Raw genomic sequence first — 54,155 nt, 5'->3', positions numbered from 1 at the left:
CAAGGCAATGGCGTAGCGCTGGAAGCCTGCAGGGTCGGTCACGGCATTCGGGCGGCTGTGATAGAAGTCCGGTTGCGCTTCGAAGCGTTCCAGCATCGTCTCGGATATCGCATCTAGGGTCGGATTGCCAGGGTGGCTACCGATCATGCTGTTGCCATACTGGATGTTCATGCCCAGGGTCTCGTTCGACAGGGGTACTGAAAGGATAAGGCCTCTGTTCGAGGTGCGCAGCGGCACGCCATCGATGGGTTCGGCCACGTGCCCCAGCGGGTTTTTCTCTCCGGGTGCCAGAATGCTGTCGTCCAGGTCCATGTACAGTCCGCCTTCGCTTTTGAGCACTCGGTAGCGCAGCACGTCGGATGCCGAAGCGTAGTTGGTGGCGATGCCGCCGTTACCGTCGATGGCGGCCTGGTATTGCCGGAAGTAGCGGCTGCGCTCGAATTCCCTGTACAGCGGATGAGGTTCGAGGGCGATGACCTGCAGCGACGGTGCGTGCTCGGCCAGCAACTCGACATTGCGTGCGTAGACCTGCGGCGACGCCGTGGACAAAAACAGCCGATATTCGTAATCGCTGTCACGCAGCAAGGCGGCATTGCGGCCTACGTCTCCAGCAGCCCAGCGTTGATGATCTTGTCGCCGACCCACAGGCAGGAGATTTTTTTGGGAATGGATTTCATCACTGGCGGGCGCAGTTCGCCAAGGCTCAGCGGCAGTATCAGATCGACCCCCAGGGCCTGCAAGGTGTGCGCGCGCTGGGCGTCGGTAACGACACGCTCGACGTCCTGCAGCCGTGAAAGCGAGCGCTGGCCAGGTTTGGGCGCGACGAAGTAGGGCGGATCGAGCTCATTGAGATCTGTGCTCTGCACGAACGCGTCGTGCTCTATATCGTAGTGAACATGCGTGACGTATCCATCGATCTCACATTCCAGAAGGTCACGCTTGCCGCTGTAACTGGGCACACGAATGACGGCGTCGGCAATCTCCGGGTTGGCACCGGCCACAGGCCGCATGGATTCTGGCAGGCTGAAGGCAGTTTCCAGAACCGGCTCCAGGGTGGGAAGGTGCGGCGCGTGGATCGGACTCAAGGGATAGCCGATCTGGCCGTTGATGCGTGCTGGAATGACGAACTCCGGCCGCTTGAAGCGCCAGACCGCCGGCGTCTGCGGAATCTGCACGTGCAGCAGCGGCGTCGCGTTGAGCACTCCCCAGATCGCATCGTCAACGCCAGCGGCGCGCTGCTCCAGGTTTCTACCGTTGATCGCCCGATCCAGGCCCAGTCCCAGTTGAACGATGCCGCCCAGGGCAAAGATCGGGGCCAGTTCAGGGACAACCATCGCAATGGGTGCCAGGGTATTGATGGCGGAGGTGAAGTAGCCGCGCCATTTTTCCTTGGTCACCGAATGGTCGGTGTTGATGATGAACTCGGCATCCTGTTCGCTGCGTTTCTTCTGGTTGTGGGCCATGGCCATGAACAGGTCGCCGGCGATGGGCGGGCTGTATTTGCTGGTCCGGTAGTTGACGGTGTCGTGGGGCACCCACAGACCGCTGGTGGCGAAACCTGGATGCCTGTCGGGATCGAAATGGTGATAGGCCGGGTACAACCCCAGCCCCGTCAGTGCGGTCTCGAGGCCACTGAACCCGAGCGTGTCGGCCTCGTCACCAGGCGGGAAATGCTCTTCCAGCGCCTGACGCGTGTGTGGGTGCTTGCATTGCTCGGCCACCCACAGCTTCATCGACGATTCGTCGGCGAACTCGTGGAATGGCAAGCTGTTGCCGGGGATGTACAGCAGGGTCAGCCCAGTGGCAGTGTTCTTCAGGCACAGCAGGTTGGTGGCCGCATATCCGTAGATATTCAGGCAGGCGACGTGCACCGCATGCGGCCGCGGTTGCAGGCCGGCGACCTGCCAGGCCAGCACGCGCCCGGCATCACTGAGGCTGGCGTTGCTGATCTGCCTGTTGCAGGCCGCAATGAAGTTGACCTTCGCGGCATCGCGGTAGGCCTGCAAACCGTCTGTCCAGTACGCCTTGAGCATGCGCTTGTACGGCGTCTGGAAATCCAGCTGCCAGATGAAGCGCTGAAATTTCTCGGCAGGAATGCGCACGTGATTCGCGGCGTCATAGTTCGCCGGTGATGTCTGCCGGTACAAGCCGTTGTACACCACGTACTCACTGCCGTAGTCGAACAGACCCTTTTCATCCAGATGGTCGACCAGAGTGATCGGGTAGGGCGGTGGCGTGCCGGCCCAGGCGGCATGCAGGGCGGCGCCGATCAGATCGTTGTTCGATTCGCCCTGCCAGTTCGACAGCAGCGCCTGGGTCATGGTCAGCTTGCGCACGACCTTGGCGATACAGCGCTGGCCCTTGAATTGATAGTGCAGCGTGACGGCATCGACCTTGTCCGGGTTCAGCTCCAGGCCTTGTTTCGAGGCCCACTTGCGCACTGCCTCGGCAGCGGCGCGGTCGGGTCTGGGATAATGCTTGAGCGAGTCGCGGACGGTTTGAACACCCTGCGCGCTGATGAATCGGGAAGTCATGGCGGTATTCCTTTATGAGCACGGAAAGTCGTGCCAGGCCATGATTCGTTCGGGGCAGTCGGTGGACGTGGTAACTATGTAGGGCGCCCGCCGTCGGTGCCGGTAGCAAACCGACTCTGGACGGGCTATCGAGGCGGCTGCCGCAGGCGCGCTCCGAGGGTGGTGAAAAGCCTTGTGGCCCAGACGCTACGGAGCCTTGGGGGTGATGTCGCGCTCGCTCGGCGCGGGCGCCAGTTCGAAGCCGGAAGGGGTCTTGCCTTGCAGGTGCCAGGCAAAGGCGATGATCTCTGCGATAGTCAGGTACAACTCGTGGGGAATGCTGTCGCCCAGTTCCATGCGTGCCAGCATCTTCACCAGCTCGGCGTTTTCGTACACCGGTACTTCGTATTCGCGGGCCATGGCCAGGATCGCTTCGGCCAGTTCATCGTCGCCCTTGGCGGTGAGTGTGGGTGCCTTCTGGCCGTCGTAGCGTAGGGCGATGGCTTGGCGCGGGGCTCGTTCGTTCATGCGGTTTCATCCACCCAGCGTTGTTCCAGGCGCGTACGGGCGCCTTGGGGGGCGGTGCCTTGATGGCACTGCAGATCGGCCACGTTCAAACCGCTGGCCTGCAGGCGCTGCCGCAGATTGTCCAACTGGTTCTCGATGAGCAGGGCGGTGGCAGGCCGTTGTGCCCACAACTGGCTGGAGAGGCTACCGTGAGCCAGTTGCGCCTGCACCTGCAGCGGGCCCAGTGCATCCAGATCGAAGGCCAGGTCCAGGCGCCAGATCTTTTCCTGGGCCGGTCTGGGATCGCTCTTGTCATGGGGCTGCTGGTCCGGTGGCGGGTCTTCGCGTTGCACCTTGACCTGCAGCGGGACGAAATCGTGCAGGTGGCGCATGGGAATCTCCAGTTGCCAGGTGGTCTGCGTGGCGCCATCGGGGGTGCGCCCGGTCTGTTCCAGTCCCGCGAGCTGATGGCTCTGCAGACGCGCCACGGCCGCACCGGCCAGGCGCAGCAGGTGTTCGAGGTCGTCTTCGCCCTCGCTTTTCTGCGCAGTGCGGGCGGGCAGGGGAAAGCTTACCGGCACGGTTTTTTCACTGACCTGTCCCCAGGCATTCAGGGCATTGCGCACCCGCCCCGGCAGCACCTGAGCGAGCACATTGGCCGCTACGGCCGGTTGCGCCGCCGGACCGGGCAACGCCGCAGGCGCGATCTGCGCCATCAGGCGCAGCAGCGCCGACTTGAGATCGGGTGCCGGTTGACCGTTGAGCAGATTGGCTTCCAGAAATGCGCCGCTGGCGACCACCGCCTGGGCGACGGCTTTCGGGTCGGCCATTTGCTGCACGTCCGGCAGGCTGGCCAACAGGCGTTCCAGGCCGGCTCGCGTCGGCGGCGCAAGTTCCGGGTTCTGGCGCAGGGTCTGCACGGCGTTCAGCAGGCTATCCAAAGAACCTTGCCGGGCTTGCTGCGCGCCCAGTTGCTGGGCCACTGCCAACTGGTCCATGCGCCCGCTCAAGGGCACGAAGTTCAGGCTGCGGTCACTCATCACCTGAGCGCTGAGCAGACTGCCCAGGCGCAGCGGCTGAGGGCTCTCGATGGCCAGGATGTTGCCTGCCTGAGCGGTGTTGAGCAGGGTCACCATGGCCCGATACACCGCTGGCTGCCCGGCGATCTGCGGCAGCATCTGGCTGCTGCTGACCTTGCCCTGCAACAGCGTGCCCACCGGCAATGCCTGGGTGTCGATGCGGGTCAGGGTCAACGGTGCGCCGTTGCCGCGCTCCTGGGTGGCGACCAGGGCCGCGCCACCGGCCAGGTGCGACACCAGCAATGCAGTGCCCTGGGGTAATGGTTGCAGGCTGCTGGCGGTGATCGTCGCCACGCCGCCCCCGGCCAGGCTCAGGCGCAACAGCAATTGAAAATCCTGAGCGCCGGCCTTGACCGACACCACCTCGGCGTCGACCGTCTCACCCAGGGCCAGCAGGTTGTCCAGTGGCTGGGTGATCTTCACCATCTCGGTATTCGAGGCACTGGCGCGCGCCGCTCCGCTGGCGGACGGCAGCGCGGCTAGATTGCTGATCAGGTCAGGCATGGATGAAACCTGTGTCGGTTGCGCCCTTGGGCGTGAGCTGCGCATGTATAATGCGCGGCCACTGCGGCCGGCTCTGCTATACAGCGCCATGGAAGTATAGCGGCCATGCCCTGCGGAACTTGAACGCGGCTCGATGCCGTGACGTGCGACCCGATTTCACAAGGCCGACTCTTGACCCCATACCTGCAAGCCACCGATTTATCCTGCGAGCGCGATGGGCGGCTGCTGTTCGAGCGTCTGCAGCTCCAGGTGGCAGCGGGCGACATGCTTCAGGTGTGCGGACCCAACGGCTGTGGCAAGACCAGCCTGCTGCGGCTGCTGGCCGGGCTGATGCAGCCCGCCGAAGGGCAGGTCGCCCTGACGGCGCAGGCGCATGCCGAACACCGGGGCGAGCGAGCCTGCCCGCTGGTATGGATCGGCCACGCGCCCGGCATCAAGGAGGCGCTCAGCGCCGAGGAAAACCTGGCCTGGCTCTGCGCGCTGCACACCCCGGCGAGCCGCGAGCGCATCTGGGCGGCGTTGGCGGCCATCGGCCTGCGCGGTTTCGAAGACGTGCCGTGTCACCGGCTTTCGGCCGGCCAGCGGCGCCGCGTGGCGCTTGCTCGCCTGCATCTGCCCGGCCCGCCGTTATGGATTCTCGACGAACCTTTCAGCGCCCTCGATGCACAGGCGGTGGAGCAATTGGAACGGCACCTGGTTGGGCACTGCGAGCAAGGCGGCATGGTCGTGCTGACCACCCACCATCTGCTGGCGCAGACCCCCGGCAGTTACCGGCAGCTGGAACTGGACGCACAGGCGGCATGAGCGTCTTCGTCCTGTTGCTCAAGCGCGAGGCGCGCCTGCTGTGTCGACGCCCCGCCGAGCTGGGCAACCCGCTGGTGTTTTTCGCCATCGTCATCGCGCTGTTTCCACTTGCCGTGGGTCCGCAGATGCAGGTGCTGCAAGGCCTTTCCCCCGGCCTGGTATGGGTAGCGGCCCTGCTGGCCGTGCTGCTGTCCATCGACGGCCTGTTTCGCAGCGATCTGGAAGACGGTTCGCTGGAACAATGGATATTGTCCGAGCATCCACTGCCCGTGCTGGTGCTGGCCAAGGTGCTGGCGCACTGGCTGTTTTCCGGGCTGGCGCTGGTGCTGGTTTCACCGCTGCTGGCGCTGATGCTCGGGTTGCCCGAGCGCTGCCTGCCAGTGCTGTTGCTGTCGTTGCTGCTTGGCACGCCGGTCCTCAGCCTGCTCGGCGCGGTGGGTGCAGCCTTGACGGTCGGACTCAAGCGCGGCGGCCTGCTGTTGGCGCTGCTGACGCTGCCGTTGTACATCCCGGTGCTGATTCTGGGCAGTGGCGCCCTGCAGGCGTCCTTGCAGCAGCTGCCAGCCATGGGTTACTTGTTGTGGCTGGGCAGCCTGACAGCGCTGTCGGTGACCTTGGCGCCTTTCGCGATCGCGGCCGGACTGAAAATCAGTGTCGGCGAATGAACGGACGAGGTGGCGTGTGCGCCTGGCCCATGCTTTTGGATACGTGGTCATGAAGAACAAGCTGATGAACTGGACATGGTTTCACAGGCTCGGCTCGCCCAAGGCGTTCCACGCCTTGAGCGGACGCCTGCTGCCATGGCTGAGCGTGGCGGCGGCTTTGCTGGTCGGCGCGGGCGTGGTCTGGGGGCTGGCGTTCGCGCCGCCGGATTACCAGCAGGGCAACAGTTTTCGCATCATCTACATCCACGTGCCTGCGGCCATGCTTGCCCAGTCCTGCTACGTGATGATGGCCCTGGCCGGCGTGGTCGGGCTGGTGTGGAAGATGAAGATCGCCGACATCGCGCTGCAATGTGCCGCACCGGTGGGCGCCTGGATGACCGTGTTGGCGTTGGCCACGGGCGCCATCTGGGGCAAACCGACCTGGGGCAGTTGGTGGGTCTGGGATGCGCGCCTGACCTCGATGCTCATCCTGCTGTTTCTCTACCTGGGGCTCATCGCCCTTGGGCAGGCCATCGGCAACCGCGAGAACGCGGCCAAGGCGTGTGCGGTACTGGCCATCGTTGGCGTGGTCAATATTCCGATCATCAAGTATTCAGTACAGTGGTGGAACACTTTGCACCAGGGCGCCACGTTCAGCCTGACCGAAAAACCGGCGATGCCTGCGCAGATGTGGTTGCCGCTGCTGCTCACGGTGCTCGGCTTCTACTGTTTCTTCGGCGCTGTGCTGTTGTTGCGCATGCGCCTGGAAGTGCTCAGGCGCGAAGTGCGCAGCCGCTGGGTTCGGGAATACCTGGCCGGCGCCTCGAAAACGAGGGCCGGGCCATGAGCTTCGATTCGTTCGGCGAGTTCGTCAGCATGGGTCGTCACGGCGTCTACGTCTGGTCGGCCTATGGCCTGTGCCTGGTGGTGCTGATCGTCAACGTGGCCGGACCGCTTTTGGCCTGGCGACGTCATCTGCAGCAGGAAGCGCGACGTCTGCGCCGGGAGGAGCGACCGTGAATCCGCAACGCAGAAAGCGCCTGACGCTCATCCTCGCCCTGGTGGCAGGTGTCGCGCTTGCCGTGGGTCTGGCCTTGGGTGCATTGCAACAGAACATCAACCTGTTCTACACGCCGACGCAGATCGCCAATGGCGAGGCGCCGGTGGGCACGCGCATTCGCGCCGGCGGCATGGTCGAACGAGGCTCGCTGCAGCGTTCCGGCGACTCGCTGGATGTACGCTTCGTGGTCACCGACTTCCAGCGCAGCGTCACCATCACCTACCGTGGGATCCTCCCCGACCTGTTTCGCGAAGGGCAGGGCATCGTTGCCCTCGGCACCCTGAACGCTGCCGGCGTGGTGCAAGCGGACGAGGTGCTGGCCAAGCACGACGAAAAATACATGCCGCCGGAGGTCACCAAAGCCTTGAAAGACTCTGGCCGAATGGAAGCTTCGCCATGATCGGTGCGCTGCTGGTGCCCGAGCTGGGCCAATTGTCGATGATTCTGGCGCTGTGTCTGGCCCTGGTGCAGGCCAGCGTGCCGTTGCTGGGGGCATGGCGCGGCGACCGGCTGTGGATGGGGCTGGCGCGGCCGGCTGCATGGGGTCAGTTCACCTTCTTGACCCTGGCGTTCGCCTGCCTGGCGGCAAGCTTCCTGAACGACGACTTTTCCGTGCGCTACGTGGCCGAAAACTCCAACAGCGCCTTGCCCTGGTACTACAAATTCAGCGCGGTGTGGGGCGCCCACGAAGGCTCGTTGCTGTTGTGGGCGCTGATCCTGGGCGGCTGGACCTTCGCCGTGTCGATTGGCTCGCGGCAGTTGCCACAGGTCATGCTGGCGCGAGTACTGGCGGTGATGGGCATGATCAGCGTTGGCTTCCTGCTGTTCCTGATTCTGACGTCCAATCCCTTTGCTCGGGTGCTGCCGCAGATTCCAGCCAATGGGCGCGACCTCAACCCCTTGTTGCAGGACATCGGCCTGATCGTCCACCCGCCCATGCTGTACATGGGTTACGTCGGTTTTTCGGTGGCCTTCGCGTTCGCCATTGCCGCGCTGCTGGGCGGCAAGCTGGACGCGGCCTGGGCACGCTGGTCACGCCCCTGGACGATGGTGGCGTGGAGCTTTCTGGGTATCGGTATCACCTTGGGCTCATGGTGGGCGTACTACGAACTGGGCTGGGGCGGCTGGTGGTTCTGGGACCCGGTGGAGAACGCCTCGTTCATGCCCTGGCTGGTGGGCACCGCGCTGATTCATTCGCTGGCCGTCACCGAGAAGCGCGGCGTATTCAAGAGCTGGACGGTTTTGCTGGCCATTGCCGCGTTTTCCCTGAGCTTGCTGGGAACGTTCCTGGTGCGTTCGGGTGTGCTGACTTCGGTGCACGCGTTCGCGTCCGACCCGACGCGCGGGGTGTTCATCCTGATCTTCCTGCTGTTCGTGGTGGGTGGTTCGCTGACCCTGTTCGCGCTGCGCGCGCCGGTGGTCAAGAGTCACGTGGGCTTCGGCCTGTGGTCGCGCGAAACCCTGCTGCTGGGCAACAACCTGATTCTGCTGGTGGCCGCTTCCATGATTCTGCTGGGCACGTTGTATCCCTTGGCCCTGGATGCCCTGACCGGCGCCAAGCTGTCGGTGGGGCCGCCGTATTTCAATGCGCTGTTCGTGCCCTTGATGGCGCTGCTGATGCTGACCATGGCGGTCGGTGTGCTGGTGCGCTGGAAACACACACCCACGGCCTGGCTGCGCGGCATGCTGGTACCAGTACTGATCGGCAGTGCCGTGCTGGCGCCGCTGGCCGCGTGGTGCCTGGGTGATTTCGCCTGGCCGGTACTGACTGTCTTCGCCCTGGCGGCCTGGGTGCTGCTGGCCGGTGTCCGCGACCTGCACGACAAGACCCGTCACACGGGCTTTCGCCGGGGAATCGCGGGCTTGCCGCGCAGTTACTGGGGCATGCAACTGGCCCATCTGGGCATTGCCGTGTGTGCCTTGGGCGTGGTGCTGTCGAGCCACGACAGCACCCAGCGCGACCTGCGCATGGCGCCGGGCGATGCGGTGGAGCTGGGTGGCTATCAATTCATCTTCCACGGTGCCGAGTCCCATCGCGGGCCGAATTTTACCGCCCAGCGTGGCAGCGTCCAGGTCCTGCGCAAGGGTGTACAAGTGAGCCTGCTGCACCCCGAAAAGCGCTTGTACACCGTTCAGCAATCGGTAATGACCGAGGCTGGCATCGACGCCGGTTTTACCCGCGACCTCTACGTCGCTTTGGGTGAGCCGTTGGAAAACGGTGCGTGGGCCGTACGCATCCACGTCAAGCCGTTCGTGCGCTGGATCTGGCTGGGCGGGCTGCTGACGGGGCTGGGGGGATTGCTCGCCGCCCTGGACAAGCGCTATCGGCTCAAGGTCAAAGCGCGCGTCAGTGATGTCCTTGGCCAGGGAGCCACGGTATGAAGCGGTGGCTACTAGCGCTGCCCTTGGGCGCATTCCTGATAGTGGCAGTGCTGCTTTACCGCGGCCTCTACCTTGACCCGGCACAGCTGCCGTCGGCGCTGATCGACAAGCCGTTTCCTGCGTTCAGCCTGGCCGATACCCAGGGCGAACGAACGCTGACCCGCGCCGACCTGCTGGGCAAACCCGCACTGGTCAATGTCTGGGGGACGTGGTGCGTAGCCTGCCGCGTCGAACATCCCGTGCTCAACACACTGGCTCGTCAGGGCGTGCTGATCTACGGCATCAACTACAAGGATGACAACGCAGCCGCGCGCCGATGGTTGGCGGACTATCACAACCCCTACGCGCTGGACATCAATGACAAGGACGGCACCCTGGGCCTCGATCTGGGCGTGTACGGCGCGCCGGAGACCTTTCTCATCGATGCCCGCGGGGTGATTCGCCACAAGTGGGTAGGGGTCATCGACCAGACCGTATGGCGCGAGCAGCTGGCACCGCTGTACCAGGCGCTGCTCGACGAGGCCCGACCATGACCATGAAACGCTGGCTGTTGACCTGCATGCTGCTGTCGAGCCTGGCCGGAGCGGCGCACGCCGCCATCGACACCTATCGGTTCGCCAATGACGATTTGCGCGAGCGCTTCCACCAGTTGACTCAGCAACTGCGTTGTCCGAAATGTCAGAATCAGGACATCGCCGACTCCAATGCGCCCATTGCCGGCGACCTGCGCCGGGAGATCCATCGGCTGTTGACCGAAGGCAAGAGCGACGAGCAGATCATCGAGTTCATGGTCGACCGCTATGGCGAATTTGTCCGCTACAGACCGGCGCTGACCGCGCGTACCGGGCTGCTCTGGTTCGGCCCGGCGGCCTTGCTCGTGGCCGGCGTGGGGGTGATTGCGGTGACGGTGCGCCGCCGACGTCGGCAACCGGCCACCAGTCCGCGCGATCTCGACCCAAGCGAGCGGGCACGCCTGGCTGACCTGCTTGCCCAAAAACCGCTGGATGAAGACCGCCCATGATTGATCTCTGGCTCGCTGCCGGGCTGTTGCTGCTGATCGCGCAGAGCTTCGTGCTGGTGCCGTTGCTGCGTGCTCGTCGCGAGCAGCCAGAACAGGATCGCACCGCACTCAACGTGGCGCTGTACCAGGAGCGCCTGGCCGAACTGAACACCCAGCAAAGGGCGGGTGTGCTGACCTCCGCGCAGCTGGAAAGCGGTCAGGCCGAAGCGGCCCGTGAACTGCTCGCCGATACCGACGGCAGCCAAACGGCATCGGATATACGCCTGGGCCGCGCGGTACCGCTGGCCGCGGCGCTGCTGGTGCCGGTCGTGGGGCTGGCGCTCTACCTGCATTATGGCGCCAGCGACCAGGTTGAGTTGAGCCGCGAGTTCGCCGTGCCGCCCACGTCCATGGCCCAGATGACCGCGCGCCTGGAACGGGCGGTGCAGATGCAGCCAGAGGCCGTCGAAGGTATCTATATCCTGGGCCGAACCTATATGGCGCAGAACCGCCCGGCGCAAGCAGCCGCGCTGTTCGAGCGTGCGGCGTCTTTGACCGGGCGTCAGCCCGAGGTATTGGGGCAGTGGGCTCAGGCGCTTTATTTCGCCGCTGGCAGACAGTGGTCCGAGCCCATCCAGGCGTTGACCGACGAAGCGCTGCTGGGCGATCCGAAGGAGCCGACCAGCCTGGGCTTGCTCGGCATTGCCGCCTTCGAGAGCCAGCGCTTCGAACAGGCCATTGGCTACTGGGAGCGTCTGCTGGCCACGTTGCCGGACACAGACCCAGCCCGCGCGGCGTTGCAGGGCGGAATCGAGCGCGCTCGTGGCCAACTGATGTCCGCCGGCAAACCGTTATCTCCCCAGACAAACCCAACGCGCGCCGGGTTGCAGGTGCGGGTCACCCTGGCCCCCGCGTTGGCCGCCAGGGTGCAGCCCGGTGACAGTGTGTTCGTCTTTGCCCGCGCGGTGTCCGGGCCGCCGATGCCGCTGGCGGTCAAGCGCCTGACGGTCGCCGACCTGCCGGCGCAGGTCGAGTTGGCGGACAGCGACGCGATGATGCCGCAGCTGAAACTGTCGAACTTTCCCGAAGTCCAACTGATCGCCCGGATATCCAGGGCCGGCCAGCCCACACAAGGTGAGTGGCTGGCGCGAGCTGCGCCGATCGCCAGCGACAGCGCCGCCGTGCAGCAATTGATGATCGACAGTCCCGACCTGTAGAGAGATGCCATGAACCGTTTAGCTCGAATGGCCGTGATCGGCCTGGCCCTGGGCATGAGTGCCTGCGCGGTGCAGCGCCCGTCAGAACCGGAGCCGCGGCCGCCGGTGCAGACCCTGCCACCGTCCGGACCCAGCACATCACCGACGCCGACCCCGACCCCGTCAGCACCCAAGCCCTTGCCACGGACTTCGGCCAGCTTTGCCCCACCGCCCGGTGGCGCCAGTCACTGGGACCCGAGCCTGGGCGTCTACGTGCTCGAAGATCAACCCGACACCTACTATCGGCAGCGCACTTACTACCGGTGGAATGATGGCTGGAGCTGGGCCACCAGCCCCAAAGGCCCTTGGGAAGCCACCGACACCACCGGCGTGCCGGCGGGATTGGGCCGCAAGCATCCCTGAGCCGTGGTGGGCGTGAAGCAGACCTGCAAGTGCTGAGCGCCGTTATTGGCCGGTGTAGATCTGGTCGAACACGCCGCCGTCGTTGAAGTGGGTCTTCTGCACGCTGCGCCAGTCGCCGAAAGTTTTCTCCACCGACAGGAATTCAACTTTCGGGAAACGATCGGTGTACTTGGCCAGCACTGCCGGATCCCGTGGGCGCAGGTAGTTGTTGGCGGCGATCTCCTGGCCTTCGGGCGACCACAGGTATTTCAGGTATTCATCGGCTGCGGCGCGCGTGCCTTTGCGGTCGACCACCTTGTCGACCACGCTGACCGGCGGCTCGGCTTCGGCGGACACGCTGGGGTAGATCACTTCGAACTGGTCGCGGCCGAACTCACGAGCGATCATTTCCGCTTCGTTCTCGAAAGTGATCAGCACATCGCCGATCTGGTTGGTCATGAAGGTGGTGGTCGCACCGCGGCCGCCGGTGTCGAGTACCGGCGCCTGCTTGAACAGCTTGCCGACGAAGTCGCGGGCCTTGTTTTCGTCGCCGCCGTTCTTCAGCACGTAGCCCCACGCCGACAGATAGGTGTAGCGGCCGTTGCCGGACGTCTTGGGGTTGGGGACGATGACCTGCACGCCGTCCTTGAGCAGGTCTGGCCAGTCCTTGAGCGCCTTGGGGTTGCCCTTGCGGACGATGAAAACGGTCGCCGAGGTGAACGGTGCACTGTTGTTCGGCAGGCGCGTGACCCAGTTGTCCGGCACCAGCTTGCCGTTGTCGGCCAAGGCATTGATGTCGGTGGCCATGTTCATGGTGATGACATCGGCCGGCAGGCCGTCGATCACCGAACGCGCCTGCTTGCTCGAACCGCCGAAGGACATCTGCACGGTGATCGCTTCATTGTGTTCAGCCTGCCAGTGTTTCTGGAAGGCGCTGTTGTAGTCCTTGTAGAAGTCGCGCATCACGTCGTATGAGACGTTGAGCAGGCTGGGCGCGGCCTGGGCCAGGCCGGTCAGGGTCAAGCCTGCCGCCAACAGCGAGGCACCGATCAATTTCTTCACTGCAGTTCCCTCTTCGAGCGTTCTTGGAAATAGGCGGCATTATGCCTGCGCCCCCACGTCGACGTGATGGGCGGGGTTAGATCAAAAACTGCTGTGCTTATAGCGCTTTTTCGAACAAGGCATTGCCGCACTGCGAGCAAAAGGACGCCGCCTGTTCATGGCTACCCTTGTGACACACCGCGCACTCGTGCTGCAGGCCTTCGCCACGCATGGCGTTGGCCAACTCGGCAGTGAAGATGCCGGTTGGCACTGCAATGATCGAATAGCCGGTGATCATGACCATCGCCGAGAGCACCTGGCCGATCGGCGTGGTGGGCACGATGTCGCCGTAGCCAACGGTGGTCAGGGTGACGATGGCCCAATAGATGCCGGTGGGAATGTTGGCGAAGCCGTTCTGCGGTCCTTCGACCACGTACATGAGGGTGCCGAACACCGTGACCAGGGTGCTGACGCTGACCAGAAACACGATGATCTTCTGCTTGCTACCGCGCAGGGCGGCCAGCAGGTAGTTGGCCTGCTTGAGGTAGGGGCTGAGCTTGAGCACCCGGAAGATCCGCAGCATGCGCACCACGCGCACGATCATCAGGTACTGGGCATCACTGTAGTAGATGGCCAGGATGCCGGGCACGATCGCCAGCAGGTCGATCAGGCCGTAGAAGCTGAACGCGTAGCGCAGCGGCTTGGGCGAACAGTACAGGCGCAGCAGGTATTCGATGGCGAAGATGAAAGTGAAGCCCCATTCGATCCAGGCAAACAGGTCAGCATACTGGCTGTGGACGGTTTCGACGCTGTCGATGATCACCACCAGCAGGCTGGCGAGGATGATCAGCAACAGGGTCTTGTCGAAGCGCCGTCCGGCAGGGGTGTCGCTTTGAAATACGACGACGTACAGGCGATCACGCAGAGTGGTCATAGAAAGGTGCTTCCCGAAGAGGCGCACAGCGTAGGAGCTTTGCCGCGCCGGTGCAAGGCCGTGCGCCAAGCCATGGCCTGCCTGGGCGAGGGCTGGACTAATCCGGCGTACAGCCCTTGAGCACCAGGCGCGTGATGGTGTCGATGGCGGCTTCGTAATCGGCGTCGTCCAGCTTTGCCTTGCCGGTGATCGAAGCGATCTGCCAATCGAAGTCGGCGTAGGTCTGCGTCGCGGCCCAGATGCTGAACATCAGGTGATGCGGATCGACCGGAGCGATCTGGCCGCGATCGATCCAGGTCTGCAGGCATTGGATGTTGTGCCGGGCCTGGGCATTGAGCTGCTCCACTTGATCGGCGCTCAGGTGCGGCGCGCCGTGCATGATTTCACTGGCGAACACTTTCGAGGCGAAGGGCAGGGCGCGGGAGATATGGATCTTGGAGCGGATGTAGGCGCGCAACACGTCCTGCGGCTCGCCCGCCGTATCGAACGGCGTGGACGCCTGCAGGATCGGCTCGATGATGCTTTCCAGCACCTCGCGGTAGAGGTTTTCCTTGGACTTGAAGTAGTAGTAGACGTTGGGCTTGGGCACGCCGGCCTTGCTGGCGATGTCGTGGGTCTTGGCGGCGGCGAAACCCTTGTCGGCGAATTCCTCACTGGCCGCGCGCAGAATCAGTGCCTTGTTGCGCTCGCGAATACTGCTCATGGTGGGCGAAGATCCTTGTTTCTGCGCAATGGCATCCGGCTGTGTCGGATGGTCCGCGATGGTAGCACCGGCGTTGCCGGGCTCTCAACAACGGCCCGCCAGGGAACTTAGCCGACCCCCGTGCGTCAGCCACCTATCTTACTCATAAGGATACTCCCCGTGGCCGCAGGCAATTTGCTGACGCTTCTCGACGATATCGCAACCTTGCTCGACGACGTTTCCCTGGCCGCGAAGAAAACCGCCGGGGTGCTGGGCGACGATCTGGCGCTCAATGCCCAACAGGTCACCGGGGTCAAGGCGGATCGTGAACTGCCGGTGGTCTGGGCGGTGGCCAAGGGTTCCTTGCTGAACAAGGCGATCCTGGTGCCGGCTGCGCTGTTGATCAGCGCATTCGCGCCTTGGCTGATCACGCCGCTGTTGATGATCGGTGGTGCCTATCTGTGCTTCGAAGGTTTCGAGAAGGTCGTGCACAAATTCCTGCACAAGGATTCGGCCGCCGAACTCGAGCAGCGCAAGGCCGCCATGGCCGATGCCAAGGTCGACATGGTGGCGTTCGAAAAGGACAAGATCAAAGGCGCAGTGCGCACTGACTTCATCCTCTCGGCGGAGATCATCGTGCTGGCGTTGGGCGTGGTGTCCACCCGGCCCTTCCTGGATCAGGTCGGCGTGCTGGTGATCACCGCCGTGCTGATCACCGTAGGTGTGTATGGGCTGGTAGCCGGCATCGTCAAGCTCGACGATGTTGGCCTGTATCTCAAGCAGAAGACCGGTGCGGCCAGTCAGGCACTGGGCAACGGGCTGCTGTGGCTGGCGCCTGTGCTGATGAAGGTGCTGTCGATCCTGGGCACCATTGCCATGTTTCTGGTAGGTGGCGGAATCATCGCCCACGGCCTGCCGTTCGTACATCACCTCAGTGAAGCGGCGGTGGCGCTGGCTGGCGGCGGGCTGATGGGTACGGTGGCGAGCACTCTGGTCGACGCATTGACCGGCATCCTTACCGGCGCCGCGGTATTGGCAGTGGTCAGCCTGGGCAAGAAACTCTTCGGGAAATCCCACTGATGGGTCGAAGGTCATCGTGGCGGCGGGGCGCGCTGAGTCTGGGCACAGCAGCATGCTGCCGACTTCCCGTGTGGGTCGCCGACGCGGCTCGCGCCGCTGCTACAGGGTCGGTATTGGTGCATGGTATAGGTGTAGGCTTTTAAACTATCTAATATAGCGTACGCAAACTATGAGTGCTGTCGATCAAATCAATAGGCCAGTAGTTATTCTCTGAAAGTACAACCATTGATCCGGTTGCGGTAATTAAAAGGGATTAACTCAAGGCTGTCGTTTCCTACTTATGACGGTGCTGTTCCGTTGTCTCTTCTCTATCAAGAGTGAGCGCGTGCCGATTCATAATCAGATCAGCCTGAGGAAACCACAATGTTCTTGCACAACAAGCGTTTGCAATACACCGTGCGTGTCGCTGCACCCAATCCAGGTTTGGCCAACCTGTTGCTGGAGCAATTCGGCGGTGCCCAGGGCGAACTGGCCGCAGCAGCACGTTACTTCACCCAGGCGCTGGCCGAGGATGATCCGGGCCGCAAGGACCTGCTGATGTCCATCGCCACTGAGGAACTCAGCCATCTGGAGATCGTCGGTTCGATCATCGTCATGCTCAACAAGGGCGCGAAGGGCCAGCTGGCAGAAGGTGTGCAGGAAGAAGGCGAGTTGTACCGTGCGATAAATGGCGCAGGCAACGATTCCCATATTACCAGCCTGTTGTATGGCGCCGGTGCGCCCTTGGTAAACTCTGCAGGTGTACCCTGGACCGCTGCTTATATCGATACCATCGGTGAGCCGACCGCCGATATGCGCTCCAATATCGCTGCTGAATCACGGGCAAAGATTGTTTACGAGCGCTTGATGAATGTCACTGACGATCCCGGTGTGAAAGAAGCACTTGGGTTTTTGATGACGCGGGAAATCGCACACCAACTGTCATTCGAAAACGCCTTGCATGCCATTCAACCCAACTTTCCCCAAGGCAAGTTGCCGGGCATGCCGGAATTCACCAACAAGTATTTCAATATGTCCGGTGAGCCCAATGTCCGCGGCCCGTGGAACCAGGGTGAAGAGTGGGAGTTCGTGGCCGATCCGGAACCAGCGGTGGATGGCGGTGACGGCAGTGCGTCGGTGGTGCTGAGCGCCAAGGATGCCAAGGTGCTGGAAGCATTGAAGTTGCGCACCGAATCCGATCCCGACGCCAATCCGGTTACCGGCGCCGACCTGGGCTCTGGCAAGGCGCAAAACGATCTGGCCTGATCGCCACCCGGCCATCGGTTTCGCTTGAAGAAAACCTCCCTGCAGCGCCCTGCGGGGAGTTTTTTTCATCGACGGCTTCAGTTCTGCACGGCTTTCACCGAGCCACCGTCGACGCGCACGTTGCTGCCATTGACGAATGATGCTCGCTCAGACACCAGCAAGGCGATCACCGCAGCGACTTCCTCGGCCTTGCCTCGACGTTTCTGCACGATGCCAGGGCGTTCCTCCTCGAGAAAACTGTCGATTGCCTCTTCGAATGAAGTGCCCATCTGCTGCGCGCGCTGTTCCATCATGCCATCGGTCATGGGCGTCTCGATGAAGGCGGGCGCGACGGTGTTGCACAGCACACCGAATCCGGCTTCCTTGTAAGACAGGTTCTTGACGAACGCCGCCAGCGCCGCCTTGGCCACGTTGTACACCGCTTCCTCCCAGTACGGTTGCACCGCATTCTCCGAGGTGATGCAGACGAAACGTCCCCACTCACGTTCACGCATTTTTGGAATGGTGGCCCTCGCCACGCGCACGGCGGAGAAGAAGTCAGTGCTCCAAGCTTCCTGGTAATCGGCGTCGGACAGCGCCAGTGGGTCGCCTTTGGCTCCGGTCACACCAGCGGTGTGAACCACGATGTCGATCTGGCCGAAGCGCGCTTCGGCCTGGGCCACGAGGTGGTCGACCTGTTGCTGGTCGGTCACGTCGGCCACGATGGTCAACACCGTATCGGGCAGCTCGGCGGCTCCTTTTTCGAGCTTTTCGGCATCCTTGTCGCTCAACACGACAAAAACACCTTCCTCGCCCAGCAGCCTCGCGGTTGCCAGGCCCAGGCCGCCGCTGCCGCCAGTGATGAGCGCCACACGCCCCTTGATCCCCAGGTCCATACAGGCCTCTCGTTCGTGCAATGAATGTGCAGTTGAGACAGGCGTGCCACAGCCTGGATTCAAACATTCTTCACAGACGAGGCCAGGCACCGACCACAGGTCAAAGCGCCTCGATGCGCCACGCTGCGCTGTGCAGCTTGATCCGGCGTGGCGCGAGTCTGCTAGCCGGCGCGTGCGACAGCGTCTCGAGCAGCGCCTGGGGCTGTTCCATTGGCAGTTCCGCTAGTGCCTCGGGCGGCAGTTCCCACCACCGGCTGGCCAGCAGTCGCTCGATGGTTTCGGCGTCGAAGCGGTAGCGAATCACCCGTGCCGGCGTACCGGCGACGATGGCGTAAGGCGGCACATCCTTGTTCACCAACGACTGTGCCCCGACCACGGCGCCCGTGCCGATGCTGATGCCGTCCATGACCATCGCGTCGCGCCCGATCCACACGTCATGGCCCAGGGTGGTTGGAGTGCTGACGTAGTAGCCAGCCACGTCGGGGGTACGGGCCGCCCGCAGGGCAAAGAGTTTGCTATGGGTAGACAACCAGCCCAGCGGGTGGGACTGGCGGCTGTGACCGATGACTGTGCCGGCCGCAATCGAGCAGTAGCGACCGATCTCGGACACTTCGTGCAACTCGGCACCGCTCATCACGGCGGTGTGCGCACCAATGCTCAGGCGCTGCCCGAACAGCTTGACGTCGTGCAGCTTGACGCCTTCTTCCAGGGTCAGCTCGATACCATTGCGCAGGCCCCGGCTGCCGCAGTCGAGGCGGCACTTGCGTGCCGCCAGGGCCTTCTTCAGCTTGCGGTCGAGCAGGGCGCGTTTGAGAACATTCATTGCGGGGGTCCGGATCAGTCAGGCAGACCGCCAGCATATCGCATACACCGCTTCAGGGAATCAGGCGCTCGCTGCGCAGCTTCTCGAACACGTCGAAGAACGCCTGGTCACTCGCCTGGAATTCCTTGAAGCCCAATCGACGGCTCTTGGAAACATCGGTCACCACTTCGATGGGCCGGCCCAGGTCGGCGTCGGTGTGCCACGGTGAAACCAGGCGGTCGATATCGGCTTCCAGCAGGCCATGCTCCTGCGCCAGTTGCTGCCACACCGCCGCATCATCGGCCATCTGCTCGGCCAGGGGCGTAACCTGCTGCGGAAAGGGCGAAGCCTGCACACCGAACCAGTCGGCGATCTGCTGCCACATCCAGCTCCAGCGAAACACATCGCCATTGGTCACGTTGAACGCCTGATTGGCCGCGGCAGGCGTGGTGCTGGCCCACAGCAGTTGTTTGGCCAGCAGCCGAGCATCGGTCATGTCGGTCAGGCTGTCCCACTGCACGCGCGAACCGGGGAACACGAACGGGCGCCCGGTGGCCTTGCAGATGGACGCGTACACCGCCAGGGTCGTTGCCATGTTCATGGCGTTGCCCACCGCGACACCGGTGATGGTGTGGGGGCGATGCACGCTCCAGGTGAAGCCATCGCGCTCGGCGGCGGCGAACACTTCGTCTTCCTGGGCGTAATAGAAGTTTTCGACGTCCAGGCGGCCCTGTTCCTCACGAAACGGCGTCTGTGGCAGGCTACCCTTGCCGTAGTTTTCGAACGGGCCCAGGTAGTGCTTCAGCCCAGTCACCAAGGCTACGTGCTGGACGCTGCCAGAGGCGCGCAGCGCATCGAGCACGTTGCGCACCATGGCGGCGTTGACACGGATGTTCTCCGCTTCCGTGTCCTGGCGAGCCCAAGTGGTCAAGAACACATGGCTGGGCTTCAGATCGGCCAACGCCGTGGTCAGCGAAGCCGGATCCATCAGGTCGGCCTGCACGGGGGTAACCCCTTCGGCCACGTTGGGCTTGCGCGCCAATCCGGCAACCTGCCAGCCCTGATCCAGCAGCAATCGCGAAGTCGCGCTGCCAACGATGCCGCTGGCGCCTACTACCAATGCAGAATGAGTCATGGTGTCTCCAGTTGTGAGTGGATGCTGCGGATGTGGACCGCAACATCCCGCCGGGGACTGCATCGGATTGCCTGTGATCGAACGTCGCAGCTTTGCTGCGACGTGCGCTAGCGCTCGTCGAGGGCGAAGCGGGTCAGGCAGAAGGTGCCCACGCCGGCGTCCTGCAGGCGCTGCGAGCCTTGCAACTCCGGCAGGTCGATGATCGCGGCGGCCTCGAACACCTCGGCACCCATGCGCCGAACCAGGTTGGCCGCGGCGATCAGCGTACCGCCGGTGGCGATCAGGTCATCGAACAGTACCAGCGAGTCGCCTTCGCACAGGCTGTCGGCGTGCACTTCCAGAAACGCTTCGCCGTATTCGGTCTGGTAACCCTCGCTGAGCACATGGGCCGGCAGCTTGCCTTGCTTGCGGAACAGGATCAGTGGTTTGTTCAGTTCGTGGGCAACGATGGAACCGATCAGAAAGCCCCGAGCATCCATGGCCCCGATATGGCTGAACTGAGCGTCGATGTAGCGGTGCACGAAACTGTCGATCACCAGGCGCAGGGCCTTGGGCGACTGGAACAACGGCGTGATGTCACGAAACACCACGCCGGGCTTGGGGAAATCCGGCACAGGGCGGATCAGGGATTTGAAGCTGTGTTCGTCGAAAACCATCGGTCATAGCTCTGGCAGGGCAGGGGTTGCGCAGTATAACCCTCAGTGGTAGCCAGTACTGCCTCACCTGCCGTGCTCATTCGAACCCCGAGCCACCGGCCACGGCGCACAGCCGTTGCGCATCGAGGATGCGCACTTCCTTGCCTTGGGCTTCGAGAAGGCCACCGTGCTGGAACCGGGTGAACACCCGCGACACCGTCTCCACCGCCATGCCGAGAAAGTTGCCGATCTCGTTGCGGGACATGCTCAGACGAAACTGCACCGCCGAATAGCCGCGTGCAGTGTGCCGGGCCGAAAGATTGGCCAGAAAAGTCGCGATACGCTCCTCGGCGGTCTTTTTCGACAGCAGCAGCATCATTTGTTGATCGTCGCGGATTTCACGACTCATCACCCGCATCAGTTGGCGGCGCAGTTGCGGCAGTTGCACCGAGAGCTCGTCGAGGCGTTCGAAAGGAATCTCGCACACCGACGTGGTTTCCTGTGCCTGCGCGGTCACCGGGTACACCAGGCGGTCCACACCGGACAACCCCAGCAGTTCACTGGGCAGATGAAAGCCGGTGATCTGCTCTTCACCAACGTCGCTCAGGCTGAACGTCTTCAAGGCACCGGAGCGCACGGCATAGACGGCTGCGAAGGCTTCCCCCTGGCGAAACAGGAACTCACCCTTCCTGAGCGGACGGCCGCGCTTGATGATGTCGTCCAGCGCGTCCATGTCAGCCAGCTCCAGGGACAGCGGCAGGCACAGCGGCGCCAGGCTGCAGTCCTTGCAGTGGGCCTGATGAGAGGCGCGGTTTTTCGCCGGCTCGGACATTGTTTCGATCCTTGTTGAAACGTATGGGTGGGTGCAGGTTCAGCTCTGCAAGGGTAACCCAGCCGCAGTCCCCCAAGCCAACGACGGCCCGAGCGCTCGACGCGACCGGGGAACTCCGCAGGCGCTGCAGGCTCAGCTACAACAGGAAACCCACCGCGTCATTGCCTGAGGTAAGCATCCATGAAAGCGCTTTTGCATGCCCTGAAGTACACCGGCCTCGTTGGAATGCTTTTCGCTGCCTCATGCGGCGTGGGTGCTGCGCCGGGCGTCAGTGCCTCCAGCCCAGCGGCCGGTTCCGCTGCCAGTCCCGCAACCAACACGGCCCCGGCACCCAGCACCGCGCAGCCCCAGGCCAATACCACGCGCAACCCGTCCAGTAGCATGAATCGCGCGCCGACTACTCGAAGTTCGAGTACGCTCCAGCAGCCTGCGCCCTCGTCATCGCCTGAAGGCAGCGATATGCTCCAGCAGCAGCGCCAGCAAAGTGGTGAACAGATGATCCAGGAGCGCAAGGGGCGCGCGGCGGACAGCAACTGATCCCGAAACCGGAGAGACAAGCATGTCGAAGAAGATAGCGTTGGTGACAGGGGCCGGCAGCGGCATTGGCCGAGCGACGGCCCTTGGGCTGGCAGCCGACGGGTTCTGCGTGGTGCTGGCAGGCAGGCGCCTGGAAGCGGTGCAGGCGGTGGCACAGGCGATCGCCGAGCAGGGCGGTGAGGCCTTGGCCATTGCAGCCGATGTTCGCAACAGTGACAGCGTGGATGCGTTGTTCGCCACCGTCGAGCAGACTTATGGGCGCCTCGACGTCATCTTCAACAACGCCGGCATCGGCGCGCCGGCAGTGCCCATCGACGAGCTGGACGTGGCCAAATGGGCTGATGTACTGCAGACCAACGTCACCGGGGTGTTTCTGTGTTGTCGCGCAGCCTTCGGGTTGATGCGTCGACAGCAACCCCAAGGCGGCCGGATCATCAACAACGGTTCGATCTCGGCGCACACGCCACGCAGTTTCAGCATGCCTTATACGGCCAGCAAGCACGCCGTGCTGGGCATCACCAAAAGCCTGGCGCTAGACGGTCGCGAGTTCAACATCGCCTGCAGCCAGATCGACATCGGCAATGCCCTTACCGAGTTGTCGGCGCGCATGACCAAGGGTGTCCGCCAAGCCAATGGCGACATAGCTGTCGAACCCATGGTCGATATGGTTCACGTTGTCGACGCGGTTCGCTACATCGCCAAGCTGCCGTTATCAGCCAACGTGTTGAACATGACCGTGATGGCGACGAATATGCCGTTCGTTGGGCGCGGCTGACGCAAGCCCTGTCCGCCCGCCACGCGCGTGGTGGGCACGTGCCACTGTCGATCCAGGCAAGCCAGGGTTTATCATTCGTGCACTTTCACCTGTGCACGTAGTGCCGGAGCCTTGCTACCGATGTCACTGATTCATCACTCCACTTGCGCGCCGTCCGAGGATGTCAAAAGTCAGTTACTGCAGATGGTGGTCGACTACCTCACCGACATCAGCAGCCTGGGCATCACCCCGAGCAATCCGTTGTACCAGCTCTACCAATATGGCATCGGCTATGAAGTGCATCTGTACCTTGAGGCCATGGCAGGTGGGCGAGAGGTACAGCCTGAACTGGTAATGGCTTTCGACGACGCGCATCCGCAAACGCTGGACGGCTTTGCTTTGTTCCTGCGGGCCGAACATGACCCGGGGGTGTGCACCGTGGCCTACATGGCAGTGCGTGCGGCTCGGCGCAGGCAAGGGGTGGCGCGGGCACTGCTGGAGGCGATCAGGGTGCGTCATGCGCACGTCGAACTGGCCTGCGTGGTGGGTAAAGTGCCGTGGTTCGAGAGCCTGGGATTTCAGGTGATCGGCGCGCAGGGTCCGCAGGTCAAGCTGAGCAATGACGGCACAGCGACCGATCAGCCCATTGCGGTGCTGGATGTCGCACCTGTTTACGCTTCGTTGGAAGTCCGGCAGATTCACGCCTATTTGCTCAACCAGCACGGGCGCAAAGCCATGCTTGAGGCCGAAAAGAAACGCGACCGCCAACTCGACCAGATGACCCGTCAGGCTGCGACGTTTGCCAGGGATATCCTGCAGTACAAACCGCGCTGATGTTTCCTGCCCATCAATGCATGTGCAGCGACGTGTTCACCTTGCTCAACAACCGCTCGTTGGTCCACGGTTTGGGCAGGAACTGGACGTTGGGCCCCAGCTCCAGATCACGACCCGAGTACCCGGATGTCAACAGAATCGGCAAGGTAGGCCAGCGCTCGGCGGCCATCCTGCTCAAGTCGTATCCGTCCATATGCCCTGGCATGCGGATATCGCTGACGACCATGTTGACTTCTCCGGGATGCGTCTCCAGAAAGTCGTAGCCTTGGTCGGCGGTTGCGAATGCCGTTACCTCGAAACCCGCATCTTCGAGCACCGTAGTGAGCAGAAGCCGAATGAGGTCCTCATCTTCGAGGACTAGAATGGAGGCGGTAGTCATGGGGGGCGTCCCTTCAATGATGCGTAAGCGTCTGAACAGTCGACTGACGCAACGCGCAAGGGTTCTGTGCCGGAAAAAAAAGACTGACGAAAGGGCATAAACTGTTGCGTACAAGTTACGGATATGCAAAGAAAACGGCTCGTTCCAGTGGCCGCGACAGAAGTCATCATCGGTAGCAATTTGCAGCCGGACGAGCCGCTGCCTGGCTGGCTGGTCACAGAGCGCAGGTGCTAACCTGCAGACCGGCACTGCCCCGTGGCCGTCCTGCCATTGCCCTGAGCAGCAGCGCTCCAGGTGCAGCGGTATACTTTCGAATGAGTCCGATCATGAACAAAGCAACAGGCATCATTGCCGGCATCGTCGTCGTGGCTGCTGCCGCTACCTCGGGTGGAGCGTGGTACACCGGCACCCAGTTAAAGCCGGTCCTCGACAACGCCATCGAGCAGGCCAATCGCGAGTTCGCTGCCTCCTTCAGCGTCGACGGCCAGGCCGGCATGCAGATCGAGCTGCTGTCCCTGGAGCGAGGCTTCTTCACCAGTACTGCGCACTACCGAATCAGACTCCACGGCATGCAGGCCGACGGTGGGCCTGAAAACCGCGAACTGTTGCTGGTCGATCACATCGAGCACGGGCCGCTGCCCTGGTCACACCTGAAAACATTCAGGTTGATGCCAGTGATGGCGGCGAGCAACTTCGCCCTCGAACGCAACGCCGACACCCAGGCCTGGTTCGCCATGAGTCAGGACCAGCCGCCATTGCGCGGTCAGGCCAGCATCGGTTACGACGGTGCCAGCGACACGCACCTGCAACTGTTGCCGCTCGACGCCCGCGAGGGCAACGACACCGTGAGATTTTCCGGGTTGAGCGCCCGCCTGGTGTTGAATGCCGACGCCAGCCATTACAGCCTGACCGGCCGCAGCGAAGAACTGCTGGCCGACATCGAAGGCCAGGCAGGTCGCCTGCAGGCGCAATTCAAAGGCTTGAGCTTCGATACCGGCGGCACCCTGGGCGCCTCTGGCCTGTACCTGGGGCACTCGGACCTCAAGTTGGCCCAGGCCAGCCTGCAGGGCGCCCAGATCGCCCCCATTCAGGTGGAAAACCTTGCCGCTTCCGGCCTGATGCAGGAAGTGGAGGGCAACCTTGACGTCCAGGCCAGCTACAGTGTCGGCGCCCTGAGCTACGCCAGCCGACCGGTCGGCGCGCTGCAGATGAGCATCAAGCTGGCCAACCTGGATATTGCGGCCAGTCGTGACTTCGGTGATTTCTATCGAACGGTCATCGCACCGCAGTGGCAGGCACCACTGCCCGACGGCACGCTACCGCCCTTGCGCCTGAACATTGCGCAGCGGCAGCAATTGGAAACGCTCATCGGCAGGCTCCTGGACGCCAGGCCCCAACTGCAACTGGAGCGCTTGAGCCTGGCCACCGAACACGGCGAAAGCCATTTGAACCTGACGGCTCGCCTGGCCAATCCAGCACCGGCCAAACCAGGCTCGCCGGCCTATTGGCCCGCACTGATCGCCAGTGTTCAGGCGGATCTGCAACTGTCCAAGCCGATGCTGGCAGACGTGGGCACCCTGCAGGCCAGCCTTCAAGGGCAGACCGACCCGGCGCGTGTGGAACAGGCCGGGCGCGATCTGAGCGCCACCGTCGCCGCGCTGGGACAGATGCTCGGGCTGGTGAAGGACGAAGGCGAGCATTTACGTGCCAGCCTTCGTTACAGCGATGCCGTAGTGGATTTCAACGGCCAGAAGATGCCGCTGTCGCAGTTCGTGCAGGTACTCGGACAGTTCAGCAGCATGGGCCAGCGCTGACGGCAGGTTGGCGGCACGCGTCAGTCGCGTTGCGGCGGCAGCATCCGCTCGAGCATGCCGTCCCGGCGCACCGCCACATGCCACACCGTGGCGGCGACATGCAGGATGATCAATCCGTACAGCGCGAATTGCCCCCACACATGTACCGTATTGGCGAGTTTCCCCAGCGCCTCGTTCTGGGCGAAGCCGGGCAGCGATACCAGCCCGAAAAACGGTACGTCCTGGCCATTTCCGGCCATCAGGTAGCCGGTCACTGGCATGGTCAGTAACACTGCGTACAGCAAGCCATGATTCAGATGGGCCAATACTCGCGTACCGGCACCGATCTCCGCGCGATAGGCCGGGGCCCGATGACGCCAGCGCCAGGTCAGCCGTATCAACACCAGAAGGCCGACACTGATGCCCATGGATTCATGTGCCAGGTACCAGAGCACCCGTACCGGACCGGGCGGAAAATTCTCCGCTACCCACACACACGGCAGTACCAGGCATAGCGCGGCGACCGTCAGCCAATGCAAGGCTTGGGCGAAGCCGTTGTAGCGTTCGATTGCCATGCGCTCAACTCCTTCATGGGTGATACCCACCCTGAGTGTCCGGTTGGACCGGTTCACCGGGTGGCTGTTCCCTGGTTGGTCAAAGCCCAATCTGTCGGCCGAGGCCATCTGTCGGTCAAGGCCCAGGCATCTCGAAAATAAAATAACTACCGCCAGTCGGAAATAACTAATGGCATCAGGCTATTATTGGATCCACGCTAAATACTGTCACACATTTGCCGATAGCCCGTGCAACCTCACAGCGGACCTACCGGCCATGCAAAAAACCCTGAAATTCAGCCACAAGATTCTCCTGGCCGCTTCGCTCATCGTGACCGCAGCTTTCGCGCTGTTCACGTTCTACAACGATTACCTGCAGCGCAACGCCATCCGCGCCGACCTGGAAAGCTACCTGCACGAAATGGGCAGTGGCACCGCCACGAATATTCAGCACTGGCTTTCGGGGCGTATTCTGCTGGCCGAGACCCTGGCCGAGAGCGTCGCCCTCAACCCCAGCCCCGAAGCCATAGGCGCGCTGCTCAAGCAGAAAACCTTGCTGGCCAACTTCGAGTTTGCCTACCTCGGCAATGTTTCGGGAGGTTATTTCCTCGAGCCGCCCGATACCATGCCCGAAGGCTACGATGCGCGCACGCGGCCTTGGTACACCGACGCCATGAGCGCGCGCCGGACCATCCTCACCGAACCTTACGTCGATGCCGCCAACGGCAAGACCATCCTCACCATTGCCACCCCCTCGCTGAGCGCCAATGGTCAGCCGGTCGGTGTAGTAGGGGGCGATCTGAGCCTCGAGACACTGGTCAAGACCATCAACTCGCTGGACTTCGACGGCAGTGGCTACGCCTTTCTGGTCAGCGCCGACGGCAAGATCCTGGTCCACCCCGACAACCAGTTGGTGATGAAGTCACTCAAGGACGTGTACCCGCAGCACACACCGCCCATCGGCAGCGACGTCACCGAGGTCGAACGCGATGGCCGTCCGTCCATCGTCACCTTCGCCAAGGTCGAGGGGCTGCCTTCGGTCGACTGGTACATCGGTCTGAGCATGGACAAGGCCAAGGCCTACTCGATGCTCAGCCAGTTTCGCAGCTCGGCGGTGATCGCTACGGTCATTGCCGTGGTCCTCACCATTGCCCTGCTTGGCATGCTGATTCGCCTGCTGATGCAACCGCTGCACGCAATGGGCCGGGCCATGCACGACATCGCCGAAGGCGAGGGCGATCTGAGCCGTCGACTCACCCTGCACAGCGCCGACGAGTTCGGCGCCCTGGCGCTGTCGTTCAACCGTTTCGTCGAGCGTATCCACGACTCGATCCGCGAGGTGGCCTCGGCCACCGGCCAGGTCAACGAAGTGGCGCTGCGCGTGGTCAGCGCCTCGAATTCCTCGATGGTCAACTCCGATCAGCAGGTCAACCGCACCAGCAGCGTGGCCGCCGCCATCAACGAACTTGGCGCCGCCGCGCAGGAGATCGCCCAGAACGCCGCCCTGGCTTCGCAGCACTCCAGTGCCGCGCGCAATCTGGCCGCCGATGGTCAGGCGGTGGTCGGCCAGACCATCAGTGCCATGAACGTGCTGTCGCAGAAGATCAGCGGCTCGTGCAGCAACATCGAAAGCCTGAACGCCAGCACCGTCAACATCGGTCAGATTCTGGAAGTGATCACCAGCATTTCACAGCAGACCAACCTGCTTGCGCTCAATGCGGCAATCGAAGCCGCGCGCGCCGGCGAAGCCGGTCGGGGCTTTGCCGTGGTCGCCGACGAAGTTCGCAACCTTGCGCACCGCACCCAGGAATCGGCGCAGCAGGTTCAAGGCATGATCGAGCAGTTGCAGGTAGGTGCACGCCAGGCGGTCATCCTGATGAATGAAAGCCAGGGCCAGAGCGAGTCCAGCGTCACCATCGCCAACCAGGCCGGTGAACGCCTGGTCAGCGTTACCCAGCGCATCGGCGAAATCGACGGCATGAACCAGTCGGTAGCCACCGCCACCGAAGAGCAGACCGCCGTGGTGGAATCGATCAACGTCGATATCACCGAAATCAACACGCTCAATCAGGAAGGTGTGGAAAACCTGCAGTCCACCCTGCGTGCATGCGCCGACCTCGAACAGCAGGCGCTGCGCCTCAAGCAATTGGTTGGCAGTTTCCGTATCTGAAGCCTGAGCATGCGCCGGTAGGGCGGCCTTGAGAGATAAGGCCGTCGTACTGGCAACCGCTGTCTACAGATCCACCGCCACGCTCAAGGTCAGGTTGCGCGGCTCGCCCGGCATCGCCCAGTAGTTGCTGTAGGACCGCTCTAAGTACTTCTCGTCGAACAGGTTGTTCAAGTTGACCCCCAGGGTGACCTTGTCGCTGGCCTTGTAATGCGCAAGCAAATCGACCGTGTGATAGGCGGGCAACTCGAAATTCCCCCCGGATTCGCCGGACCGATCCCCTACATAGGTAAACGCAGCACCGATATCGGAGCCGCGCAACAGCCCGTCCTGAAACGCATAGACGCCCAGCAGGCTGGCGCTGTGGCGGGCCACGCCCAGCAGGCGGCTACCCTTGGGCACGCTGGCGTCGCCCTCGGTAACCTCGGCATCGATCCAGGCGTAGGCGCCGATCACGCGCAATGCATCGGTCAGCTGGCCGCTGAACTGCAAGTCGACGCCCTGGCTGCGTGCCTTGCCGATGGCTCGATTGAGGTTGCTCGCCGGGTCCAGCGCCAGCACGTTCTCCTTGTCGATGTGAAACGCCGCCAGGGTCGCGCTCAGGCGCTCGTCGAACAACTCGGCCTTGAGGCCGGCCTCGTAGCCCATGCCTTCTTCCGGATCGAACGACTTGCCGCGCGCATCCAGCCCGCTGTTGGGCTTGAACGACGTCGAGGCATTGGCGAACAGCCCCCATTGCGGCGTGAGTTGGTAGAGCAGCCCGGCGCGTTGGGTGAAGGCATCCTGGCGCTGGAGGTTGCGATTGCCGGTGGTGTAGTCGGCAATGCGTTGTTCGAAATGTTCATAGCGCACCCCCAGCATACCGCGCAGCTGGTCGGTGAACACCAGTTGGTCCTGCAGGTTCAGCGCGTGGCTGCGCACATGCTCGCGAAAATCCGAGCCCGACCGCGCGCCTGTGGGTTTGGGCTGGCCGTACACCGGGTCGAAGATGTCGATCCGGTAGGCACCTGCGGTGGCGGTTACCCGTTCGTTCTTGCGGTAATCCTCGTACTCGCTGCCGATCAACAGTTCATGCTGCACGCTGGCCGTGTCGAGGAAACCGCGCAGCTCGACCTGGCTGATGCTGTCGTGCCAATCCATGTCACGCTCGCGAAAGCGCCGATTGACCGTATGGCCGTCGGCGTTGAGTGCGCGTGCCTCACTGGCATCGCCGCTCAGCTCGCCCTGCTTGTAATGGCTGGCCACGCGCAATTGCCAGTCGTCGTTGAGCCGATGTTCCAGCGCGGCCTGGATGCGGTTGTTGTCGTTGTCGATGAAGCCGTCGTTCGGCTCACCGAGAAAGGTCCGGCGCGAGCCTCCACCCCATCCGTTGCCCGGTGCTACCACTCCGCGGTCGAACACCGATTGGTGGCGCACCAGCTCGGTCTCCACCAGTAACGAGGTGTCCGGGTCCAGCTGCCAGCTCAGCGAAGGTGCCACGTACACCCGCTTGCTCTGCACATGGTCGCGGAAGCTGGGGTTGTCTTCCACCGCCAGGTTGACCCGGCTGAGCACCTGGCCTTCGGCGTCCAGAGGTGTGTTCAGGTCAAGGCTGGTGCGATAGCGGTCCCAGGAGCCGGCGCTGCCATACAAGCGCGCGAATGACTCGGCCTGAGGTTTCTTGCTGACGATGTTGACCGTGCCGCCGGGATCGCCACGTCCGTACAGGCTGGCGGCCGGCCCCTTGAGCACCTCGATGCGCTCGATGCTGGAGACGTCCGGGGTCGCAGGGTAGCCACGATTGGCGCTGAACCCGTCGCGGTAGAATTCCGAGGTGCTGAAGCCGCGTATGCTGTATTCGTATAGCGTCAGTCCGCCGAAATTGTTCTGCTGGGACACGCCACCGGCGTATTGCAGGGCGCGTTCGACATTGCTGCTGCCCAGGTCCTGAAGCACCTGGACCGGGATCACGCTGACCGCTTGGGGAATGTCCTTGATCGCGGTATCGGTCTTGGTCGCGCTGCCCGAACGGGTCGCGCGGTAGCCGGTGACCGGACCGGTCGCGGTTTCCATATCGCCACCCGCTGTGACGCTGATGGCTTCCAGTTCGAGGGTTTCGGGCGAGGTTTCAGCGTAGGCGGGCATCCCCAGTACGCTGAAGGCGAGGCCGGCCATGGGGGCAAAACGAGGTGAGCGCATGTGCAACGATCCATTATATTATAGTTATAATATAACGTAATGATTCGTGACATGCATCTCACATCTATGAGTTTGCGGTTTTCAGGCCGCGCGGCGCAGCGAAATGAACATGGCGTCGTCGGCCAGGATCGCGGCGATCATCGCGCCGGTTTCGGCCAGCCGCCGTGCCAGGTCCTCATCCGGGACGTGCAGGTCCCAGCGCGTCAACAAGTTGTTCGCCAGCATCGGCATGGTGTCGACTTCGCGCAGCGCCGCGAGGAAAGCGGCGGGCGGCGGCAGGTAAGTGGTGAAGCCATCACCCTTGAGTGCAGCGGTGTGAATACCCAGCTGCGCGCACACCTGCGCCTTGGCAGCGATGTCGTCACGGTCAGCCTGGCGCGAGCGCTCGATCAACGCCGCCAGCGGCGCGTCGACCAGTTGCCCACCGGCAATCAACGCCGGCCCAGTGGCCCAGGCTTCGGTCGGGCAATCCTTCATGTCCGGGCGCAGTGGGATGTGCGGGTTGATCTCCATCGGATAGATCCGGCACACCAGCGGCCGCTCGGCATAGATGCCGCAGCGATTGTCGGCATTCAGATTGCGACAGGGTCCGACGTTGTAGGCAGCGAAGGTGATCGAGACGTAGGCGGGCGCGCTGCCGCACAGCACGGGCAGCGAACGCCGTCTGGCATGTTCCTGTTGCGCGTGGCTGAGGTTCAGACTGTGCAGGCCGGGGCCGTTTTCCAGGAAGGCTTCGAGCAATACGATCAACTGGCCGCCATCTTCCGCCCAGTGGCGCGCCTCGGACAGCGTCAGCGGTACGTGATGGTCGCTGCAGCATTTGCCACAACCGGTGCAAGAAAAACGTGTGTCCATGCCAACCCCGTCTGTTCGGAAAGAGTGACGAAAACATGGCGTTTCGACACTGATTGACAGGGCTTGAGCAGATTCCGTGCCAGCTCCCGTCAGCCGCCGAGCAGGTCGTGGGCATCGAGCAGCCGGTAGGCCACCTGGGGGTTCTTTTCCAGGCCGCGACGGATGGCGGCCGGGATTGCTTGCCGCGTCTTGCGACACAGTCCCGGCAGTTCGTCGATATGGATAGCGATGCCACGCATGCTGCGCACGGTGCTTGCGCCAGGCGTGACTTCGACGCGCAGGCCAAGCTGGTCGAAGATGCGCTGCTGCAAGTGCCGCAGCTCGTCCAGGCTTTCCAGGTTCTCGAGTCGTTCGAGCAGGCGCTTTTCTTCATCGCGGGTCAGGCGCAGGATGCGCAGGTCGGCGTCGGGGACCGCGTGCAGGCGTTCGCGCTCGCAGATGCAAGCGCCGGGTGGGCAGGGTTGGCGAGTGGCAGGGGCCATGGTCATGAGCGCAAGCATAGCCAGACTGCGGGGTATTTGCACTGGGACTGTCGACATGCCGGGGCCTCGTCCATACTGGCGCAAATCCATCCGTTCCCAAGGCCTTACATGTCCAGAAGCCGGCTCGCCGTGCGCCATGGCGCACTGAGCATCCTCCTTGTCCTGCTCGCCGCCTGTTCCAGCCAACGCAGCAACCAACCCCCGGCACCTTCGCCCGAACAGGTTCGCGCCAAGCTCGTGCAGCTGTTGCCCGCCAAGGTCACGGACCGCGAAGGCTGGGCTGCCGATATCGAAACGGCCCTGAACGTGCAGGGCATCCCCGGCAGCGATGAAAATCTGTGCGCGGTGCTGGCCGTGGCCGAGCAGGAATCCACCTTCCAGGTCGACCCCAGCGTGCCGGGGCTGGGCAAGATCGCCCGCCAGGAAATCGACCGCCGCGCCGGCCGCGTGCATGTACCTGGCTTTCTCGTCGACGCGGCTCTGGGCATTCGCTCGGGCGACGGCAAGTCCTATGCACAACGCCTGGAGGCTGCGCGCTCGGAAAAACAGCTCAGTGAAATCTTCGATGACTTCACCGGCATGGTGCCCCTGGGCAGGCAGCTGTTCGGCACCTTCAATCCAGTCCGCACCGGCGGACCGATGCAGGTCAGCATCGACTTCGCCGAGAAGCACCGCGCGCGCTACCCCTACACAGTGGACGGTTCGATTCGCCGCGAGGTGTTCACCCGGCGCGGTGGCATGTACTTCGGCATCGCCCATCTGCTCGGCTATCCCGCCAGCTACGAACGGCCGCTGTACCGCTTTGCCGATTTCAACGCCGGCTGGTACGCGAGCCGCAACGCAGCGTTCCAGAATGCGGTGAATCAGTTGTCAGGCGGCCGTCTGGCGCTCGACGGCGATCTGATCCGCTACGACTCCAGCGCTGCCAGTAACACCGAGCTGGCGGTGCGCAATCTTGGCAACCGCTTGAACATGAACGACCGCGACATTCGTCGTGCCCTAGAGGAGGGTGAAACCCTGGATTTCGAAAAGACCACGCTGTTCCAGCGCACCTTCGCCTTGGCTGACAAGGCCGCCGGCAAGCCGGTCCCGCGGGCGATCCTGCCGGGCATCAAACTGCAGAGCCCGAAGATTACCCGCAACCTGACCACGGCCTGGTTCGCCCAACGGGTGGACGAGCGCTACGCCCGCTGCATGACCCGCGCCCGCTGAGGGTCCAGGGAACGCTCAATCGGCGCGCAGCAGCAGGGGTTCTGCCAGACTGTAGCCGAAGCCGCGCAGGGTCTGCAGGGCCTCGGGGCAATCGAGTTGGGCCAGCTTGCGACGAAGGTTGCACACGTGTCGTTCGATCAGCGCCGTCTTCGACGCCTGGCCTGAGCCCCATAATTGTTGCTCGATGGATTGCCGACTGACCGCGCCGGGGTTGCTCGCCAGCATCGCCAGCAAGCGATGCTCGCTGACGGTCAGGCTCTGCTGGCGCTTGCCTCGTCCAACCATGAGTCGCGAGGGCGACAGCCACAGGCGCGAGGGCGGCAGGGTGGCAGCGCGGGGTCGCGGACGAGCCAGTGCCTGCAGGCGGGCCAGCACTTCAGCCGGGGCGACCGGCTGCGCCAGGCACGCATCGGCCCCGGCACGCAGGGCGGCGATGCGGGCCTGACGGTCGTCGCCGGTCAGCAACAGCATCACCGCGGCATTACCCCGATGGGCCAGGCAATGTTCCAGCGCCCCTTGGCCGGAGCGTTCCAGTGCCAGCACGATGAAGCCATAGCGGCCTTGCGCAAGCGCCTGCGCTGCTGTGGCCGTATCGATCGTGTGCAGCGTTGTGGCGTGTTCCGCCAAGGCGCATTGCAGGGCGGTGTCGGGCGTGTCGCTGATATAGAGCAGGTTCATGTTCACACCAATGCCTTGCTTTGTCGGCACCACAGGGTCATCCGCGTGCCACCTTGTTCGCTGCTGCCCACTTCGAGGGTGAACCCATGCAGTTTGACCACGGCAGCAACGATCGACAGCCCCAGGCCGAAGCCGCTGTGCTGGCCGTCGGCTTCGCAACGATAGAAGCGTTGAAAGATCGCTTCGCGCTCCTCTGGTGCGATACCCGGCCCGCTGTCGCTGATTTCCACGCGCGTGGCGCCGTTTTCCGCCGTGGCGCCGAGCACCACCAGGCCGTGCGCGGGGGTGAACTTGATGGCATTGCTGAGCAGGTTGCCCACGGCTTCGAACAGCAACGCGCGATCGCCATGCAGCATCGGCAGCGTGTCCGGCACGTCCAGACGCAGATTGATGCCTTCGTCTTCGGCCAAAGGCAGGTAGAAATCGTGCAACTCGTGCAGCAGCGGCTGCGGGTCGAAGGAAATGAAGCCGGAACGTCGGCGGTGGTCTTCGATTTCCGAGATGCGCAACAACCCGCGAAACCGCGCCATCAGCGTGTCGGCTTCAGCGATCACGTCGTCCAGTTGCAACGCCTGGCGCGAATCAGCCGGCGCTTCCTGCTGGATGCGATACAGCTGGGCGCGCAGGCGGGTCAGGGGAGTGCGCAAGTCATGGGCAATGTTGTCGCAGACTCCCTTGACCTCGATCATCAGTTGCTCGATGCGTTCGAGCATCGTGTTGACGATCGCCGCCAGCATGTCCAGTTCGTCGCGGCGGTCGGAGAGCGGCAGGCGGGTGGTCAGGTCACCGGCGACGATGGCATCGGCACGGGCCTCGATGGCGCGGATGCGCCGCAATGGCCTGCGTCGCAGCAGGTGCCAGCCGGCGATACCGGGAATGATCGTCAGCGAAATCCCCCACAGCAATGCGCGCAGAATGATGTGGGTCACCGCGAACAACGAACCGTTGTCGCGTACCAGCACCAGCCAGCGCCCGTCCAGGGTACGCATGGCCACCGCGTCGCAGCTGTTCTGCGGCATCTGCGGGTTGGCGCTGTCCACGCAGCTGTCCAGGTCGTGGATGCGACCGTCCAGCGGCAGCCCGCGAGGCACTTGCAGCAGTTGGCCGGACAACGGCCGCAGTTGCAGGTCGAACAGGCCATAGGCATCGAAGGTGCGGTCATCGAAGGCTTCGCTGGCAGCCAGTGCCTCGTTCAACGCTTCACCGTGGAAACGCGAGAAGAGGTGTTGACGCTGCATCAGGGAGTGCCGCGCCAGGTCGGCCAGGTAGGTCGAGACCTCGTAGTACAACACCCCCATGAGGATGCTGCTCCAGGCCACGAACAGAAAGCTGTAGAGCGCCAGCAGCCGACTGCTGGAAGAGCGCCAGCCTTTAGACAGGTTCGGCAATGACATAGCCGGAGCCTCGCACGGTCTTGATCAACGGTGCGGTGCCCGGTGGGTCGATCTTCTTGCGCAAGCGGCCAATGTGCACGTCGATCAGGTTGGTGCCCGGATCGAAGTGATAACCCCAGACTTCTTCGAAGATCATCATGCGCGTCAGGATCTGCCCGGCATTGCGCATCAGAAATTCCAGCAGCTTGTATTCGGTGGGCAGCAGGTTCAGCGCCTGCTCGCCTCGGCGGGCTTCGCGGGTCATCAGGTCCAGGGTCAGGTCGGCGACGCGCAGCGTGTTGTCGGCGGCGGCTACGGGGTTGTTGCGGCGCAGCAGCACCTCGACGCGAGCCGCCATCTCGTCCGAGGCGAACGGCTTGGTCAGGTAGTCATCGCCACCGGCACGCAGGCCGCGTACGCGCTCGTCGACATCGGACAGCGCGCTGATCATCAGAATGGGCGTGCTCACCCCGATGGTGCGCAGGGTCGTCACGATGGCCAGGCCGTCCAGCTCGGGCAGCATGCGATCCAGGGTGATCACGTCGTAGTTGCCGCTCACCGCCTTGACCAGCCCTTCGCGGCCGTTGTCCACCCAGTCGACCTGCAGGCCGTGGCTGCTCAGTTCCGCCACGATCTCCCTGGCGGTCACGGCATCGTCTTCGATGGTCAGTACGCGCGTCATGTTGGTCTCTACCCGATGATGTCTGCTGAGGATGGCGGCATTGTGACAACAATCCGCGCACGGCTCGTTGAAGTTTTTTTCATCTTGCGCCACCTCCTCCTTTCTGGGTAACCCCACGGCAGTTCCAAGCCCGCAGGCCGACGGATAGCACGTTCGCTATGCAGGTTGCTAAAGCCTGGCTGTTTCCGGCCGATGCAACGGTCACAGCCTATAGGGACACACTCGTCATGAACGCCTTGAGCAACATCGCCAGTACCTTGAGCATTCGCCCGTCTGCCCCGAGCAGCACTGCCGCGCCGGCGCCCACGGCAGTCGCCGACAGCGAGGCGACGCAGACCGCTGCCGCGCCCGCCGCGACCGAGAAAGGCGCGCCGGCCGGTGGCGCTGGCGGCGCGGGCGCAGCCCAGGGCAGCAGTGGTACATCGGACACAATCAAGGCGCTGCAAAAGCAGATTGCCGAGCTGCAGAAGCAGCTTCAGGAACAGCAGCAGGAGATGGCCCGCATCCAGGCCAGCCAGCAAAGCGAAGAAAGCAAGGCAGCCTCCGTGGCCGCCATCCAGGCGCAGGTGGTCGCCACCTCTGCGGCGTTGCAGACCGCCACCGCCGGGCTGCTTCAGGCCATGCAGCAATCTGGCAGCAGCACCGCCGGGTCCATGGTCAGCACCACGGCGTGAAGTCCACCCCAGGCTACTTATAAACCCCTGGCCCATGAGCTAGGCTAGAGGCAGACATCACCGAGGAGCTACCGAATGCTGGCGCCTGCCAAGCCTGTGCATGAAGAAGAGCGCGTACACGCGCTGCATGCCCTGAACATTCTCGACACTCGGCCCGAGGAGCGTTTCGACCGCCTTACCCGCCTGGCCAGGCGGCTGTTCGACGTGCCCATTGCCTTGGTCAGCCTGGTGGACAGCGACCGCCAATGGTTCAAGTCCTGCCAGGGCATGGCCGCCACTGAAACGTCGCGAGATGTCTCGTTCTGCGCCCACGCCATCCTCAGCGACCAGATTCTCATGGTCCCCGATGCTGGCAGCGACGAGCGTTTCCACGACAACCCATTGGTGACCGGTGAACCCAAGATCCGCTTCTATGCCGGCTGCCCGTTGAAAGTAGGCAATGGCAGCAACGTCGGGACGTTGTGTCTGCTCGATACCCGGCCGCGAGTCCTCGACGCCGAGGAACGCGGCCTGCTGCTGGACCTGGCGAGCATGGCCGAGCGCGAGATCGCCGCCTTGCAGTTGGCCAGCATCGACGACCTTACCCAGTTGTCCAACCGTCGCGGGTTCGAAGCCCTTGCCGAGCACGCCTTGAGCATGTGCAGGCGCATGGGCACCCCGGCGTCGCTGCTGTTTTTCGACCTCGATCGTTTCAAAGCCATCAACGACACCTTCGGCCACGCCGAAGGCGACCGTGCGCTGGTCACGTTCGCCCAGGTATTGCGCAGGGTGCTCAGGGAGATGGATGTGATCGGGCGAATGGGCGGGGACGAATTCGTTGCGCTGCTGCTGGGCTCCAATGCCGCCGCGGGCGATGCGGTCATCGACCGCTTGGGCCAGGCCTTGGCAGAGGCCAACGCCGAACTTCAAGGCCGCTACACGATCACCTACAGCGTGGGTCGTATCGAGTACGACCCCGGGCGACACGACAGCGTAAAGCGTCTGTTGGCCGATGCCGATGGCGCCATGTATGCCCGCAAGCAGGCCGCCAGGCGTTCGTGATCGACGCGGTCAGTCCGCGGCCTGACGCATTTGCTTCTTCTGCGCCTTGTAGTCCATTGCCACTGCCGGCGGTGCGCTGCTCTTACCGGTTTCCACCCATTTGCGCAGTCGGCTGGCGTCGGCGAAGTGGGTGTACTTGCCGAAGGCATCGAGGATCACCATCGCCACCGGCCGCCCACCCATACGCGTCACCAGCACCAGGCAGTGGCCGGCCGTGTTGGTGAAGCCGGTCTTGGTGATCTTGATGTCCCAATCATCCTTGTTGATCAGGTGGTCGGTGTTGTGAAAGCCCAATGTATAGCTGGGTTTCTTGAACGCCACGGTCTTTTCCCGCGTAGTGCTCAGTTCGCTCAGCAGCGGATACTGCTGCGCAGCCACCAGCAGTTTGGTCAGATCGCGTGCGGTCGAGACGTTGCTGGTAGACAGCCCGGTGGGCTCCACATAGCGCGTATGGGTCATGCCCAACGAGCGGGCCTTGGCATTCATTGCCGCAATGAACGCGCCGTAGCCACCCGGATAGTGATGCGCGAGGCTGGACGCTGCACGGTTCTCGGAAGACATCAGGGTGATGAGCAGCATGTCCCGGCGATTCAGCTCGCTGCCGAGCTTGACCCGCGAAAACACACCTTTCATTTCCTTGTTGTGGCTGATGTCCACCGAAATAACTTCGCTCATGGACTGTTTGGCATCCAGCACCACCATGCCGGTCATCAGCTTGGTGACCGACGCAATGGGCACCACATGGTCGGCGTTGTTCTCGTAGACCACTTTGTTGGTCTGCAGATCGATCAGCAGGGCACTGCCCGAGGCCAGGTGCAACTGCGACGGGTCACGCGGGATGGCGGCTTTTTCCGCCGCTTGCAGGTTCGGGGCGACGACGAAGGTGGTCAAGGCCAGCCACAGGCTGAAAAAAGATAGCGGGGTCTTCACGCGGAGCGCTCACTGAAAAAAGAGGTAGATCGGGCTGATGATCGAGGCGGGGTCGAGAGTGTCGAGTGTCACACGTTTGAAGTATGGCAAAGCGCCTGCCGATTGTCGCGCTTGTCGGGATGCACTGCGTGAATAAAAGCTCATCCAGCTTGCTGCCCAATGAAAAGCCCCGCAGAGCGGGGCTTTGTAGAGCGCGCTGTGGTTCAGGCCAGTTGGTGGTGTTGCGCCGCATTGAGCGTGGCGTACGCTTGCTTGGCATGGGGAAGGGAGGGCAGCGGGCCACTGATTGCCTCGCCGTCGCGCACTACGTACCAGCACGCCAGAAGACCCAAGTCGCGCAACTTTTCCGGGACTGCGCTGCCGACTACCGACATGATTCTTAATACAGGCATGAGAGACCTCCGTGGTTCCTGCCGACCACCTTACGAAATCGCCCTGCACCTTAGAAATCACCTTGCTCGATAGTCACCATCGACAATCCCTATCACGCCCCAGCCGCGCGACTCACCAGCGTGGCGAGCCGTAGTACACCGGCGGTGGCCCATAGTAGCCGCGCGGTGGCCCGTAGTAACCACGCGGCGGCGGTGGTGCCGCGTACACCGGGTAGGGCTGTGCATACACCGGCTGCGACTGGACATACACCGGCTGCTGTACATAGACAGGCTGTTGCACATACACCGGTGGCGGGCTTTGCACGTAAACCGGTTGCTGCTCCACATAGACCCGCTGCGGTGCATTGGATGTGACCACCGCACCGACCACGGCCGCACCCAGTACCGCGCCCAATATACCCGGCCCGGCGCCCTGCCAGCCGCCGCCATGGGCCGAGGCCTGACTGGCCATCGCCAACGTGGCGACCAACAGCGCGATCTTGGGAAGTTGACGCATCATGATAGATTCCTCGTGTTTCGCACCCCTGGCGTCCGAACCTGCGATAGGTTCAGAGCATTTCGCCGGGGACACGACTATGACAAAAAATCAGTCGAAAGCATCCCTGTCCATGGGTAAATTTTGTGTAAGGGCATGACGTCGTCTGCCCGCTTTCATCCGCCACGCGCCGCCCGGAGGCCACCAATGTCCATTTCTCCCAGTCGCGATACCATCCTGTGCATGTCTCTCGCCGCGCGTCCCGGAACATTCGGGGTGCGCTTCCACAATCATCTGTACGACCAGTTGGGCCTCAACTATTACTACAAAGCCATGACCACACGCGACCTGCCCGCCGCCATCGGCGGCATGCGCGCCCTGGGCATCCGTGGATGTGGCGTGTCGATGCCGTTCAAGGAAGCTTGCATACCCCTGGTGGACGAGCTGGATGCATCGGCAGCGGCCATCGAGTCGATCAATACCATCGTCAATGACAACGGCCACCTGAAGGCCTACAACACCGACTACTTAGCCATTCGCCAACTGCTCGACACGCACGGCGTCGATCCCGACACCACCTTTGCCCTGCGCGGCAGCGGCGGGATGGCCAAGGCCGTGGCTTCGGCATTTCGCGACGCTGGTCTGCACAATGGCTTGATCATCGCCCGCAACTACGAAACCGGCCGCGCGCTGGCCGACGCCTGCGGTTATCCCTGGCAGGCCGAGCTGGGCGATTCGCGCCCGCAGTTGCTGGTCAATGTCACACCGATCGGCATGACCGGTGGCGAGCAGGCCGACGAGCTGTCGTTCGAGACCGCCGCCATCGAAGCGGCGCAGCGGATATTCGATGTGGTCGCATTGCCCTGGCAGACACCATTGATCAAAACCGCGAGCGAACTGGGCAAGCCGGTGATCACCGGTCTGGAGGTCATTGCCATCCAAGCCCTGGAACAGTTCGTGCTCTACACCGGCGTGCGTCCAACGGCCGAGCAACTGCGGTTGGCAACCGAGTACGCCCGCACCTGATCAGCGCGTCATTCCAGTCGCGACAGACGCTCTTCCAGTGCGGCGATGCGCGCCTCCAGCTCGTCGAGGCGGGTATCGTCAGGCCGCGAACCGCCGCGTTCGGGTGTCACCGCACGCGCGCTCATGATTTCGTCAATGGCAGCTGGATCGCCCAGGGCGTGGGAGTAACGATCCTCGCGCTGGCCAGCCTGGCGCGGCACGTGCACAGCGAAACCGCGGCTGATCAGCCGCTCCAGCTGATGCACGATCTGCTCGGCGTCCTCGAAATCGTGCAGGCGAGCGCTTCGCGACAGCAGCTCGCCAACGGTCTGCGGCCCCCGCAGGAACATCAGGCCCACCAGAATCACCTGGGCGGGCACCAGCTCGAGCGCCTTGTCCAGCCGATGTTCCCAGCGATCGGCACGGCTGCCCATCACCAGCCGGGTCATCTGCCGGCCTTCGAGTGCGCGCAGACTCTGCCCGATCTGCCCCTGGGTGTACTGGGTTACCGGTTCGCGGCTGGTCTTCTGGTTGCACGCCAGCACCAGCGCATTGAGCGTCAGCGGATAGGTTTCCGGATTGCTGGCCTGCTTCTCGATCAGTGCACCCAGCACACGGATCTCGATGGCATCGAGCTGCAGTGGTTCGGAGGCGGTTGTTTCAACGTCGGTCATGGCGAAACCCCAGGCAATCATCACAGACAATCATAGACGGCCAGTATGCTATAAAAGCCGGGCGAAAAGACGCCTCCCCGGCTGCCTGCCGCGGCCTGTGGCGCGGCGATGCGCGCGATGGCAAGCCATCACCCGGGCGGGCGCCAAATTTAGGGTTGCTGCGCGTCAAAACCGGCCTTAGACTGCCGCCCCTCTTGACCATGTGCCCTGTGGTGCTTGAAGAATTCTGCCTGCGTCGCTTCCAGCGTCGCGAGCTTCCTGTTTTGCCCTAGCGCATTATTCGTTTGCAGAGAAATCAATGACAAAGGAAAAGTTGCTGGCCATGCCGGCTGATGACTACATGAACGCCGAGCAACTGGCCTACTTCACCGAGCTGTTGCAGGCCATGAAGGTCGAGACCCAGGAGCGCATCGAGCAGAGCCGTGTAGCCATCGAAAGCCTGGATACGCCGGCCGATCCCGCCGATGCCGCCTCCGTGGAAGAGGAGCGTCACTGGCTGGTCAATGTCATCGATCGCGACCAGCGCCTGCTGCCGCAATTGGAAATGGCCCTGGGCCGGATCAACGACGACAGCTTTGGCTGGTGCGATGACAGTGGCGAGCCGATCGGCCTCAAGCGTCTGCTGATCAGCCCCACCACCAAGTACTGCATCGAGGCGCAAGAGCGCCACGAGCAGATCGACAAGCATCAGCGTCAGGCATGATCTCCCCGGCGCACGTATCCCTTACGCCTGAGGATGCAATGCCACGTTGAGCTCATCGACGATGGGCGCCCATTCTGCGTCGCTGTGCAGCTCTTCTTTCAAGAAGTTGCGTTGCTGTTCACTCCAGAAGGGCGCATCCACCAGCTTGGTGTCTTGATCCAGCTGATGCTCGGCAATGAATTTCTGAATATCGGCCTCGTCGCTGGCCAGGCCCAGTTGATCGAAAAGGCCAGTAATGCTTGGGTTCGGCAGATCCATGATGACTCCTCTGCGGCCGTTTCCAGCCATGATTGAAAGGTTACCCAGTATCTGAGGCGAGGGCCTCGCCAGAGTTCGCTTGCGCTGCCGGATTTGTCTGCAGCACAGACGGCCAGAGGCATAGGTCTTTGCACTGCTTTGCGTCCGCGCCGCAGCCATGCAACAAACTTCTTGACCAGGCCGGGGTTCGATTCGGTACTATTCGCGGCAGATCACCGTCATGCGCATCATCGCCCGGATCATGTTGGTCGCCGGTTGCTCGATACAGCCCCGGCGCCGCTCAGCCACACATGTCCAGGCCTGCCTTTTTCCTTCGCGGTCATCGGCAATTTTCCCTGCAGCAGGGTCGACGCTGCGCATCCCGGATCAAGGTTCGATCCTTTAGTCTTTCGTTAGCAGGTCGGTAGCAGTCATTGCACGTGCCGCCGACCGTTCGGCGCTCCCCGCGTCTTCAGGTTATTACCACGCGAACTGCGTTCGGTAGTCTGTGTTTCGATTTGAGGATTCATCATTGGCAGTAAGTAATCTGGATATGCACGCACTCTTTGTGCTCGGCGACTTGCGTGCGAAGTTGGTCAAACTTTTTCATTCGCGTTTCGTCTATGTCACCGAACAAAGCGCGGAAGGCATCTATATGGCCGAACTCGACACCGAGTCCGCACTGGTGGTCGATGACAAGCCCAGGCTAGAACTCAAAGTCGGCGACCATTTTCGCGCTGCGGTCCTGCCCAGCCGCGAAGGTGGCAAGTTCGAACTCAAGTTTCGCGACATCAAGCTTACCGTTTACGGGCTCGGCGAGTATGCCTTCGTCAGCATGGCGCAGGGCGAGGGCATCGTGTTCAAGGAAGGCCAGACAGTGATGCTGGTGTTCGCCGCCCACGAGCGCATCGAGGAAAACCTCGGCAAGACCTTGAAGGCGGCAACCGCCAAGGCGGCGAAGTGGCGCAAGGGCGAGTTGACCTTCAAAGCCAGCGAGTAACACCCCGGGGAACCTGCGCTACAGTAAGGTGACTTACTCACGTCATCGACTGTTTACCGAGGAACCCCGCATGAAAGGACTACGTGCCTGGCTGGCTGCTTGTGGCGCCGGCTTCTGGCTATCGACCGCAGCCATCCCGGCTCACGCGCAACCGGCGCCCATTCATTTTGCCGATCTGAACTGGGAAAGCGGCAGCTTCATCACCGAACTGCTGCGCTATATCGTCGAGAAGGGTTACGACCTGCCGACCGATACTCAACCCGGTACGACCATCACCCTGGAAACGGCCCTGGCCAAGAATGACATCCAGGTCATCGCCGAAGAGTGGGCAGGGCGCAGCCCGGTATGGGTCAAGGCCGAAGCCGAGGGCAAGGTCATCGGTGTGGGTGATACCGTCAAGGGTGCCACCGAGGGCTGGTTCGTTCCCGAATACGTTATCAAGGGGGACCCTGCCAAGGGCATCAAGCCGCTCGCGCCCGAGTTGCGCAGCGTCGCCGACCTGGCGCGCTACAAGGACGTCTTCAAGGACCCGGAAAGTCCCGACAAGGGCCGCTTCCTCAACAGTCCAATCGGCTGGACATCCGAAGTCGTCAACGCGCAGAAACTCAAGGCGTACAAGCTGACGGACGACTATGTCAATTTCCGTTCGGGCTCCGGCGCTGCGCTGGATGCCGAGATCGCATCGTCGATCCGCCGCGGCAAACCGGTACTCTTCTATTATTGGTCGCCGACGCCGCTGCTGGGGCGTTACAAGCTTATCCAGCTCGAAGAGCCGCCGTTCGATGCCAAGGCCTGGGGCACGCTGACCGATGCCGACAACCCTGCGCCGCTGCCGAGCCGCTCGCTGCCCTCGAAGTTGTCCATAGGGGTGTCGAAGGCGTTTCAGCAGGAGTATCCGCAACTGGTCGACTTCTTCGCCAAGGTCGACCTGCCCATCGATCCATTGAACAAGGCCTTGGCCGACATGAGCGAAGCCCGCACATCGCCTCGCCAGGCCAGCGAAGCCTTCATGAAGGATCATCCAGACGTGTGGAAGGCGTGGCTACCTGAAGACGTCGCCAGCAAAGTCAGCGCTAGCCTCAAGTAACTCAGTGACCACTGTCGCTGCGGTGGCTGCTGACTTCGGCAGGCACCGCTTCCCCCGCTGTACGCTTGCGGAACAGCGCGGCCCGGGCCAGCAGCAGCGTGGTCACTGGCACGGTGATCGATAGCAGGATCGGGATGAGCCAGGCATGCACCACTGGCCCGTGCTTGAGCCAGGAAAAGTACAGGATCGAAGCCAGCGCTACGCACCATGCGCCCAATGTGGACGCCAGCGCGGGCGGGTGCATGCGTTGAAAATAGTCCTTGAAGCGCAGCAGCCCCAAGGCGCCGGTAAATGCGAATACGCTGCTGGCCAGCAATAGTATAGCTGTGGCCACCTCCACCCAGAACGGCAGGACCTGTACCGAGTTCATTCGATGACTTCTCCACGCAGCAGGAATTTGGCCAGCGCAAACGAGCCTACGAAACCGAACAGGGCGATCAGCAGCGCTGCTTCGAAATAGGTGTCGCTGGCGTAGCGTATGCCCAGCACCAGCATGACCAGCATGGCCAGGATATACAGGTAATCCAGGGCCAGTACCCGATCCTGGGCCGACGGCCCCCGGAACAGTCTCACCAGGGTCAGCAACATGGCCAGGGCAAAGATGAACAGGCTCGCGACAATGGCGTTGGACAACAATGCGCTCATTGAAAAATCTCCATCAGCGGGCGTTCGTAGGTGTCTTTGAATTCCTCGATGAACTGCGCTTCGTCATCCAGATCCAGCACATGCATCAGCAGCACGCTGCGATCCAGCGCCAGCTCGGACCACACGGTGCCGGGAATGACGGTGGCGACGGCCGCCAGGGCGGCAAGGCCGTTGGCATTGTGCAGTTGCAGCGGAATCTCTACGAAGGCCGAACGGGGCGCGCGAACGTCCATGGTCCAAACCCGCCAGAACACTTGCAGGTTGGAAACCAGTACGCCGCCGCCCACGCGCAGCAGCAGTTGCAGCACCACCATGGGCCGACGGATCCGCACTGCCTGGGGCCGCAGCGGAGACATCAGCAACGGCGCCAGCCAACCAAGCAGCACGGCGAGCAGCAGGTTCCCGGCACTCAGGGACACATTGAGCAGCAGCCACAACACGGCGAGGGCAATCGACAACAGGGGGGCGGGTAACAGGCGATTCATGGTTCACCCTCCAGGCTGGCAGCAGTCGGGCTGGGTATCGGCTGAGCACCCAGCACGGTCATCACGTATTGCTTGGGGTCGTCGAGCATCGCCGCCGTGTCCGCCGTGTACCGCAACAGTGGCTCGGCGCGCATCGCCAGCACGACGCAAAGCCCCAGCAATACCATGATTGGCACGCATTCGTTGAGCCGCAGCAACGGTGAAGGCCGCTCGTGGGGCGTCCAGAAGCGCTGCATGCCGACCCGCGCCAGCGCGATCAACGAGGCCAGTCCGGAAAGGATCAGCAACGCCAGATAGGCCCATGCTGTCGCACTCAAGGTCTGCTCGCTGGCAACACCCAGACCCTGCGGGTTGAACAGTGCAGAAATCAGGTTCAGCTTGCCGATGAAACCGGAGAGCGGCGGCATGCCGATGATCAGCAGTGCGCAGGCAATGAAGCTCAGGCCCAGGAAAGCCATGGTCCATGGAATCACCTGGCCCACCACGGCTTTCTGCTCGTCATCCAGGTTGATGCCCTTGGGCGGATGCAAAGCCTCGACCGCTGCCGGCAGCGGATCGGCATCGTATTCCAGAGGGATCTCGTTGGCCGAGCGCGAACGCTCGATCAGCTCGGCCAGCAGGAACAGGGCGCTGAGCGCCAATGTCGAGCTGACCAGATAGAAGAGTGCGGCGCCGATCAAGCCGCTCTGCCCGAAACCGATGGCCGCCAGCAGGATGCCCGCCGAGACCATGATGCTGAGGCTGGCCATGCGCTCCAGGCGCTGCGCCGCAACGATGCACACCGCGGCCACGGCGATGGTCGCCAGCCCACCGTAGATCAACCATTGGCCGCCGAAGTGCGCCGAGGCACCGGCCTGTCCGGAGAACAACAGGGTCCACAGTCGCAGCAGGGTGTAGAAACCCACTTTGGTCATGATGGCAAAGAGAGCCGCAACCGGCGCACTGGCGGCGGAGTAGGCCGGCACCAGCCAGAAATTCAGTGGCCACATGCCCGCCTTGGCCAGGAAAGCTGTCGCCAGAATGGCCGCACCGGCATGCAGCAAGCCGCGATCCGCCTCGGGCACCAGCGGAATCTTCAATGCCAGGTCCGCCATGTTAAGGGTGCCCGTGACGCCGTAGATCATTGCTGCGCCGATCAGGAACAGCGACGAGGCCAGCAGGTTGATTGCGATGTAGTGCAGGCCTGCCGACACCCTCGCCCTGCCGGAACCGTGCAGCATCAGGCCGTAGGACGCAGCCAGGAGCACTTCGAAGAACACGAACAGGTTGAACAGGTCTGCGGTCAGGAACGCTCCATAGAGCCCCATCAGCTGGATCTGGAACAACGCATGGAAGCTGGCGCCGGCCCGATCCCAGCGCGCCATGGCGAACAGCAGGGCACAGACCCCGATGATGCCCGTCAGCACCAGCATCAATGCCGACAGTCTATCCACTACCAGCACGATACCGAATGGCACCTGCCAGTTGCCGGGCAGGTACACGCCAATCGAGCTGGCCTGGCCTTGATCCTGCACCCACCACATCAGGTAACAGGCTATCGCCAGTCCCATCATGCTGGATATGACGTTGATCCGTGCTTTCAGCGGGCGGTGTTTTTCTCCGAGCAGCATCATCAGCGCTGCCGTGAACAGTGGCAGGATGATGGGCGCAACGATCAGATGGGGCATCCAGCTCATTCCTTGGGCTCCCGGCCGTCTACGTGGTCAGTGCCGGTCAGGCCCCGCGATGCCAGCAACACCACCAGGAACAGCGCGGTCATCGCGAAACTGATGACGATGGCCGTCAGCACCAGTGCCTGGGGCAGGGGGTCGGTGTAGTTGAGCAGGTCCTGCGGCACCCCTTCCTTGATGATCGGCTCTTTGCCGATGAACAGGCTGCCCATGCTGAAGATGAACAGGTTGACTCCGTAAGACAACAGGCACAGGCCCATGACCACCTGGAACGTCCGCGGACGCAGGATCAGCCAGACACCTGACGCAGCCAGGACGCCGATTGCGATTGCAATCACTTCTTCCATCAGACGGCTCCTTTTGGGGCAATGCCCTTGGGCAGGCTGGACGGCCGATGACCGCGCACCGACTGGTGACCCAGGGCGGTCAGAATCAGCAGGGTTGAGCCCACCACCACGGTAAATACACCAATGTCGAAGAACAGTGCGCTGGCCATATGCAAATCACCCAGCAGCGGCAAGTGGACGTGCGCCGTATGCGTTGTCAGGAATGGATAGCCCAGTGCAATCGCTCCCAATCCGGTGACGGTCGCGAACAGCAACCCAGTACCCATCCAGCGCAACGGACGCAGACGCATCTGGGCCTCGACCCACTGCGTGCCTGCCACCATGTACTGCAGGATGAACGCTACCGACAGCACCAGGCCGGCGACGAAGCCGCCGCCCGGTTGATTGTGTCCGCGCATGAACAGGTACATCGACACGATTACGGCCACCGGCAGCAACAGGCGGACCAGAACCGCCGGAACCATCATGAAGCCCAGCGCCGTATCGTCCGCGCCACGTGGGTTGATGAGGTCGGTTACCACGTCAGGCGCCAGTGAGCGCTGCTGCGCAGGCAACTGCATGCTTTCCTTGGGTGGGCGGAAGCGTCGTAGCAGGGCGAACACGGTCAGCGCCACGGCCGCAAGAACCGTGATCTCGCCCAGGGTGTCGAAGCCGCGGAAATCCACCAGCATTACGTTGACCACGTTGGTCCCGCCGCCCTGGGGCAGGGCACGGCTCAGGTAGAACTCGGAAATGAAGTTGGGTGTGGCGCGGGTGAGCATCGAATAGGACAACAGCGCCATGCCGCCGCCCACGACCAGGGCCAGCACCAGATCGCGCAGACGCCGCAGCTTGGCGCGATCCAGGGTGGCTCGCGACGGAGCGACTTCCTCGATCCGTCGGGGCAGCCAGCGCAGCCCCAGCAATATCAACACCGTGGTCACCACTTCGACCACCAGTTGCGTGAGCGCCAGGTCGGGCGCCGAGAACCAGACGAACGTGACGCAAGTCATCAGCCCGCATACGCTGACCATGGTCAAGGCGGCCAATCGATGGTATTTCGCCTGCCAGGCCGCGCCAAGCGCGCAGGCAATGGCGATCAGCCAGAGAATCACGAAGACACCCGACCCCGGGATTTTGGGTCGATCACCCCAACTCAGGCCGCTGTACAGCATCGGCGCCATGCCTGCCAACACGGCTACCAGTACCAGCATGAACAGCTGCGCCTGCAGGCGTCGGGTAGTCAACAGCAGTTCCGCCCTTCGCGCCAGCCGCATCATCACCACCTGCGAACGCTCGAACAGGCGCTTGCCATTGAACCGTTCGATCACCGGAGGATAACGCAGGCGACCGTGACGGAACTGGTTGCGCAACAGTACATACAGCAGCACCCCTGCACCCATTGCGATCAAGCTCATGACCATCGGCGCGTTCCAGCCGTGCCAGATCGCCAGGCTGTATTCGGGCAGCTCACCGCCCACCACCGGCAATGCCGCTGCGGCAAGGAAAGGCGCCACCGATTGCGCGGGAAAGATGCCGACCACCAGGCAGGTCAGCACGAGTAATTCCACCGGCGCACGCATCCAGCGTGGTGGCTCGTGGGGAACGTGGGGCAGATCGGTCGCTTTCGGACCGAAGAAGACGTCCACCGTGAAACGCAGCGAATAAGCGACGCTGAAGATACCGGCCAGCGTTGCCACCACTGGCAGAGCGATCTCGACCCAGGCGGTGGAGCTTATGAAGACCGTTTCCGCGAAGAACATTTCTTTGGACAGGAAGCCGTTCATCAATGGCACACCTGCCATGGATGCGCTTGCGACCATGGCCAGCGTGGCCGTAAACGGAATGAGACGAAAAAGCCCACTCAGGCGGCGTATGTCCCGCGTGCCGCTCTCGTGGTCAATGATGCCCGCTGCCATGAACAGCGACGCCTTGAACGTCGCATGATTGAGAATGTGGAACACCGCCGCCACGGCGGCCAGCGGGCTGTTGAGCCCGAGCAGCAAAGTGATGAGGCCCAGGTGGCTGATCGTCGAGTAGGCCAAGAGGCCTTTCAGGTCGTTCTGGAACATCGCCGCATAGGCGCCCAGCACGAGGGTACATGCCCCCGCGCCGCTCACTATCCAGAACCATTGTTCGCTTCCCGACAGCGATGGCCACAGCCGCGCCAGCAGAAACACCCCGGCCTTGACCATGGTTGCCGAGTGCAGGTAAGCGGAAACCGGTGTTGGCGCTGCCATTGCGTGGGGCAGCCAGAAATGAAACGGAAACTGTGCGCTTTTGGTGAGCGCGCCCAGCAGGACCAAGGTCAGCATGACCGGATACAGCGCGTGCGCGCGGATGGCGTCGCCTGCAACGAGCACCTTGTCCAGATCGTAGCTGCCGACGATATGACCCAGCAACAGCACCCCGGCCAGCAGGCACAGGCCACCCGCGCCGGTCACCATGAGCGCCATGTAGGCGCCGCGGCGTGCATCGGCGCGATGATGCCAGTAGCCGATCAGAAGAAAGGAGAACAGGCTGGTCAGTTCCCAGAAGAACACCATCTGGATCAAGTTGCCGGAGATCACCAGGCCGAGCATGGCGCCCATGAAGGCCAGGAAAAAGGCGAAGAAGCGTGGTACGGGATCCTGCGGAGACATGTAGTAGCGCGCATAGAGCGCCACCAGCGTGCCGATGCCCAGCACCAGCAGGGAAAAGAGCCAGGCGAAGCCGTCCAGGCGTAGCACCAGGTTGAGCCCGAGACTGGGCAGCCAGAGGAATTCCTCGCGTATCACACCGCCGTTGGCGATTTGCGGATACAGCATGGCTACCTGTACCGTGCCGACCAGGGCAACCAGTCCAGCCAGAAGCGACTCGGCGTTGCGCGCGTTGTGCGGCAGAATGGCTGCCACGCAACTGCCTACGAAGGGCAGAAGCAATAGTACTATCAAGGACATAGGCTTCTAATCTGCAGGAATATTGAAAACGATCATACGGGGTCACTGGGTGATCACCAACCCGCAAGCTGTGGCAGAATCGTACAGGCATGCTGTAACGACTTGTTTTTTTATGACAAATTTTTACCACCGTTAGCTCCGCCAGGATTGTGTCGATCAGCGGGGCTACACACAGCGAGCGCGAATCCCTTTGGTCAAAGACCCCAGTTCCAAGGCTTCGGTGCTTCAGCATGTCAGCCACAACGTGCGCCGCCTGCGTCAGGCCGCCGGACTTTCCCAGGCGGCTCTCGCGGAACACTCCGGTGTCAGCCGCCGCATGCTGGTGGCCATCGAAGCCGGTGACAACAACGTCAGCCTGACCACCCTGGATCGCGTCGCGCAAGCGCTGGATGTTGCCTTCAGCGACCTCATCCAGCCCGGCGAGAACCGCGACCCCAGCCGTATCAACGAGCTGGCGTGGGTCGGCACCTTGCCGGGCAGCAGGGCTGTGCTCCTGGCCAGTACGGTGGCCAGCAAGGAGGTAGAGCTCTGGGAATGGCTGCTGCAGCCTGGCGAATCCTACGCATCGGAGGCGGACGCCGAGGGTTGGAGCGAACAGATCTACGTCTGCGAGGGACGCCTCACCGTCATATTGGCGGGCCGCACCCGTGAACTGGCGGCCGGTGAGTTTTTCGTCTACCCAAGCAATCAGCCCTACGCGTACCGCAACGACAGCGAAACGGCGGTCCGCTTCGTCCGTAACGTCGTCATCTGAACGCCTCAAGGCTGCAAGGTGACCGCAACGGTGTCGAGAGGTGCGAAGCGTCCTTGCCCGAGGTTGCCCCGCGCTGCTGCCTTCGCCATTATTCGCCTACAAGATCTGCCTACAAGATCCGCCTACAAGATCCAGCACCCGAACCGGAGCCCGAATGAGCCTGACACCTTCCGCCAGCTTTCCTGTTGCCGAGCGCTTGCGCCACATGCGCGCGCTCATGCTCCGCGAGGGCATAGATGCCTTGCTGGTACCTTCGGCGGACCCACATCTATCCGAATACCTGCCGGAGCACTGGCAGGCCCGCCAATGGTTGTCCGGGTTCCAAGGTTCGGTCGGAACCCTGATTGTGACCGCCGATTTCGCCGGTCTCTGGGCCGACAGTCGCTATTGGGAGCAGGCGCGGGTCGAACTCGCCGACAGCGGCATCGAGTTGGTCAAGCTGATCGCAGGGCAGCCGGGCCCACTGGATTGGTTGGGCACTCAGGTGCGCGCAGGCGGTACGGTTGCGGTCGACGGCGCGGTCATGGCAATTGCCGCCGCACGGCAGTTGCGAGAAAAGCTCCAGCAGACAGGTGCGTCACTGCGTACCGATACCGACCTTTTCGCTCAGGCCTGGCCCGATCGCCCGGCACTGCCTGCGCAACCGGTCTACGCACACGCCGCACCCTACGCCGTGCGCGAGCGCGGTGAAAAACTGAAGACGCTGCGTGAGCAGATTCAGGCGCACGGGGCTCAGTGGCATCTATTGGCAACCCTTGACGACATCGCCTGGCTGTTTGACCTGCGCGGGTCGGACGTACCCTATAACCCGGTCTTCGTCGCATTCGCCTTGATCGGCGAGCGTTCGGCGACCTTGTTCACGGCAGGGTCCAGGGTCGATACCGCCGTGCGTGACAGCCTGGCGCAGGACGGCATAGAGGTTCGCGAATACACCGATATCGCGTCGGCCCTTGCCGCTATACCGGTAGGCGAGAAGCTTCTGCTCGATCCGGCTCGCGTCACCGTTGGCATCATCGAAAACCTCGGCGCGGGCGTGGCCCTGATCGAAGCACTCAATCCGACGACCCTGAGCAAGTCGCGCAAGACTGCACCTGAAGCGGAGCATATCCGCCATGCCATGGAGCAGGACGGGGCAGCGCTGTGCGAGTTCTTCGCGTGGCTGGAGGGCGCCTGGGGGCGTGAACGGATAACCGAGTTGACCATCGACGAGCGGCTCACGGCGGCGCGCACACGTCGGCCAAACTTCGTCTCGCTGAGCTTCTCGACCATCGCGGCGTTCAACGCCAACGGCGCGATGCCGCATTACCGCGCCACCGAACAGGCCCATGCCGTGATCGAGGGTGACGGTCTGCTGTTGATCGACTCCGGCGGGCAGTACCTGGGCGGTACCACCGACATAACCCGGATGATTCCGGTCGGTACGCCAACGCCGCAACAGCGGGCGGATTGCACCAGGGTTCTGCAAGGGATGATCGCCCTGTCACGCGCCACTTTCCCCAAGGGAATCCTTTCGCCCTTGCTCGATGCCATCGCACGCGCGCCCATCTGGGCCGATCAGGTCGACTATGGACACGGCACTGGTCATGGGGTGGGTTATTTCATGAATGTCCACGAAGGGCCGCAGGTCATTGCCTATCAAGCCCCGACTACACCGCAGACAGCCATGCTGCCGGGCATGATCACGTCGATCGAACCGGGCACCTACCGTCCCGGGTGTTGGGGTGTGCGTATCGAGAATCTGGTCCTCACCCGCGAAGCCGGGCAAAGCGACTTCGGCCAGTTCCTCGACTTCGAAACCTTGACCCTATGCCCGATCGATACGCGCTGCATAGATGTTCACGAGTTGTCGACAGCAGAGCGCCGATGGCTCAATGACTATCATGCTGAAGTGGAGCGGCGAGTGGCACCGCTGCTGGCAGGCGCCTCCCTGGCGTGGCTGCGGGAGCGTACTCTGCCGGTGTGAAAAGCCGGGTCAGTCCGCAGCCACCGCAGGAGCGTGTTCAGCGCGAATCGTCAACGTGGCCCCGACAGAGGCCATGATGATCGCGCCAATTGCCAGCCATTGGGTAGTGCTCAGCACTTCATGCAGGAACACCAGCCCCGACAACGCGCCAATGGCCGGCTCCATGCTCATCAACGTGCCAAAGGTGCGGGCCGGCAGGCGGGTCAGCGCGACCATCTCGAGGCTATAGGGCAGCGCCGTGGACAGGATTGCCACGGCGATGGCGGTCGGCATCAGCGCCATGTCGAGCAACGCGGTGCCCGCGTGCGCGATGCCGATCGGCGCGATGAACACCGCCGCGATCATCACCCCCAATGCGGCAGTCTGTACGCCATTGTCGGCGCCGGCCTTCTGGCCATACAGGATGTACAACGCCCAGCACACGCCAGCACCCAGCGCATAACAGACGCCGACTGGATCAAGCCCGGCCTCGGCCTCGCCTATGGGTATCAACAACAGCAGCCCGACGACCGCCAGAGCGACCCAGGCAAAATCCACAGCCTTGCGCGAAGCCAGAATGGCTACCGCCAATGGCCCAGTGAACTCCAGGGCCACGGCGATCCCCAGCGGGACGGTGCGCAGCGACATATAGAAGAGCAGGTTCATGCAGCCCAGGGCGATACCGTAGATCATCACGGTCTTCAGCGTCGTCCAGGTCAGCCGGGCGCGCCATGGGCGCAGCAGTACCAGCATGAACAGGCTGGCGAAGATCAGGCGCAAAGCGGTCGTACCTTGTGCACCTATCAAGGGAAACATGCCCTTGGCCAGCGAGGCACCAGTCTGGATGGACGCCATGGCTATAATAAGAAGAGCGATAGGGTAGAGCTTGGTGGTCAGCGAAGGCGGAGTCATGTGTCGGCTACTTGGCAGATGTGAAAGGCATGCGTGCGGCGTATCATGGCCAAGGCGGATGAAATGAGCAATATATTGCCCATTTTATATTTCTTGAACTTTATCCGTATTGGCTATTGACGCTCGCCAGAATCGCTCTATAATTCGCCCCACTTCCGGCGCAGCCGAAACGATAAACTCTTTGTTAATCAATGAGTTGTCCGTTTCAGAGAGCTGGAGAGGTTTCGATCTTCAAGGTCGGAAGCGGTGAAAAAGGCAGTTGACAGCAGTTTGAAACGCTGTAGAATTCGCCTCCCGCTGACGAGTGATCGAAGCGAGTCAAGTGTTTGAAGTTGTTCAGGTTTCTGGCCAAATACTTCAAAATAAACACTTGACAGAAAGTGAGGCTAGCGTAGAATGCGCGCCTCGGTTGAGACGAAAGAATCAACCCACCG

General features: G+C 62.7%; 59 protein-coding genes (1 of these 59 running past the window's edge). 26 read left to right on the top strand and 33 right to left on the bottom strand.

The window, feature by feature from the left end:
- The 4 genes from IFT57_RS27040 to fliK form a co-directional block, all read right to left on the bottom strand.
- A protein-coding gene (locus IFT57_RS27040; protein ID WP_244657378.1) for a glycosyltransferase crosses the window boundary here: on the bottom strand, positions 1–585 show its 5' portion. The gene continues 216 nt to the left of window position 1, outside the view; 585 of the gene's 801 nt are visible here — the first part of the coding sequence; the start codon lies at positions 583–585; its stop codon lies off the left edge, out of view.
- Between the two features lie 14 nt (positions 586–599).
- Positions 600–2,534 (bottom strand): dermonecrotic toxin domain-containing protein, encoded by a 1,935-nt coding sequence (locus IFT57_RS18450; RefSeq protein ID WP_244657377.1) that lies wholly within the window; start codon positions 2,532–2,534, stop codon positions 600–602.
- 186 nt (positions 2,535–2,720) lie between these two features.
- Positions 2,721–3,041, bottom strand: a complete 321-nt coding sequence (locus IFT57_RS18445) for an EscU/YscU/HrcU family type III secretion system export apparatus switch protein (protein ID WP_122713684.1) — start codon at positions 3,039–3,041, stop codon at positions 2,721–2,723.
- The gene (fliK, locus tag IFT57_RS18440) at positions 3,038–4,603 is read right to left on the bottom strand and encodes a flagellar hook-length control protein FliK (RefSeq protein ID WP_192152266.1); all 1,566 of its coding nucleotides are present in this window, start codon (positions 4,601–4,603) and stop codon (positions 3,038–3,040) included. Before fliK ends, IFT57_RS18445 begins: the two co-directional genes overlap by 4 nt.
- Positions 4,604–4,774: 171 nt before the next feature.
- Between fliK and ccmA the strand changes: the two genes are divergently transcribed.
- The 10 genes from ccmA (at position 4,775) to IFT57_RS18390 (ending at position 12,112) form a co-directional block, all read left to right on the top strand.
- Complete coding sequence (gene ccmA / locus IFT57_RS18435; protein ID WP_192152265.1) at positions 4,775–5,407, top strand: cytochrome c biogenesis heme-transporting ATPase CcmA; 633 nt, start codon at positions 4,775–4,777, stop codon at positions 5,405–5,407.
- The gene (gene ccmB / locus IFT57_RS18430; protein WP_192152264.1) at positions 5,404–6,072 is read left to right on the top strand and encodes a heme exporter protein CcmB; all 669 of its coding nucleotides are present in this window, start codon (positions 5,404–5,406) and stop codon (positions 6,070–6,072) included. The genes ccmA and ccmB overlap by 4 nt, the downstream gene beginning before the upstream one ends.
- Positions 6,073–6,133: 61 nt before the next feature.
- The gene (locus IFT57_RS18425) at positions 6,134–6,898 is read left to right on the top strand and encodes a heme ABC transporter permease (RefSeq protein WP_192152414.1); all 765 of its coding nucleotides are present in this window, start codon (positions 6,134–6,136) and stop codon (positions 6,896–6,898) included.
- Entirely contained in the window at positions 6,895–7,071 is a 177-nt protein-coding gene (gene ccmD / locus IFT57_RS18420; RefSeq protein WP_192152263.1) for a heme exporter protein CcmD, read from the top strand. The genes IFT57_RS18425 and ccmD overlap by 4 nt, the downstream gene beginning before the upstream one ends.
- Entirely contained in the window at positions 7,068–7,511 is a 444-nt protein-coding gene (gene ccmE, locus IFT57_RS18415; RefSeq protein ID WP_122713679.1) for a cytochrome c maturation protein CcmE, read from the top strand. Before ccmD ends, ccmE begins: the two co-directional genes overlap by 4 nt.
- Before the next feature lie 11 nt (positions 7,512–7,522).
- Positions 7,523–9,493 carry a heme lyase CcmF/NrfE family subunit gene (locus tag IFT57_RS18410; RefSeq protein WP_192152413.1) on the top strand — a complete coding sequence of 657 codons (1,971 nt, stop codon included), beginning with the start codon at positions 7,523–7,525 and terminating at the stop codon, positions 9,491–9,493.
- Complete coding sequence (locus IFT57_RS18405) at positions 9,490–10,026, top strand: DsbE family thiol:disulfide interchange protein (protein ID WP_192152262.1); 537 nt, start codon at positions 9,490–9,492, stop codon at positions 10,024–10,026. Before IFT57_RS18410 ends, IFT57_RS18405 begins: the two co-directional genes overlap by 4 nt.
- A gap of 2 nt (positions 10,027–10,028) precedes the next feature.
- Positions 10,029–10,514: a cytochrome c-type biogenesis protein gene (locus tag IFT57_RS18400; protein ID WP_192152412.1), complete on the top strand. Its 486-nt coding sequence runs from the start codon at positions 10,029–10,031 to the stop codon at positions 10,512–10,514.
- On the top strand, positions 10,511–11,710 hold the full coding sequence (gene ccmI, locus IFT57_RS18395) for a c-type cytochrome biogenesis protein CcmI (RefSeq protein WP_192152261.1): 1,200 nt from the start codon (positions 10,511–10,513) through the stop codon (positions 11,708–11,710). The genes IFT57_RS18400 and ccmI overlap by 4 nt, the downstream gene beginning before the upstream one ends.
- Before the next feature lie 9 nt (positions 11,711–11,719).
- On the top strand, positions 11,720–12,112 hold the full coding sequence (locus IFT57_RS18390; RefSeq protein WP_192152260.1) for a hypothetical protein: 393 nt from the start codon (positions 11,720–11,722) through the stop codon (positions 12,110–12,112).
- A gap of 42 nt (positions 12,113–12,154) precedes the next feature.
- Here IFT57_RS18390 and IFT57_RS18385 read toward each other — a convergent pair whose 3' ends face one another.
- The 3 genes from IFT57_RS18385 to IFT57_RS18375 all read right to left on the bottom strand — a co-directional run bounded on the left by IFT57_RS18385 (position 12,155) and on the right by IFT57_RS18375 (position 14,769).
- A complete protein-coding gene (locus tag IFT57_RS18385) occupies positions 12,155–13,153 on the bottom strand; it encodes a sulfate ABC transporter substrate-binding protein (protein ID WP_192047864.1) in 999 nt (332 codons plus the stop codon).
- 97 nt (positions 13,154–13,250) lie between these two features.
- Positions 13,251–14,066, bottom strand: coding sequence for an ion transporter (locus tag IFT57_RS18380; RefSeq protein WP_192047865.1), 816 nt, complete (start codon positions 14,064–14,066; stop codon positions 13,251–13,253).
- 97 nt (positions 14,067–14,163) lie between these two features.
- Positions 14,164–14,769 (bottom strand): TetR/AcrR family transcriptional regulator, encoded by a 606-nt coding sequence (locus IFT57_RS18375; RefSeq protein ID WP_122713672.1) that lies wholly within the window; start codon positions 14,767–14,769, stop codon positions 14,164–14,166.
- A gap of 159 nt (positions 14,770–14,928) precedes the next feature.
- Here IFT57_RS18375 and IFT57_RS18370 point away from each other — a divergent pair, with 159 nt between their 5' ends.
- Together IFT57_RS18370 and IFT57_RS18365 are read left to right on the top strand one after the other, a co-directional pair.
- On the top strand, positions 14,929–15,828 hold the full coding sequence (locus tag IFT57_RS18370) for a DUF808 family protein (RefSeq protein ID WP_122794811.1): 900 nt from the start codon (positions 14,929–14,931) through the stop codon (positions 15,826–15,828).
- 363 nt (positions 15,829–16,191) lie between these two features.
- Entirely contained in the window at positions 16,192–17,073 is an 882-nt protein-coding gene (locus IFT57_RS18365; protein WP_122794810.1) for a manganese catalase family protein, read from the top strand.
- A 77-nt stretch (positions 17,074–17,150) separates the two neighbouring features.
- Here IFT57_RS18365 and IFT57_RS18360 read toward each other — a convergent pair whose 3' ends face one another.
- The 5 genes from IFT57_RS18360 to fnr all read right to left on the bottom strand — a co-directional run bounded on the left by IFT57_RS18360 (position 17,151) and on the right by fnr (position 21,352).
- Positions 17,151–17,948, bottom strand: a complete 798-nt coding sequence (locus IFT57_RS18360) for an SDR family NAD(P)-dependent oxidoreductase (RefSeq protein ID WP_122794809.1) — start codon at positions 17,946–17,948, stop codon at positions 17,151–17,153.
- Between the two features lie 100 nt (positions 17,949–18,048).
- The gene (locus tag IFT57_RS18355; protein ID WP_192152259.1) at positions 18,049–18,771 is read right to left on the bottom strand and encodes a CatB-related O-acetyltransferase; all 723 of its coding nucleotides are present in this window, start codon (positions 18,769–18,771) and stop codon (positions 18,049–18,051) included.
- Positions 18,772–18,823: 52 nt separating this feature from the next.
- Positions 18,824–19,885 carry an SDR family oxidoreductase gene (locus IFT57_RS18350; RefSeq protein WP_192152258.1) on the bottom strand — a complete coding sequence of 354 codons (1,062 nt, stop codon included), beginning with the start codon at positions 19,883–19,885 and terminating at the stop codon, positions 18,824–18,826.
- A gap of 107 nt (positions 19,886–19,992) precedes the next feature.
- A complete protein-coding gene (locus IFT57_RS18345) occupies positions 19,993–20,541 on the bottom strand; it encodes an adenine phosphoribosyltransferase (RefSeq protein WP_122794806.1) in 549 nt (182 codons plus the stop codon).
- Between the two features lie 76 nt (positions 20,542–20,617).
- On the bottom strand, positions 20,618–21,352 hold the full coding sequence (gene fnr / locus IFT57_RS18340) for a fumarate/nitrate reduction transcriptional regulator Fnr (protein WP_192152257.1): 735 nt from the start codon (positions 21,350–21,352) through the stop codon (positions 20,618–20,620).
- Positions 21,353–21,532: 180 nt separating this feature from the next.
- Between fnr and IFT57_RS18335 the strand changes: the two genes are divergently transcribed.
- The 3 genes from IFT57_RS18335 to IFT57_RS18325 all read left to right on the top strand — a co-directional run bounded on the left by IFT57_RS18335 (position 21,533) and on the right by IFT57_RS18325 (position 23,477).
- Positions 21,533–21,889: a hypothetical protein gene (locus tag IFT57_RS18335; protein WP_192152256.1), complete on the top strand. Its 357-nt coding sequence runs from the start codon at positions 21,533–21,535 to the stop codon at positions 21,887–21,889.
- A gap of 22 nt (positions 21,890–21,911) precedes the next feature.
- Positions 21,912–22,664, top strand: coding sequence for an SDR family oxidoreductase (locus IFT57_RS18330; protein ID WP_122794803.1), 753 nt, complete (start codon positions 21,912–21,914; stop codon positions 22,662–22,664).
- A gap of 120 nt (positions 22,665–22,784) precedes the next feature.
- Positions 22,785–23,477: a GNAT family N-acetyltransferase gene (locus IFT57_RS18325; protein WP_192152255.1), complete on the top strand. Its 693-nt coding sequence runs from the start codon at positions 22,785–22,787 to the stop codon at positions 23,475–23,477.
- Positions 23,478–23,490: 13 nt separating this feature from the next.
- Here the strand turns inward: IFT57_RS18325 and IFT57_RS18320 are convergent, their stop codons facing one another.
- Positions 23,491–23,856, bottom strand: coding sequence for a response regulator (locus IFT57_RS18320; RefSeq protein WP_192152254.1), 366 nt, complete (start codon positions 23,854–23,856; stop codon positions 23,491–23,493).
- Between the two features lie 326 nt (positions 23,857–24,182).
- On the opposite strand from IFT57_RS18320, the gene IFT57_RS18315 reads away from it, so the two are divergent.
- A complete protein-coding gene (locus IFT57_RS18315) occupies positions 24,183–25,670 on the top strand; it encodes a YdgA family protein (protein WP_192152253.1) in 1,488 nt (495 codons plus the stop codon).
- A gap of 20 nt (positions 25,671–25,690) precedes the next feature.
- Here the strand turns inward: IFT57_RS18315 and IFT57_RS18310 are convergent, their stop codons facing one another.
- Positions 25,691–26,224 carry a cytochrome b gene (locus IFT57_RS18310; RefSeq protein WP_192152252.1) on the bottom strand — a complete coding sequence of 178 codons (534 nt, stop codon included), beginning with the start codon at positions 26,222–26,224 and terminating at the stop codon, positions 25,691–25,693.
- 256 nt (positions 26,225–26,480) lie between these two features.
- Between IFT57_RS18310 and IFT57_RS18305 the strand changes: the two genes are divergently transcribed.
- Complete coding sequence (locus IFT57_RS18305) at positions 26,481–28,373, top strand: methyl-accepting chemotaxis protein (protein ID WP_192152251.1); 1,893 nt, start codon at positions 26,481–26,483, stop codon at positions 28,371–28,373.
- Positions 28,374–28,436: 63 nt separating this feature from the next.
- Here the strand turns inward: IFT57_RS18305 and IFT57_RS18300 are convergent, their stop codons facing one another.
- The 3 genes from IFT57_RS18300 to IFT57_RS18290 all read right to left on the bottom strand — a co-directional run bounded on the left by IFT57_RS18300 (position 28,437) and on the right by IFT57_RS18290 (position 31,891).
- The gene (locus IFT57_RS18300) at positions 28,437–30,548 is read right to left on the bottom strand and encodes a TonB-dependent siderophore receptor (protein WP_192152250.1); all 2,112 of its coding nucleotides are present in this window, start codon (positions 30,546–30,548) and stop codon (positions 28,437–28,439) included.
- Between the two features lie 81 nt (positions 30,549–30,629).
- A complete protein-coding gene (locus IFT57_RS18295; protein WP_122794796.1) occupies positions 30,630–31,403 on the bottom strand; it encodes a YkgJ family cysteine cluster protein in 774 nt (257 codons plus the stop codon).
- A gap of 89 nt (positions 31,404–31,492) precedes the next feature.
- Positions 31,493–31,891: a hypothetical protein gene (locus IFT57_RS18290; protein WP_192152249.1), complete on the bottom strand. Its 399-nt coding sequence runs from the start codon at positions 31,889–31,891 to the stop codon at positions 31,493–31,495.
- A 102-nt stretch (positions 31,892–31,993) separates the two neighbouring features.
- On the opposite strand from IFT57_RS18290, the gene IFT57_RS18285 reads away from it, so the two are divergent.
- On the top strand, positions 31,994–33,097 hold the full coding sequence (locus IFT57_RS18285; protein WP_192152248.1) for a DUF1615 domain-containing protein: 1,104 nt from the start codon (positions 31,994–31,996) through the stop codon (positions 33,095–33,097).
- 15 nt (positions 33,098–33,112) lie between these two features.
- On the opposite strand, the gene IFT57_RS18280 is transcribed toward IFT57_RS18285, so the two are convergent.
- The 3 genes from IFT57_RS18280 to IFT57_RS18270 are packed head-to-tail and all read right to left on the bottom strand — an operon-like array spanning position 33,113 to position 35,830.
- Complete coding sequence (locus IFT57_RS18280; protein ID WP_192152247.1) at positions 33,113–33,775, bottom strand: response regulator transcription factor; 663 nt, start codon at positions 33,773–33,775, stop codon at positions 33,113–33,115.
- Between the two features lie 2 nt (positions 33,776–33,777).
- Complete coding sequence (locus IFT57_RS18275) at positions 33,778–35,169, bottom strand: sensor histidine kinase (RefSeq protein ID WP_122713652.1); 1,392 nt, start codon at positions 35,167–35,169, stop codon at positions 33,778–33,780.
- The gene (locus IFT57_RS18270) at positions 35,147–35,830 is read right to left on the bottom strand and encodes a response regulator transcription factor (protein WP_122475810.1); all 684 of its coding nucleotides are present in this window, start codon (positions 35,828–35,830) and stop codon (positions 35,147–35,149) included. The genes IFT57_RS18275 and IFT57_RS18270 overlap by 23 nt, the downstream gene beginning before the upstream one ends.
- Positions 35,831–36,057: 227 nt before the next feature.
- Here IFT57_RS18270 and IFT57_RS18265 point away from each other — a divergent pair, with 227 nt between their 5' ends.
- Together IFT57_RS18265 and IFT57_RS18260 are read left to right on the top strand one after the other, a co-directional pair.
- Positions 36,058–36,504 (top strand): hypothetical protein, encoded by a 447-nt coding sequence (locus IFT57_RS18265; RefSeq protein ID WP_192152246.1) that lies wholly within the window; start codon positions 36,058–36,060, stop codon positions 36,502–36,504.
- 75 nt (positions 36,505–36,579) lie between these two features.
- Positions 36,580–37,545 carry a sensor domain-containing diguanylate cyclase gene (locus tag IFT57_RS18260; protein WP_122794790.1) on the top strand — a complete coding sequence of 322 codons (966 nt, stop codon included), beginning with the start codon at positions 36,580–36,582 and terminating at the stop codon, positions 37,543–37,545.
- A 9-nt stretch (positions 37,546–37,554) separates the two neighbouring features.
- On the opposite strand, the gene pbpG is transcribed toward IFT57_RS18260, so the two are convergent.
- The 3 genes from pbpG to IFT57_RS18245 all read right to left on the bottom strand — a co-directional run bounded on the left by pbpG (position 37,555) and on the right by IFT57_RS18245 (position 39,366).
- On the bottom strand, positions 37,555–38,475 hold the full coding sequence (pbpG, locus tag IFT57_RS18255; RefSeq protein ID WP_122794789.1) for a D-alanyl-D-alanine endopeptidase: 921 nt from the start codon (positions 38,473–38,475) through the stop codon (positions 37,555–37,557).
- A 203-nt stretch (positions 38,476–38,678) separates the two neighbouring features.
- Entirely contained in the window at positions 38,679–38,867 is a 189-nt protein-coding gene (locus IFT57_RS18250; RefSeq protein WP_122794788.1) for a hypothetical protein, read from the bottom strand.
- Positions 38,868–38,979: 112 nt separating this feature from the next.
- A complete protein-coding gene (locus IFT57_RS18245) occupies positions 38,980–39,366 on the bottom strand; it encodes a hypothetical protein (protein ID WP_192152245.1) in 387 nt (128 codons plus the stop codon).
- A gap of 183 nt (positions 39,367–39,549) precedes the next feature.
- On the opposite strand from IFT57_RS18245, the gene IFT57_RS18240 reads away from it, so the two are divergent.
- Positions 39,550–40,368, top strand: a complete 819-nt coding sequence (locus IFT57_RS18240) for a shikimate 5-dehydrogenase (RefSeq protein ID WP_192152244.1) — start codon at positions 39,550–39,552, stop codon at positions 40,366–40,368.
- An 8-nt stretch (positions 40,369–40,376) separates the two neighbouring features.
- Here the strand turns inward: IFT57_RS18240 and IFT57_RS18235 are convergent, their stop codons facing one another.
- On the bottom strand, positions 40,377–41,021 hold the full coding sequence (locus IFT57_RS18235; RefSeq protein ID WP_192152243.1) for a YceH family protein: 645 nt from the start codon (positions 41,019–41,021) through the stop codon (positions 40,377–40,379).
- Between the two features lie 298 nt (positions 41,022–41,319).
- Between IFT57_RS18235 and IFT57_RS18230 the strand changes: the two genes are divergently transcribed.
- Positions 41,320–41,724, top strand: a complete 405-nt coding sequence (locus tag IFT57_RS18230) for a TraR/DksA family transcriptional regulator (RefSeq protein WP_122713644.1) — start codon at positions 41,320–41,322, stop codon at positions 41,722–41,724.
- 21 nt (positions 41,725–41,745) lie between these two features.
- Here IFT57_RS18230 and IFT57_RS18225 read toward each other — a convergent pair whose 3' ends face one another.
- Together IFT57_RS18225 and IFT57_RS18220 are read right to left on the bottom strand one after the other, a co-directional pair.
- The gene (locus IFT57_RS18225) at positions 41,746–41,982 is read right to left on the bottom strand and encodes a DUF2789 domain-containing protein (protein WP_122794785.1); all 237 of its coding nucleotides are present in this window, start codon (positions 41,980–41,982) and stop codon (positions 41,746–41,748) included.
- Between the two features lie 198 nt (positions 41,983–42,180).
- Entirely contained in the window at positions 42,181–42,342 is a 162-nt protein-coding gene (locus IFT57_RS18220) for a hypothetical protein (RefSeq protein WP_192152242.1), read from the bottom strand.
- Positions 42,343–42,493: 151 nt separating this feature from the next.
- Between IFT57_RS18220 and IFT57_RS18215 the strand changes: the two genes are divergently transcribed.
- Together IFT57_RS18215 and IFT57_RS18210 are read left to right on the top strand one after the other, a co-directional pair.
- Positions 42,494–42,961 (top strand): hypothetical protein, encoded by a 468-nt coding sequence (locus tag IFT57_RS18215; protein ID WP_122794784.1) that lies wholly within the window; start codon positions 42,494–42,496, stop codon positions 42,959–42,961.
- 70 nt (positions 42,962–43,031) lie between these two features.
- Positions 43,032–44,048: an ABC transporter substrate-binding protein gene (locus IFT57_RS18210; protein WP_192152241.1), complete on the top strand. Its 1,017-nt coding sequence runs from the start codon at positions 43,032–43,034 to the stop codon at positions 44,046–44,048.
- 1 nt (position 44,049) lies between these two features.
- On the opposite strand, the gene IFT57_RS18205 is transcribed toward IFT57_RS18210, so the two are convergent.
- The 6 genes from IFT57_RS18205 to IFT57_RS18180 are packed head-to-tail and all read right to left on the bottom strand — an operon-like array spanning position 44,050 to position 50,113.
- Positions 44,050–44,418 carry a Na+/H+ antiporter subunit G gene (locus IFT57_RS18205; RefSeq protein WP_122794782.1) on the bottom strand — a complete coding sequence of 123 codons (369 nt, stop codon included), beginning with the start codon at positions 44,416–44,418 and terminating at the stop codon, positions 44,050–44,052.
- Positions 44,415–44,693 carry a K+/H+ antiporter subunit F gene (locus tag IFT57_RS18200; protein ID WP_122475789.1) on the bottom strand — a complete coding sequence of 93 codons (279 nt, stop codon included), beginning with the start codon at positions 44,691–44,693 and terminating at the stop codon, positions 44,415–44,417. Before IFT57_RS18200 ends, IFT57_RS18205 begins: the two co-directional genes overlap by 4 nt.
- The gene (locus tag IFT57_RS18195) at positions 44,690–45,178 is read right to left on the bottom strand and encodes a Na+/H+ antiporter subunit E (RefSeq protein WP_192152240.1); all 489 of its coding nucleotides are present in this window, start codon (positions 45,176–45,178) and stop codon (positions 44,690–44,692) included. The genes IFT57_RS18200 and IFT57_RS18195 overlap by 4 nt, the downstream gene beginning before the upstream one ends.
- The gene (locus tag IFT57_RS18190; protein WP_192152239.1) at positions 45,175–46,854 is read right to left on the bottom strand and encodes a monovalent cation/H+ antiporter subunit D; all 1,680 of its coding nucleotides are present in this window, start codon (positions 46,852–46,854) and stop codon (positions 45,175–45,177) included. Before IFT57_RS18190 ends, IFT57_RS18195 begins: the two co-directional genes overlap by 4 nt.
- Positions 46,851–47,195, bottom strand: coding sequence for a Na+/H+ antiporter subunit C (locus tag IFT57_RS18185; protein ID WP_043186251.1), 345 nt, complete (start codon positions 47,193–47,195; stop codon positions 46,851–46,853). The genes IFT57_RS18190 and IFT57_RS18185 overlap by 4 nt, the downstream gene beginning before the upstream one ends.
- Complete coding sequence (locus IFT57_RS18180; RefSeq protein WP_192152238.1) at positions 47,195–50,113, bottom strand: monovalent cation/H+ antiporter subunit A; 2,919 nt, start codon at positions 50,111–50,113, stop codon at positions 47,195–47,197. The genes IFT57_RS18185 and IFT57_RS18180 overlap by 1 nt, the downstream gene beginning before the upstream one ends.
- A 190-nt stretch (positions 50,114–50,303) precedes the next feature.
- Here IFT57_RS18180 and IFT57_RS18175 point away from each other — a divergent pair, with 190 nt between their 5' ends.
- Together IFT57_RS18175 and IFT57_RS18170 are read left to right on the top strand one after the other, a co-directional pair.
- Positions 50,304–50,867: a helix-turn-helix domain-containing protein gene (locus IFT57_RS18175; RefSeq protein WP_122794778.1), complete on the top strand. Its 564-nt coding sequence runs from the start codon at positions 50,304–50,306 to the stop codon at positions 50,865–50,867.
- Positions 50,868–51,021: 154 nt separating this feature from the next.
- The gene (locus IFT57_RS18170; protein ID WP_192152237.1) at positions 51,022–52,830 is read left to right on the top strand and encodes an aminopeptidase P family protein; all 1,809 of its coding nucleotides are present in this window, start codon (positions 51,022–51,024) and stop codon (positions 52,828–52,830) included.
- 9 nt (positions 52,831–52,839) lie between these two features.
- Here the strand turns inward: IFT57_RS18170 and rhtA are convergent, their stop codons facing one another.
- Positions 52,840–53,721 carry a threonine/homoserine exporter RhtA gene (gene rhtA / locus IFT57_RS18165; RefSeq protein ID WP_192152236.1) on the bottom strand — a complete coding sequence of 294 codons (882 nt, stop codon included), beginning with the start codon at positions 53,719–53,721 and terminating at the stop codon, positions 52,840–52,842.
- Positions 53,722–54,155: the final 434 nt, after the last annotated feature.

Origin of the sequence: Pseudomonas sp. CFBP 13719 (assembly GCF_014842095.1) — a bacterium.
Classification (GTDB): Bacteria; Pseudomonadota; Gammaproteobacteria; order Pseudomonadales; family Pseudomonadaceae; genus Aquipseudomonas.
The sequence above is the reverse complement of the archived record's forward strand: the minus strand, read 5'-3'. Positions and strand labels throughout refer to the sequence as shown.

What these genes read in the sequence shown, in the direction of transcription:
- IFT57_RS18450 (WP_244657377.1), bottom strand. Translation starts at nt 2,534, where the DNA reads ATGACTTCCCGATTCATCAGCGCGCAGGGTGTTCAAACCGTCCGCGAC.
- IFT57_RS18445 (WP_122713684.1), bottom strand. Translation starts at nt 3,041, where the DNA reads ATGAACGAACGAGCCCCGCGCCAAGCCATCGCCCTACGCTACGACGGC.
- fliK (WP_192152266.1), bottom strand. Translation starts at nt 4,603, where the DNA reads ATGCCTGACCTGATCAGCAATCTAGCCGCGCTGCCGTCCGCCAGCGGA.
- ccmB (WP_192152264.1), top strand. Translation starts at nt 5,404, where the DNA reads ATGAGCGTCTTCGTCCTGTTGCTCAAGCGCGAGGCGCGCCTGCTGTGT.
- ccmD (WP_192152263.1), top strand. Translation starts at nt 6,895, where the DNA reads ATGAGCTTCGATTCGTTCGGCGAGTTCGTCAGCATGGGTCGTCACGGC.
- IFT57_RS18405 (WP_192152262.1), top strand. Translation starts at nt 9,490, where the DNA reads ATGAAGCGGTGGCTACTAGCGCTGCCCTTGGGCGCATTCCTGATAGTG.
- IFT57_RS18400 (WP_192152412.1), top strand. Translation starts at nt 10,029, where the DNA reads ATGAAACGCTGGCTGTTGACCTGCATGCTGCTGTCGAGCCTGGCCGGA.
- ccmI (WP_192152261.1), top strand. Translation starts at nt 10,511, where the DNA reads ATGATTGATCTCTGGCTCGCTGCCGGGCTGTTGCTGCTGATCGCGCAG.
- IFT57_RS18390 (WP_192152260.1), top strand. Translation starts at nt 11,720, where the DNA reads ATGAACCGTTTAGCTCGAATGGCCGTGATCGGCCTGGCCCTGGGCATG.
- IFT57_RS18380 (WP_192047865.1), bottom strand. Translation starts at nt 14,066, where the DNA reads ATGACCACTCTGCGTGATCGCCTGTACGTCGTCGTATTTCAAAGCGAC.
- IFT57_RS18375 (WP_122713672.1), bottom strand. Translation starts at nt 14,769, where the DNA reads ATGAGCAGTATTCGCGAGCGCAACAAGGCACTGATTCTGCGCGCGGCC.
- IFT57_RS18365 (WP_122794810.1), top strand. Translation starts at nt 16,192, where the DNA reads ATGTTCTTGCACAACAAGCGTTTGCAATACACCGTGCGTGTCGCTGCA.
- IFT57_RS18360 (WP_122794809.1), bottom strand. Translation starts at nt 17,948, where the DNA reads ATGGACCTGGGGATCAAGGGGCGTGTGGCGCTCATCACTGGCGGCAGC.
- IFT57_RS18355 (WP_192152259.1), bottom strand. Translation starts at nt 18,771, where the DNA reads ATGAATGTTCTCAAACGCGCCCTGCTCGACCGCAAGCTGAAGAAGGCC.
- IFT57_RS18350 (WP_192152258.1), bottom strand. Translation starts at nt 19,885, where the DNA reads ATGACTCATTCTGCATTGGTAGTAGGCGCCAGCGGCATCGTTGGCAGC.
- IFT57_RS18345 (WP_122794806.1), bottom strand. Translation starts at nt 20,541, where the DNA reads ATGGTTTTCGACGAACACAGCTTCAAATCCCTGATCCGCCCTGTGCCG.
- fnr (WP_192152257.1), bottom strand. Translation starts at nt 21,352, where the DNA reads ATGTCCGAGCCGGCGAAAAACCGCGCCTCTCATCAGGCCCACTGCAAG.
- IFT57_RS18335 (WP_192152256.1), top strand. Translation starts at nt 21,533, where the DNA reads ATGAAAGCGCTTTTGCATGCCCTGAAGTACACCGGCCTCGTTGGAATG.
- IFT57_RS18330 (WP_122794803.1), top strand. Translation starts at nt 21,912, where the DNA reads ATGTCGAAGAAGATAGCGTTGGTGACAGGGGCCGGCAGCGGCATTGGC.
- IFT57_RS18325 (WP_192152255.1), top strand. Translation starts at nt 22,785, where the DNA reads ATGTCACTGATTCATCACTCCACTTGCGCGCCGTCCGAGGATGTCAAA.
- IFT57_RS18320 (WP_192152254.1), bottom strand. Translation starts at nt 23,856, where the DNA reads ATGACTACCGCCTCCATTCTAGTCCTCGAAGATGAGGACCTCATTCGG.
- IFT57_RS18315 (WP_192152253.1), top strand. Translation starts at nt 24,183, where the DNA reads ATGAACAAAGCAACAGGCATCATTGCCGGCATCGTCGTCGTGGCTGCT.
- IFT57_RS18310 (WP_192152252.1), bottom strand. Translation starts at nt 26,224, where the DNA reads ATGGCAATCGAACGCTACAACGGCTTCGCCCAAGCCTTGCATTGGCTG.
- IFT57_RS18305 (WP_192152251.1), top strand. Translation starts at nt 26,481, where the DNA reads ATGCAAAAAACCCTGAAATTCAGCCACAAGATTCTCCTGGCCGCTTCG.
- IFT57_RS18300 (WP_192152250.1), bottom strand. Translation starts at nt 30,548, where the DNA reads ATGCGCTCACCTCGTTTTGCCCCCATGGCCGGCCTCGCCTTCAGCGTA.
- IFT57_RS18295 (WP_122794796.1), bottom strand. Translation starts at nt 31,403, where the DNA reads ATGGACACACGTTTTTCTTGCACCGGTTGTGGCAAATGCTGCAGCGAC.
- IFT57_RS18290 (WP_192152249.1), bottom strand. Translation starts at nt 31,891, where the DNA reads ATGACCATGGCCCCTGCCACTCGCCAACCCTGCCCACCCGGCGCTTGC.
- IFT57_RS18285 (WP_192152248.1), top strand. Translation starts at nt 31,994, where the DNA reads ATGTCCAGAAGCCGGCTCGCCGTGCGCCATGGCGCACTGAGCATCCTC.
- IFT57_RS18280 (WP_192152247.1), bottom strand. Translation starts at nt 33,775, where the DNA reads ATGAACCTGCTCTATATCAGCGACACGCCCGACACCGCCCTGCAATGC.
- IFT57_RS18275 (WP_122713652.1), bottom strand. Translation starts at nt 35,169, where the DNA reads ATGTCATTGCCGAACCTGTCTAAAGGCTGGCGCTCTTCCAGCAGTCGG.
- IFT57_RS18270 (WP_122475810.1), bottom strand. Translation starts at nt 35,830, where the DNA reads ATGACGCGCGTACTGACCATCGAAGACGATGCCGTGACCGCCAGGGAG.
- IFT57_RS18265 (WP_192152246.1), top strand. Translation starts at nt 36,058, where the DNA reads ATGAACGCCTTGAGCAACATCGCCAGTACCTTGAGCATTCGCCCGTCT.
- IFT57_RS18260 (WP_122794790.1), top strand. Translation starts at nt 36,580, where the DNA reads ATGCTGGCGCCTGCCAAGCCTGTGCATGAAGAAGAGCGCGTACACGCG.
- IFT57_RS18250 (WP_122794788.1), bottom strand. Translation starts at nt 38,867, where the DNA reads ATGCCTGTATTAAGAATCATGTCGGTAGTCGGCAGCGCAGTCCCGGAA.
- IFT57_RS18245 (WP_192152245.1), bottom strand. Translation starts at nt 39,366, where the DNA reads ATGATGCGTCAACTTCCCAAGATCGCGCTGTTGGTCGCCACGTTGGCG.
- IFT57_RS18240 (WP_192152244.1), top strand. Translation starts at nt 39,550, where the DNA reads ATGTCCATTTCTCCCAGTCGCGATACCATCCTGTGCATGTCTCTCGCC.
- IFT57_RS18235 (WP_192152243.1), bottom strand. Translation starts at nt 41,021, where the DNA reads ATGACCGACGTTGAAACAACCGCCTCCGAACCACTGCAGCTCGATGCC.
- IFT57_RS18230 (WP_122713644.1), top strand. Translation starts at nt 41,320, where the DNA reads ATGACAAAGGAAAAGTTGCTGGCCATGCCGGCTGATGACTACATGAAC.
- IFT57_RS18225 (WP_122794785.1), bottom strand. Translation starts at nt 41,982, where the DNA reads ATGGATCTGCCGAACCCAAGCATTACTGGCCTTTTCGATCAACTGGGC.
- IFT57_RS18220 (WP_192152242.1), bottom strand. Translation starts at nt 42,342, where the DNA reads ATGCGCAGCGTCGACCCTGCTGCAGGGAAAATTGCCGATGACCGCGAA.
- IFT57_RS18210 (WP_192152241.1), top strand. Translation starts at nt 43,032, where the DNA reads ATGAAAGGACTACGTGCCTGGCTGGCTGCTTGTGGCGCCGGCTTCTGG.
- IFT57_RS18205 (WP_122794782.1), bottom strand. Translation starts at nt 44,418, where the DNA reads ATGAACTCGGTACAGGTCCTGCCGTTCTGGGTGGAGGTGGCCACAGCT.
- IFT57_RS18200 (WP_122475789.1), bottom strand. Translation starts at nt 44,693, where the DNA reads ATGAGCGCATTGTTGTCCAACGCCATTGTCGCGAGCCTGTTCATCTTT.
- IFT57_RS18195 (WP_192152240.1), bottom strand. Translation starts at nt 45,178, where the DNA reads ATGAATCGCCTGTTACCCGCCCCCCTGTTGTCGATTGCCCTCGCCGTG.
- IFT57_RS18190 (WP_192152239.1), bottom strand. Translation starts at nt 46,854, where the DNA reads ATGAGCTGGATGCCCCATCTGATCGTTGCGCCCATCATCCTGCCACTG.
- IFT57_RS18185 (WP_043186251.1), bottom strand. Translation starts at nt 47,195, where the DNA reads ATGGAAGAAGTGATTGCAATCGCAATCGGCGTCCTGGCTGCGTCAGGT.
- IFT57_RS18180 (WP_192152238.1), bottom strand. Translation starts at nt 50,113, where the DNA reads ATGTCCTTGATAGTACTATTGCTTCTGCCCTTCGTAGGCAGTTGCGTG.
- IFT57_RS18170 (WP_192152237.1), top strand. Translation starts at nt 51,022, where the DNA reads ATGAGCCTGACACCTTCCGCCAGCTTTCCTGTTGCCGAGCGCTTGCGC.
- rhtA (WP_192152236.1), bottom strand. Translation starts at nt 53,721, where the DNA reads ATGACTCCGCCTTCGCTGACCACCAAGCTCTACCCTATCGCTCTTCTT.